53 protein-coding genes, 2 tRNA genes, 2 rRNA genes, 3 pseudogenes and 1 riboswitch (1 of these 61 running past the window's edge) are annotated in these 57,671 nt (G+C 37.4%); of the genes and pseudogenes, 21 read left to right on the top strand and 39 right to left on the bottom strand.

Annotated elements, in window-relative coordinates; translation table 11 throughout:
• The 7 genes from rlmD to gatC form a co-directional block, all read right to left on the bottom strand.
• A protein-coding gene (gene rlmD, locus BMY57_RS08265) for a 23S rRNA (uracil(1939)-C(5))-methyltransferase RlmD (RefSeq protein WP_091773544.1) crosses the window boundary here: on the bottom strand, nt 1–739 show its 5' portion. The gene continues 638 nt to the left of window position 1, outside the view; only the first 739 of its 1,377 coding nucleotides appear in the window; it begins with the start codon at nt 737–739; its stop codon lies beyond the left edge, outside the window.
• Nucleotides 740–986: 247 nt separating this feature from the next.
• Nucleotides 987–1,142 carry a hypothetical protein gene (locus tag BMY57_RS16080; RefSeq protein WP_175614977.1) on the bottom strand — a complete coding sequence of 52 codons (156 nt, stop codon included), beginning with the start codon at nt 1,140–1,142 and terminating at the stop codon, nt 987–989.
• A gap of 198 nt (nt 1,143–1,340) precedes the next feature.
• Entirely contained in the window at nt 1,341–2,237 is an 897-nt protein-coding gene (locus BMY57_RS08260) for a diacylglycerol kinase (RefSeq protein ID WP_091773543.1), read from the bottom strand.
• A gap of 73 nt (nt 2,238–2,310) precedes the next feature.
• A complete protein-coding gene (locus BMY57_RS08255; RefSeq protein WP_091773542.1) occupies nt 2,311–2,679 on the bottom strand; it encodes a VOC family protein in 369 nt (122 codons plus the stop codon).
• 27 nt (nt 2,680–2,706) lie between these two features.
• Nucleotides 2,707–4,137: an Asp-tRNA(Asn)/Glu-tRNA(Gln) amidotransferase subunit GatB gene (gatB, locus tag BMY57_RS08250; RefSeq protein ID WP_091773541.1), complete on the bottom strand. Its 1,431-nt coding sequence runs from the start codon at nt 4,135–4,137 to the stop codon at nt 2,707–2,709.
• Entirely contained in the window at nt 4,137–5,612 is a 1,476-nt protein-coding gene (gene gatA, locus BMY57_RS08245) for an Asp-tRNA(Asn)/Glu-tRNA(Gln) amidotransferase subunit GatA (RefSeq protein ID WP_091773540.1), read from the bottom strand. The genes gatB and gatA overlap by 1 nt, the downstream gene beginning before the upstream one ends.
• A gap of 15 nt (nt 5,613–5,627) precedes the next feature.
• Complete coding sequence (gene gatC / locus BMY57_RS08240) at nt 5,628–5,918, bottom strand: Asp-tRNA(Asn)/Glu-tRNA(Gln) amidotransferase subunit GatC (RefSeq protein ID WP_091773539.1); 291 nt, start codon at nt 5,916–5,918, stop codon at nt 5,628–5,630.
• A gap of 391 nt (nt 5,919–6,309) precedes the next feature.
• Here gatC and pepF point away from each other — a divergent pair, with 391 nt between their 5' ends.
• The 3 genes from pepF (at nt 6,310) to BMY57_RS16075 (ending at nt 9,626) form a co-directional block, all read left to right on the top strand.
• Nucleotides 6,310–8,124, top strand: coding sequence for an oligoendopeptidase F (gene pepF, locus BMY57_RS08235; RefSeq protein ID WP_091773538.1), 1,815 nt, complete (start codon nt 6,310–6,312; stop codon nt 8,122–8,124).
• Between the two features lie 269 nt (nt 8,125–8,393).
• Complete coding sequence (locus BMY57_RS08230; protein ID WP_143063802.1) at nt 8,394–9,071, top strand: Dph6-related ATP pyrophosphatase; 678 nt, start codon at nt 8,394–8,396, stop codon at nt 9,069–9,071.
• Nucleotides 9,072–9,464: 393 nt separating this feature from the next.
• Entirely contained in the window at nt 9,465–9,626 is a 162-nt protein-coding gene (locus BMY57_RS16075; RefSeq protein WP_177176356.1) for a hypothetical protein, read from the top strand.
• A 143-nt stretch (nt 9,627–9,769) separates the two neighbouring features.
• On the opposite strand, the gene pruA is transcribed toward BMY57_RS16075, so the two are convergent.
• The 5 genes from pruA to pcrB form a co-directional block, all read right to left on the bottom strand.
• Entirely contained in the window at nt 9,770–11,317 is a 1,548-nt protein-coding gene (gene pruA, locus BMY57_RS08225; protein ID WP_091773536.1) for an L-glutamate gamma-semialdehyde dehydrogenase, read from the bottom strand.
• A gap of 97 nt (nt 11,318–11,414) precedes the next feature.
• Nucleotides 11,415–12,527 carry a CamS family sex pheromone protein gene (locus BMY57_RS08220; protein WP_091773535.1) on the bottom strand — a complete coding sequence of 371 codons (1,113 nt, stop codon included), beginning with the start codon at nt 12,525–12,527 and terminating at the stop codon, nt 11,415–11,417.
• Between the two features lie 12 nt (nt 12,528–12,539).
• Nucleotides 12,540–14,537: an NAD-dependent DNA ligase LigA gene (ligA, locus tag BMY57_RS08215; protein ID WP_091773534.1), complete on the bottom strand. Its 1,998-nt coding sequence runs from the start codon at nt 14,535–14,537 to the stop codon at nt 12,540–12,542.
• A gap of 15 nt (nt 14,538–14,552) precedes the next feature.
• Nucleotides 14,553–16,787, bottom strand: a complete 2,235-nt coding sequence (pcrA, locus tag BMY57_RS08210; protein WP_256205276.1) for a DNA helicase PcrA — start codon at nt 16,785–16,787, stop codon at nt 14,553–14,555.
• 13 nt (nt 16,788–16,800) lie between these two features.
• On the bottom strand, nt 16,801–17,496 hold the full coding sequence (gene pcrB / locus BMY57_RS08205) for a heptaprenylglyceryl phosphate synthase (protein ID WP_091773546.1): 696 nt from the start codon (nt 17,494–17,496) through the stop codon (nt 16,801–16,803).
• A gap of 586 nt (nt 17,497–18,082) precedes the next feature.
• Between pcrB and BMY57_RS08200 the strand changes: the two genes are divergently transcribed.
• The 4 genes from BMY57_RS08200 to BMY57_RS08185 all read left to right on the top strand — a co-directional run bounded on the left by BMY57_RS08200 (nt 18,083) and on the right by BMY57_RS08185 (nt 22,277).
• A complete protein-coding gene (locus tag BMY57_RS08200) occupies nt 18,083–19,465 on the top strand; it encodes a glycine--tRNA ligase (protein ID WP_091773533.1) in 1,383 nt (460 codons plus the stop codon).
• 71 nt (nt 19,466–19,536) lie between these two features.
• The gene (locus BMY57_RS08195) at nt 19,537–19,926 is read left to right on the top strand and encodes a fluoride efflux transporter FluC (protein ID WP_177176355.1); all 390 of its coding nucleotides are present in this window, start codon (nt 19,537–19,539) and stop codon (nt 19,924–19,926) included.
• Entirely contained in the window at nt 19,923–20,267 is a 345-nt protein-coding gene (gene crcB / locus BMY57_RS08190) for a fluoride efflux transporter CrcB (RefSeq protein WP_091773531.1), read from the top strand. Before BMY57_RS08195 ends, crcB begins: the two co-directional genes overlap by 4 nt.
• An 81-nt stretch (nt 20,268–20,348) precedes the next feature.
• A complete protein-coding gene (locus BMY57_RS08185; RefSeq protein ID WP_439895794.1) occupies nt 20,349–22,277 on the top strand; it encodes a heavy metal translocating P-type ATPase in 1,929 nt (642 codons plus the stop codon).
• 340 nt (nt 22,278–22,617) lie between these two features.
• Here the strand turns inward: BMY57_RS08185 and BMY57_RS08175 are convergent, their stop codons facing one another.
• Nucleotides 22,618–23,046 carry an RDD family protein gene (locus BMY57_RS08175; RefSeq protein ID WP_091773528.1) on the bottom strand — a complete coding sequence of 143 codons (429 nt, stop codon included), beginning with the start codon at nt 23,044–23,046 and terminating at the stop codon, nt 22,618–22,620.
• Between the two features lie 293 nt (nt 23,047–23,339).
• Between BMY57_RS08175 and BMY57_RS08170 the strand changes: the two genes are divergently transcribed.
• On the top strand, nt 23,340–24,632 hold the full coding sequence (locus BMY57_RS08170; protein ID WP_091773527.1) for a globin-coupled sensor protein: 1,293 nt from the start codon (nt 23,340–23,342) through the stop codon (nt 24,630–24,632).
• Nucleotides 24,633–24,679: 47 nt separating this feature from the next.
• Here the strand turns inward: BMY57_RS08170 and BMY57_RS08165 are convergent, their stop codons facing one another.
• Genes BMY57_RS08165 through BMY57_RS08155 form a run of 3 tightly spaced genes read right to left on the bottom strand, consistent with a single transcriptional unit; the run spans nt 24,680 to nt 27,836 of the window.
• On the bottom strand, nt 24,680–24,988 hold the full coding sequence (locus BMY57_RS08165) for a YerC/YecD family TrpR-related protein (protein WP_091773526.1): 309 nt from the start codon (nt 24,986–24,988) through the stop codon (nt 24,680–24,682).
• Nucleotides 24,989–25,004: 16 nt separating this feature from the next.
• Entirely contained in the window at nt 25,005–26,054 is a 1,050-nt protein-coding gene (locus BMY57_RS08160; protein ID WP_091773525.1) for a DUF3048 domain-containing protein, read from the bottom strand.
• 36 nt (nt 26,055–26,090) lie between these two features.
• The gene (locus tag BMY57_RS08155; protein ID WP_091773524.1) at nt 26,091–27,836 is read right to left on the bottom strand and encodes an adenine deaminase C-terminal domain-containing protein; all 1,746 of its coding nucleotides are present in this window, start codon (nt 27,834–27,836) and stop codon (nt 26,091–26,093) included.
• A gap of 71 nt (nt 27,837–27,907) precedes the next feature.
• On the opposite strand from BMY57_RS08155, the gene BMY57_RS08150 reads away from it, so the two are divergent.
• Entirely contained in the window at nt 27,908–28,153 is a 246-nt protein-coding gene (locus BMY57_RS08150) for a YgaP family membrane protein (RefSeq protein WP_091773523.1), read from the top strand.
• A 28-nt stretch (nt 28,154–28,181) separates the two neighbouring features.
• Here the strand turns inward: BMY57_RS08150 and BMY57_RS08145 are convergent, their stop codons facing one another.
• Nucleotides 28,182–28,364: an NETI motif-containing protein gene (locus BMY57_RS08145; RefSeq protein ID WP_246247289.1), complete on the bottom strand. Its 183-nt coding sequence runs from the start codon at nt 28,362–28,364 to the stop codon at nt 28,182–28,184.
• The gene (locus BMY57_RS08140) at nt 28,336–28,902 is read right to left on the bottom strand and encodes a DUF2179 domain-containing protein (RefSeq protein WP_091773521.1); all 567 of its coding nucleotides are present in this window, start codon (nt 28,900–28,902) and stop codon (nt 28,336–28,338) included. Before BMY57_RS08140 ends, BMY57_RS08145 begins: the two co-directional genes overlap by 29 nt.
• 95 nt (nt 28,903–28,997) lie before the next feature.
• On the opposite strand from BMY57_RS08140, the gene BMY57_RS08135 reads away from it, so the two are divergent.
• Nucleotides 28,998–29,429 (top strand): Hsp20/alpha crystallin family protein, encoded by a 432-nt coding sequence (locus tag BMY57_RS08135; protein ID WP_177176354.1) that lies wholly within the window; start codon nt 28,998–29,000, stop codon nt 29,427–29,429.
• Nucleotide 29,430: 1 nt separating this feature from the next.
• On the opposite strand, the gene BMY57_RS08130 is transcribed toward BMY57_RS08135, so the two are convergent.
• From BMY57_RS08130 to BMY57_RS08115, 4 genes are all read right to left on the bottom strand, one after another.
• Entirely contained in the window at nt 29,431–30,768 is a 1,338-nt protein-coding gene (locus tag BMY57_RS08130; protein ID WP_091773519.1) for an NCS2 family permease, read from the bottom strand.
• 158 nt (nt 30,769–30,926) lie between these two features.
• Nucleotides 30,927–31,028: riboswitch (purine riboswitch) on the bottom strand.
• 36 nt (nt 31,029–31,064) lie between these two features.
• Complete coding sequence (locus BMY57_RS08125; RefSeq protein ID WP_091773518.1) at nt 31,065–33,263, bottom strand: DUF4129 domain-containing transglutaminase family protein; 2,199 nt, start codon at nt 33,261–33,263, stop codon at nt 31,065–31,067.
• Nucleotides 33,263–34,531 (bottom strand): DUF58 domain-containing protein, encoded by a 1,269-nt coding sequence (locus BMY57_RS08120; protein WP_091773517.1) that lies wholly within the window; start codon nt 34,529–34,531, stop codon nt 33,263–33,265. Before BMY57_RS08120 ends, BMY57_RS08125 begins: the two co-directional genes overlap by 1 nt.
• 2 nt (nt 34,532–34,533) lie before the next feature.
• A complete protein-coding gene (locus BMY57_RS08115) occupies nt 34,534–35,490 on the bottom strand; it encodes an AAA family ATPase (protein WP_091773516.1) in 957 nt (318 codons plus the stop codon).
• A 476-nt stretch (nt 35,491–35,966) separates the two neighbouring features.
• Between BMY57_RS08115 and BMY57_RS08110 the strand changes: the two genes are divergently transcribed.
• A complete protein-coding gene (locus BMY57_RS08110) occupies nt 35,967–36,725 on the top strand; it encodes a FixH family protein (RefSeq protein ID WP_091773515.1) in 759 nt (252 codons plus the stop codon).
• A gap of 331 nt (nt 36,726–37,056) precedes the next feature.
• Here BMY57_RS08110 and BMY57_RS08105 read toward each other — a convergent pair whose 3' ends face one another.
• The 4 genes from BMY57_RS08105 to BMY57_RS08090 all read right to left on the bottom strand — a co-directional run bounded on the left by BMY57_RS08105 (nt 37,057) and on the right by BMY57_RS08090 (nt 41,681).
• On the bottom strand, nt 37,057–37,521 hold the full coding sequence (locus tag BMY57_RS08105) for an NAD(P)H-dependent oxidoreductase (RefSeq protein ID WP_091773514.1): 465 nt from the start codon (nt 37,519–37,521) through the stop codon (nt 37,057–37,059).
• 489 nt (nt 37,522–38,010) lie between these two features.
• Nucleotides 38,011–39,123 (bottom strand): Ger(x)C family spore germination protein, encoded by a 1,113-nt coding sequence (locus tag BMY57_RS08100; RefSeq protein WP_091773513.1) that lies wholly within the window; start codon nt 39,121–39,123, stop codon nt 38,011–38,013.
• Nucleotides 39,110–40,213 carry a GerAB/ArcD/ProY family transporter gene (locus BMY57_RS08095; protein ID WP_091773512.1) on the bottom strand — a complete coding sequence of 368 codons (1,104 nt, stop codon included), beginning with the start codon at nt 40,211–40,213 and terminating at the stop codon, nt 39,110–39,112. Before BMY57_RS08095 ends, BMY57_RS08100 begins: the two co-directional genes overlap by 14 nt.
• On the bottom strand, nt 40,191–41,681 hold the full coding sequence (locus BMY57_RS08090) for a spore germination protein (protein WP_091773511.1): 1,491 nt from the start codon (nt 41,679–41,681) through the stop codon (nt 40,191–40,193). The genes BMY57_RS08095 and BMY57_RS08090 overlap by 23 nt, the downstream gene beginning before the upstream one ends.
• Nucleotides 41,682–42,124: 443 nt before the next feature.
• On the opposite strand from BMY57_RS08090, the pseudogene BMY57_RS08085 reads away from it, so the two are divergent.
• The 7 genes and pseudogenes from BMY57_RS08085 to BMY57_RS16470 all read left to right on the top strand — a co-directional run.
• A pseudogene (locus BMY57_RS08085) lies at nt 42,125–42,424 on the top strand (integrase catalytic domain-containing protein); the annotation flags it as partial.
• 16 nt (nt 42,425–42,440) lie between these two features.
• Nucleotides 42,441–42,830: pseudogene (locus BMY57_RS16480) on the top strand (site-specific integrase); the annotation flags it as partial.
• Nucleotides 42,769–43,116: a tyrosine-type recombinase/integrase gene (locus BMY57_RS16475; protein ID WP_177176357.1), complete on the top strand. Its 348-nt coding sequence runs from the start codon at nt 42,769–42,771 to the stop codon at nt 43,114–43,116. The pseudogene BMY57_RS16480 and the gene BMY57_RS16475, both read left to right, overlap by 62 nt.
• Entirely contained in the window at nt 43,077–43,346 is a 270-nt protein-coding gene (locus tag BMY57_RS16065) for a hypothetical protein (protein WP_177176353.1), read from the top strand. The genes BMY57_RS16475 and BMY57_RS16065 overlap by 40 nt, the downstream gene beginning before the upstream one ends.
• Before the next feature lie 53 nt (nt 43,347–43,399).
• Nucleotides 43,400–43,900 (top strand): SLATT domain-containing protein, encoded by a 501-nt coding sequence (locus tag BMY57_RS08070; RefSeq protein ID WP_143063801.1) that lies wholly within the window; start codon nt 43,400–43,402, stop codon nt 43,898–43,900.
• Between the two features lie 164 nt (nt 43,901–44,064).
• Nucleotides 44,065–45,064: pseudogene (locus BMY57_RS08065) on the top strand (IS256 family transposase).
• A gap of 23 nt (nt 45,065–45,087) precedes the next feature.
• A complete protein-coding gene (locus tag BMY57_RS16470; protein WP_369678857.1) occupies nt 45,088–45,216 on the top strand; it encodes a hypothetical protein in 129 nt (42 codons plus the stop codon).
• Nucleotides 45,217–45,717: 501 nt separating this feature from the next.
• Here BMY57_RS16470 and groL read toward each other — a convergent pair.
• Nucleotides 45,718–47,349 carry a chaperonin GroEL gene (groL, locus tag BMY57_RS08060; protein ID WP_091773509.1) on the bottom strand — a complete coding sequence of 544 codons (1,632 nt, stop codon included), beginning with the start codon at nt 47,347–47,349 and terminating at the stop codon, nt 45,718–45,720.
• Between the two features lie 31 nt (nt 47,350–47,380).
• Entirely contained in the window at nt 47,381–47,665 is a 285-nt protein-coding gene (gene groES / locus BMY57_RS08055; RefSeq protein WP_091773508.1) for a co-chaperone GroES, read from the bottom strand.
• Between the two features lie 196 nt (nt 47,666–47,861).
• On the opposite strand from groES, the gene BMY57_RS08050 reads away from it, so the two are divergent.
• Entirely contained in the window at nt 47,862–48,575 is a 714-nt protein-coding gene (locus BMY57_RS08050; protein ID WP_091773507.1) for a CPBP family intramembrane glutamic endopeptidase, read from the top strand.
• Between the two features lie 3 nt (nt 48,576–48,578).
• Complete coding sequence (locus BMY57_RS08045) at nt 48,579–48,785, top strand: YdiK family protein (RefSeq protein WP_091773506.1); 207 nt, start codon at nt 48,579–48,581, stop codon at nt 48,783–48,785.
• 12 nt (nt 48,786–48,797) lie between these two features.
• Here the strand turns inward: BMY57_RS08045 and BMY57_RS08040 are convergent, their stop codons facing one another.
• Nucleotides 48,798–50,201 carry an MDR family MFS transporter gene (locus BMY57_RS08040; RefSeq protein WP_091773505.1) on the bottom strand — a complete coding sequence of 468 codons (1,404 nt, stop codon included), beginning with the start codon at nt 50,199–50,201 and terminating at the stop codon, nt 48,798–48,800.
• Between the two features lie 79 nt (nt 50,202–50,280).
• Nucleotides 50,281–50,907 carry a redox-sensing transcriptional repressor Rex gene (locus BMY57_RS08035; RefSeq protein WP_091773504.1) on the bottom strand — a complete coding sequence of 209 codons (627 nt, stop codon included), beginning with the start codon at nt 50,905–50,907 and terminating at the stop codon, nt 50,281–50,283.
• A gap of 79 nt (nt 50,908–50,986) precedes the next feature.
• Between BMY57_RS08035 and BMY57_RS08030 the strand changes: the two genes are divergently transcribed.
• Nucleotides 50,987–52,924 (top strand): ABC-F family ATP-binding cassette domain-containing protein, encoded by a 1,938-nt coding sequence (locus BMY57_RS08030; RefSeq protein ID WP_091773503.1) that lies wholly within the window; start codon nt 50,987–50,989, stop codon nt 52,922–52,924.
• A gap of 173 nt (nt 52,925–53,097) precedes the next feature.
• Here BMY57_RS08030 and tsaD read toward each other — a convergent pair whose 3' ends face one another.
• From tsaD to BMY57_RS07985, 9 genes are all read right to left on the bottom strand, one after another.
• Nucleotides 53,098–54,108 carry a tRNA (adenosine(37)-N6)-threonylcarbamoyltransferase complex transferase subunit TsaD gene (gene tsaD, locus BMY57_RS08025; protein WP_091773502.1) on the bottom strand — a complete coding sequence of 337 codons (1,011 nt, stop codon included), beginning with the start codon at nt 54,106–54,108 and terminating at the stop codon, nt 53,098–53,100.
• Nucleotides 54,105–54,563, bottom strand: coding sequence for a ribosomal protein S18-alanine N-acetyltransferase (gene rimI / locus BMY57_RS08020; protein ID WP_091773545.1), 459 nt, complete (start codon nt 54,561–54,563; stop codon nt 54,105–54,107). Before rimI ends, tsaD begins: the two co-directional genes overlap by 4 nt.
• Complete coding sequence (tsaB, locus tag BMY57_RS08015) at nt 54,550–55,263, bottom strand: tRNA (adenosine(37)-N6)-threonylcarbamoyltransferase complex dimerization subunit type 1 TsaB (RefSeq protein ID WP_091773501.1); 714 nt, start codon at nt 55,261–55,263, stop codon at nt 54,550–54,552. The genes rimI and tsaB overlap by 14 nt, the downstream gene beginning before the upstream one ends.
• Nucleotides 55,260–55,712, bottom strand: a complete 453-nt coding sequence (gene tsaE, locus BMY57_RS08010) for a tRNA (adenosine(37)-N6)-threonylcarbamoyltransferase complex ATPase subunit type 1 TsaE (RefSeq protein WP_091773500.1) — start codon at nt 55,710–55,712, stop codon at nt 55,260–55,262. Before tsaE ends, tsaB begins: the two co-directional genes overlap by 4 nt.
• Nucleotides 55,713–56,693 carry a thiamine-phosphate kinase gene (gene thiL / locus BMY57_RS08005; RefSeq protein WP_091773499.1) on the bottom strand — a complete coding sequence of 327 codons (981 nt, stop codon included), beginning with the start codon at nt 56,691–56,693 and terminating at the stop codon, nt 55,713–55,715.
• Nucleotides 56,694–56,882: 189 nt separating this feature from the next.
• Nucleotides 56,883–56,959: transfer RNA gene (locus BMY57_RS08000), tRNA-Asp, on the bottom strand.
• Nucleotides 56,960–57,112: 153 nt separating this feature from the next.
• Nucleotides 57,113–57,189, bottom strand: a tRNA-Met gene (locus tag BMY57_RS07995).
• 68 nt (nt 57,190–57,257) lie between these two features.
• Nucleotides 57,258–57,373, bottom strand: a 5S ribosomal RNA gene (rrf, locus tag BMY57_RS07990).
• Between the two features lie 155 nt (nt 57,374–57,528).
• A 23S ribosomal RNA gene (locus BMY57_RS07985) occupies nt 57,529–57,671 on the bottom strand; the annotation flags it as partial.

The raw sequence follows: 57,671 nt of genomic DNA, 5'->3' as shown, positions 1-57,671 counted from the left end.
GGATAATCCCCTTTATGTTAGGGTTTAGTTCCTTAATTTTTTCAATTAACGCTTCTTGATTTGGAATTTTCTTAGTACGCGTCACAAGCACGACCATAATCTCGCCCGTATGGTAACCCGAACGAACGACGATGTGGCGAATGACACCACGGTGTGTTTCCTCATCATACGGTTCAATTCCGAGTTCTTCTATAATACCTCTCATTTCACGTACGATATGATCATTAGCTTCGTTTTGAACTGGACAAGTATCCATATCGATAATACGATGGCTTCGCTTTTGATAAAACCCCGTTAAAACCTTCCCGTCACGTTCTCCAACCGGGATTTGAACTTTATTTCGGTAGCTCCACGGCTCGTCCATGCCAATCACAGGGTGAACGGGAACATCTGGCATGTGTGCAATTTTATGCATCACGTCCTGAACTTGTTTTTGTTTCATTTTTAGCTGACGTTCGTAAGACATATGTTGAATTTGACAGCCTCCACATTGGTAAAACACATCACAAGGAGGTTCAATTCGATTCTCACTAGGTTCTATAAGTTCAATAAGTTTACCAAAGGCCACATTTTTCTTCACCTTAACAATTTTAACTTTCGCCTTTTCACCTGGGAGTCCATATGGAACAAACACAGGATAACCGTCTATTTTTCCTACACCATTTCCCTCATGGGTTAAATCGACAAATTCTAAATCTATGTATTCATTTTTCTTTACTGGTGCTATTTTTTTTGCCATTGAATATCCGTCCTTCTATCTTAATTACTTTAACATTATACGTTAAGACGTGTATCGATTTAAAGTAAGAGCAGTTAAATACAATTCTAATAATTGACATTCACTTGATCTTAATTATAATTATAAGTAAATAAAATGATTTGTATGTGCCACATGTTTCTGGCATATACTTTAAAAAGGTGGAATGCTTCCAACATCCCACCTCACGCAGTCCATTTAGCAAGATAAGGCTGTTACTCAAATGGTGTTAATCTTCTTGACTACCTTGCTTCCGCAATAAGCAAGGTAGTTTATTTTTGTCCAAAGTGCTGATAAAAATAAATGGGAGGACAAAAATTTGAGCATCTAATAAACTGGTTGTTGCAAGTAATAACAACAGAGACAGTAATAAATATTTGCTCATAAGCTTCACCTCCTCTCTCCATATTCATTATGGATTTAGAGGAAAAGCCCTACCTTGCTTGTATGTGAACTGCTTGTCTATATTATACATTATTCTTTCTGTTAAATGAATATTTTCACGAACATACATTCGTATATAGTAATAAAAAAGCAATTCATTTGGGTTGTAATCTCCCCATAATGAATTGCTTTTTTTATATTATTCTATTTCTTCTTTAGGTAAGAAAAATTCAATATGTTTATGCAACACTTCAAATTTCCCTGGTAAGTTGCCACCATATTCGCCATCTAGATTGAGTTGCATCGCCTCTTCTGGAATGACGATGATTTGATTCGCGTGTACATAAATGACATGTTCATCATCAATATGGTGACCACGTACAGCTTTGTTAGCTAGGAGGACAAACTCAGCCAGGTTAATCTTTTTCAAAATCATGAGATCAAAGTACCCATCATCCATTGTCGCGTGGGGGGCTAATTTTTCAAAACCACCAACGGAATTAGAATTGGATACGAGAAATAGCATGATTTCCTCTTCGAATACTTGGTCGTCATATTCAATTCGAACCTTCGTCGGTCTTATGAATGGAAGCATTTCAATTCCTTTTAAGTAATACGCTAACTGACCTAAGACCGTTTTTAGCTTGCTTGGAACTTCATACGTTAGTTCAGTCAGCTTCCCTCCACCTGCGATATTCATGAAATGGTGGTCGTTCACTCTTCCAATATCGAGCTTCTTCGTATACCCTTCAACGATGATATCTAACGCTCGTTTCAGGTCCCTTGGAACACGGATGGCACGTGCAAAATCGTTGGTGGTTCCCATAGGTAGAATGCCAAGTTTAGGTCGATACTCAGCTCTTGCCATTCCATCAACCACTTCATTTACAGTTCCATCCCCACCAGCTGCAATCACAATATCAAACTCTCGCTCGCAGGCTGCTTTAGCTGCATCTCTAGCACAACCATCCCCTGTCGTTGCATGTGCTGAGGCTTCAAATCCTGCTTTTTCTAGCGTTTCTAATACATCTGGTAGAGCCTTTCGCATCGCTTCTCGACCGGATGTTGGATTGTATATGACTCGAGCTCGTTTCATACTCTCACCTTCTGTCAACAATTGCTTATCTATCTATAGGATACTCCTATTTGAAAAATATTGGAAGTATAAATTACTGCCATTCTAAAATTTCAATGCGATTCCCGAATGGGTCGGCAACATAGATTCGATCAGCACCTGGCAGTTTATCATCTTGTTTATAATCAATTTCCTGTTGGTCAAGGTGTTTCATGAGCTCCTTTAAACCGTTAATTTCTAATGCAGGATGGGCTTTTCTTGCTGGGTTAAACGGTTCTTCCACACCGATATGAATTTGAATCTCACCACGTTCAAACCAAACGCCTCCGTTTTTCTTCAGTGCTTCTGGCTTTTCAAGTTCTTCAAAACCTAACGCATCGATAAAAAACTTTCTAGCTTCATCTTCTGAACCTCGTGGTGCCGCTAATTGTACATGATCGATCTGCTTAAATGTAAAACTCATTCCCCAGCCTCTCCTCTCAAATTTGAATTAACGCTTATCCAATTCTTCAACTAAAATCTTGTTAACCATTGGCGGGTTGGCTTGCCCTTTAGTTTTCTTCATCACTTGACCGACTAAGAATTTAATGGCACGGTCTTTACCATTTTTGTAGTCGGTAATCGACTGTTCGTTTTCATCTAACACGCCAGTGATAATCTCACGTAACTGACCTTCATCAGAGATTTGTACGAGACCTTTTTCCTTAACGATTTTTTCCGGATCGCCGCCGTTTTTAAGAAGCTCTGTAATAACTTTTTTCGCAAGCTTTGATGATAAAGTCCCTTTTTCAATCAGGTCAATCATTTTAGCTAGACTCTCAGGAGTTAATGGTAAGTCATTTAGTTCAACTTGTTGTTTATTCATGTATCCTGAAATATCACCCATTAGCCAGTTCGTCGCCTGCTTAGGATCAGCACCTTGATCTATTGTTGCTTCAAAGAAATCAGACATTTCTTTTGTATTCGTTAACACTTGCGCATCATATGCATCTAGGCCTAACTCCTTAACATAGCGTTCACGACGGGCATCGGGTAATTCTGGGATGGACTGTCGAACGCGTTCTTTCCACTCATCATCGATGTAAAGCGGGACTAAGTCTGGTTCTGGGAAGTAACGATAATCATCCGAACCTTCCTTAACACGCATCAAGATCGTCTCTTTTGTTTTCTCATCGAAACGTCTTGTTTCTTGTAAAATTTCGCCACCTTGACGAAGAACTTTCTCTTGACGTGTTTGTTCAAATTCAAGGCCTTGGCGTACGAAATTAAAGGAGTTTAAGTTCTTAAGCTCTGTCTTCGTACCAAACTCTTCTTGTCCAATTGGGCGAAGTGAGATGTTCGCATCACAACGAAGAGAACCTTCTTGCATTTTGACATCAGAAACGCCAGTAAATTGAATGATGTTACGTAACTTCTCTAAATAAGCGTATGCCTCTTCAGGTGTACGCATGTCTGGTTCAGACACGATTTCAATAAGTGGTGTTCCTTGACGGTTGTAGTCGACAAGCGAATAGCCATCATCACCGTGTGTTAACTTACCTGCATCTTCCTCTAAGTGAAGACGAGTAATACCAATCCGCTTCTTCTCACCATTTACTTCAATTTCAATCCAACCATTTTCTCCAATGGGCTTATCAAACTGTGAAATTTGATACGCTTTCGGGTTATCTGGATAGAAATAGTTTTTACGATCAAATTTCGTGTCCGTTGCGATTTCGCAGTTAAGCGCCATAGCTGCACGCATCGCGTAGTTGACCGCTTCTTCGTTTAACACTGGTAATACACCTGGGTACCCTAAGTCGATTGGGTTTACATTAGAGTTTGGCTCATCGCCAAAAGCGTTCGAGCTTGGGCTGAAAATTTTCGATTTAGTCTTTAATTCAACATGTACTTCAAGACCTATAACAGATTCAAAATTCATTACTTGGCACCTCCAAGCTGTGGCTTTTCTTTATAATATCCGGCTGCCTGTTCATATGCATGTGCCACTCGATAAACTGTGCTTTCATCGAAGTGCTTACCGATAATTTGTAGACCAATCGGCATTTGGTTGTCTGGGTGGAATCCACATGGAACTGATATTCCAGGTACACCCGCTAAGTTAACCGGGATTGTGATAATATCATTGGCATACATCGTTAATGGGTCGTCGATCTTTTCTCCAACTTTAAACGCAGTGGTTGGTGCTGTTGGACCTATAACGACATCATATTTTTCAAAAATTTGTTCAAAGTCTTGCTTAATTAACGTACGAACTTGTTGTGCTTTTTTATAGTAAGCATCGTAGTAACCTGAACTTAAGGCAAACGTTCCGAGCATAATACGGCGTTTAACCTCTTCTCCAAAACCTTCACTACGAGATAGCTTAAACATATCCATCATGTCTTTTGCATTTTCGGAACGTTTACCGTAACGTACGCCATCGAATCGAGCAAGGTTTGCAGAAGCTTCAGATGAAGCAATCATGTAATATGTAGCAACCGCATATTTCGAATGTGGAAGAGAAACTTCTTCCCATTCAGCACCTTGTTCTTCTAGTACTTTTAAAGCTGCACGTACACTTTCTTTAACTTTTTCATCGACACCTTCACGGAAATATTCTTTTGGCACCGCAATTTTAAGTCCTTTGACATCACCAGTTAAAGCCTCACTGTATTTCGGCACCTCAACATTTGCGCTTGTTGAATCCATCTCATCTTGGCCTGCGATAACTTCTAAAATTCGAGCGTTATCTTCAACAGTTCTCGTAATTGGGCCGATTTGATCTAGAGATGACGCAAATGCCACTAATCCGAAACGAGACACACGTCCATATGTAGGTTTCATTCCAACAACTCCGCAGTAAGAAGCTGGCTGACGAACAGAACCACCTGTATCAGACCCTAGTGCGAATGGAACTTGACCAGCGGCAACACTTGCTGCAGATCCTCCACTAGAACCACCAGGAACATAGTCTGTATTCCAAGGGTTACGAGTTGTTTTCATACTTGAGTTCTCAGTAGAAGATCCCATCGCGAACTCGTCCATGTTTAATTTTCCAATATTAACGGCCTTCGCATTTTTCAATTTCGTCATGACCGTTGCATCGTATAATGGGTCATCTAAGTTAGATAAAATTTGACTCGCACAAGTAGTACGGATGCCTTTTGTCACGATGTTGTCTTTAATTCCAATTGGCATCCCAAATAACGGGAATTGTTCAGCGTCAACGCCAGCTTCATCTAGTTCCTGAGCTTGTTTCAATGCTTCTTCTTCATTTAAGGTTAAAAACGCTTGAACTTCGTCATCTGTTTCACGGATTTGCTTGTATGATTCTTTCACTAAATACGTTACGGTAATTTCTTTATGGTTTAACTTCTCTTGTAGTTCTTTGATTGTATAATCGAATAACGACATCTTTACTTAGCCTCCTTAATCTAAGATTGATGGCACTTTGAACTGACCATCTTGTTGATCCGGAGCGTTCTTAAGAGCATCCTCTTTCGAAATCCACTCTTTCGGCTCATCTTTACGTAATACATTTTTCATATCTAATACATGTGTGGTGGGCTCAACATTTGATGTGTCGAGTTCATTCAACTGCTCACTGAAATCAATGATATCACTGAGCTGTTCACTGTATTTTTCAGCTTCTTTTTCTGTAATCGCCAGTCTCGCAAGATTCGCGACATGCTTAACCTGGTCTTTAGAAATCTTTGACAATGTTCTGCACCTCCGTACAAAATTAACTACACAATACTATAAATAATAGCAAATCATAACTTGCTGTGACAATGTTTTCCCCATTACCATTCTAACACTAAACACATTTTAAATAACATCATTTGCAAAATGAAGATAAAAAAAGTCTGATGCAAGTGCGTCAGACTTTTATGAGGTTATTTTCTTGTAATCTGAAACCCTTCTTCTTCTAATAGTTCAAGGATGTTTCCTTCCCCTAATACGTCCAAGTCAGCACATGCTTTTCAAAACATAAGTCCAAAGTCTGAATTATCTACTTCTTTATAAAAATTCAGTATTTTTTTACACAACAAAGGTGTTTTGTTTTATAATACTTAGTAATCCGAAATAAATTTGTGGGGAGGAACTTATTATGGCTAAATCAAGATTAGAACGTCATGAAGTACCGGTAGAACAAACATGGAAGGTAGAAGATCTTTTTGAAACAACAGAGGATTGGGAACAAGCTTTAAAGGATATTGAGGACTCCGTACCGACTGTCACTCAATACAAAGGAAAATTACACGAAGGCTCAGATGTCCTTTATAACTGTTTGGAAGCTCAGTCACAACTACAAGAAAAAATTATTCCCGTAGCGACTTACGCCAATTTACGTTCGTCTGAGGATGGGACAAACCCTGATAACCAAGCGAACTCAGGAAAAGTTGCTTCAACTCTAGCACAAGTTGGGGCCTCACTTTCATTTTTTGATTCTGAGGTTTTAGCTTTACCAGAAGGAACCATCGAAATATATTTAGAAGAAAACGAAGACCTAAAAGTTTATGAGAATCTATTAAAAGAATTATTAGAATATAAACCTTACACACTCTCTCCTGAGACAGAGGAAGTGTTAGCTTCATTAAGTGAAGTACACAGCGCACCATATACGATCTATCAGCGAAGTAAGTCTTCTGATATGCAGTTTGATAACTTTAAAGCAAATGGTGAAGAATACTCGAATTCATTTGCACTTTTTGAAGATGAGTATGAATTATCAACTGATACGGACGTCAGACGCAATGCTTATAAGTCGTTCGTTAGCACGTTGAAACAATATCAGAACACTTATGCAGCTACTTATGCAACAGAGGTGAAAAAACAAGTACAACTAGCAAAAGTTCGTGGTTACGATAATGTAACACAAATGCTGCTTCAACCACAGAAAGTAACCGAAGAAATGTATCATAATCAATTAGATGTGATTCAACGAGAATTAGCTCCTCATATGCGTCGGTTTGCTAAATTGAAAAAAGAAGTCCTTGGATTAGATAAAATGACTTTTGCGGATCTTAAAGCACCACTAGATCCCGAATTTAATCCAACAACGACTTATGAAGAAGTGAGCGAAACCATCTTAGAAGCATTGAGTGTCATGGGACCTGAATATACTGAAATTATGAAAAAAGGACTTACAGAGCGTTGGGTGGATTACGCTGATAACGTCGGTAAAGCAACCGGTGCATTCTGTGCAAGCCCGTACGGTTCACACCCTTTTATTCTATTAACTTGGACGGGTGCGATGCGTGGCGGCTTTATCCTGGCACACGAACTGGGTCACGCTGGCCACTTCTATTTAGCCAATAAAAACCAGCGAGTCTTCAATACGCGTCCATCGACTTACTTTGTTGAAGCACCATCCACGATGAACGAAATGTTATTAGCGGACCATTTATTAGAAAAGCATAGTGATGATGATCGTATGCGTCGTTGGATTATTTTACAGTTACTCGGAACGTATTATCACAACTTTGTGACGCACTTACTTGAAGGTGAATTCCAACGTCGTGTTTATAATCTAGCAGAACAAGGCGTCCCACTTACTGCGAATACTCTGAAAGAACAAAAACGAGAAGCACTTGCTAACTTCTGGGGCGATGCTGTTGAGTTAGATGAAGGTGCAGAACTGACTTGGATGCGACAGCCACACTATTACATGGGGCTATATCCGTACACCTACTCTGCTGGTTTAACCGCATCTACTCTAGTATCTCAAATGATTAAAGAAGAAGGTCAGCCAGCGATTGATCGTTGGTTAGACGTTTTAAAAGCTGGAGGAACCAAAACACCTCAAGAACTTATGAAGTATGCGGGTGTTGACATGACCACCCCAGAACCAATCGAAAAAGCTGTAGCTCATGTTGGTTCACTTATCGATGAACTAGTGAACAGTTATGAAACGGCAAAATAATAAAAGTGGAGGGCATTTTCTTAGAGGAAAATGCCCTCCTTTTATAGTTTATGGCAAATTAGGGCGGTGTTTTCGCAAATAAAACATTCATTCTCGCAAATAGACTTTTAGTTTTTGCAAGTAGAATCACTTTTTATCCAAATAAAACTCACATTCTTACAAGTAGGAGGCAACTTTTTGCAAGTAATCTACTCATTCTTCCAAATAGAGTTTTTCAACTAATAAAAAGCTGGTAAAGTATTTAGTAAGTTATCCTATTAAAACATGAGGTGATCACAATCAATAAAGTTATGTTATCTTTCAGTGGCGGGAAAGATTCCGTATTAGCCCTTCATAGACTACTAGAAAATGAAGATTATGACGTTTCATATTTATTAATTACCATGAGTGAGGATTATGAAAGAAGTAGCATTCACGGGGTTAGAGAAGAAATTGTTGATGCTCAAGCTAAAGCGATTGGCTTACCAGTTAAGAAGGTTTACCTTCCAAACCCTTGTCCAAATGAAAAATACGAGCAAATAATGAGCAAGGTTATGGAAGAAGCCATTCAAGATGGAATCACACATGTTGCTTTTGGGGACATATTCCTTGAGGATCTGAAAAAATACAGAGAACAAAACCTTGAAGGATTATCGATTCAACCAATCTTTCCTTTGTGGGGTTGTGCCACCCCTGAATTAATGAATGAATTTATAGATCTTGGCTATAAAATGATTATTACTACCATAGATCCAGTGAAAGTTCCTGAATCCAATTTAGGAAAAATCATAGATCATAAATTTTTAAATGAGTTACCAAACTCTATTGATCCGTGTGGGGAAAATGGTGAGTTCCATACTTTCGTTTACGATGGTCCAATTTTTAATCATCCAGTAAACATTAAAGTGACGGACGATGTTGTCAAAGATCAATTCTATTGGTACCGAGACCTTGTCCTAAAGCCTTAATTTTTATCTTAAAATTAAAATTTTACCCTAACTTATAACATAAACCAATACCTTTTTTATCAAATGGGTAAATACACTCATTTTTGCATTATAGTATAATTTTACCACCCGAAATAGTTAGTCTAGACTACTTATTTCTTCATTGTGAAATCAATCACATGAAGGACGTGAATTTAAGCACATTTTTTAGGTGTTCAAAATATAACTCTAGTTATATTTGGTGTATGGTTATATTGACCTGTATTGCAAAAGATTGATATATAACCATACTATTTTATCATGCTTAATTATCTGAATATTGTTATAATTGAGCCGAGCAGTTTATAAAGCAAGGTAGTGGTTGGCCCTTGTCCTGTCGTTGGCGAATAGGATCGATGAAAGGAGGGGTTCTCAGTGAAGTATTACGAAAGTATTTTTGTAATACTGGCGGTGATAGGTGGGCTGACAACTATGTCAGATACACCTGTGGTCGTCCTGCCAATGGTCGTGTTTATTGGCAAAAAAGAAGCTGCCTTGCTTTTGGCGGAAGCAAGACAGCGTGTCACTTTTGCGTAATGGGTTTCCGTTAGCCACTGTCCTTGTGGCATAGACTGCACATATAGGGGGTAGGAATTACATCTGTAATTCCTACCCTTTACCCATTGTATACATCTATATTTATAATATAACCTAAAATTTAAATTACAAATCTTACATTCTTATAACATCTCTGAAAGAGTCTTACCTTGTAAGAAGTTGTAAAGGTAATCAGGTCCACCAGCTTTAGAATCAGTACCTGACATGTTAAAGCCACCGAATGGGTGGTAACCTACAATCGCTGCTGTACATCCACGGTTGAAGTATAAGTTACCCACGTGGAAGTCTTCTTTAGCGATTTCAATGTGGTTACGGTTATTTGTAATTACAGCACCAGTTAGGCCGTATTCAGTGTTGTTTGCAATATCTAAAGCTTCATTGAAGTCTTTAGCTTTTGTGAACGCCACAACTGGCCCAAAGATTTCTTCTTGCATAATCGTTGCTTCAGGGTCAACATCCGCAAAAATTGTTGGGTTAATGAAGTAACCTTTTGAATCGTCACCTTCTCCACCTAATACAAGTTTACCTTCGTTTTTACCTGTTTCTACGTAACCCATAATCTTATCATATGCAGCTTGATCAATTACAGGACCCATGAAGTAATTTTTATCAGTTGTGTTACCAACTGTGATGTCTTTCGTTAACTCTGCTACACGCTCTAATAGATCATCATAAACGTCCTCATGCGCTACAACGCGAGAGCAAGCTGAACATTTTTGTCCTTGGAAGCCAAATGCTGAGTTCATAATAGATTCTGCAGCTAATTCTAGATCACTGTCATTATCTACAACGATGGTATCTTTACCGCCCATTTCAGCTACTACACGCTTCAACCATTTTTGACCTGGCTGAACTTTTGCTGCTTTTTCATAGATTCCGATACCTACTTCGCGTGAACCAGTGAAACTGATGAAGCGAGTTCTTGGATGCTCAACAACGTAGTCACCAATTTCGCGACCGCTACCAGGGATGTAGTTAATAACACCAGCTGGCATACCTGCTTCTTCTAATACTTCCATTAGTTTGTATGCAATAACAGGTGTAGAGCTTGCAGGTTTTAATAGAACCGTGTTACCGGTTACCATTGGCGAAACAGCTGTACCACACATAATCGCAAATAAGAAGTTCCATGGTGATACGACTAGACCAACACCTAATGGGATATATTTGAAACGATTGTTCTCAACTGGACGGCTTACGATTTCTTTCCCTTTGTCGATTTCTAACATTTGACGGCCGTAGTATTCTAAAAAGTCGATTCCTTCGGCGATATCAGCATCTGCTTCTTTCCATGGCTTACCACCCTCGTGGATAATCCATGCGCTGAATTCATGCTTACGACGACGTACAATGGCTGCTGCACGGAATAGGATATCTGCGCGCATTTCTGCCGTTGATTTTCTCCACCATTCGAACGTTTCGTCCGCTACTTGGATCGCTTTTTCTGCAAGTTCTTTGTCAGCTTTTGATACATAACCGACAACTTCATCTTTCTTAGCTGGGTTAGTTGAAGCAATTTTATCGTCTGTATAGATACGTTCTCCGCCAATGATGAGTGGATACTCTTGACCAAGTTCACTCTTTACCTGACTGAGAGCTTCTTCCATTGCTTTTTTGTTTTCTTCGACTGTAAAGTCTGTAAATGGTTCGTGACGGTATGGTTGTACCATATTAAAGCCTCCTTAAAATTCGTATTATCGCTAATGTAGCGCTTCCATTGTCTATTTTAAACGAAATGTGGCGGTCAATCAAATCGAAAATTTTTGATTATTCATAAATGTGAACACTCGGCTCCTCTTGACCTGCATTTCTAAAGATTAAGGCTTCTTGTTTATTGGGCGATTCCACGGTGACTTCAACATCATACGTGTTAGGGAAATATTCCATCACTAAACTGTATAAATGTTGAGAAAATGCTACGACTTCTTGCTGCCCGTAAAACTCAATTGGTATATTGATAGACATTTTACGTAATTCGTTATTCGAATAAAAACCTCTACCGATGACTCCTGTATAGTTCGGGAAGAAGTCTTGAACTTCTTGTGTAAATTCATTCATGATCTCATATTGATCATAATAATCTGTTTCAGCTTCATTTGATGGGAAAAGAACGTGATTTTCATTAATGTTTGTCCATCCATCTACATTTTGAGCTAGTGGCTCGACTTCTGCTTTCGCTACAAAGTGGCCAGGTACAATCGCGTTATTGCTGTTTTGACGATATAACGCAATCATGACTGGAACATCTTGTAATTCCTCTACTTCTCGTATTCTGGATAAAAGGGAATCTGCAATTTCCTTACCCTCTTCTAACATCTCTTTTTGACTAATATCTGTTGAGAAAGTAGGTCCTCCAACTTCAGTTTTAAAATTGTACTCTGATTTTAAAGCAATACCAATGGCTATTCCGCCTAGTTCAACTCGATTATCATCTGAACGGACTAAGTAATTATGTTCTAATACGTGTGAAAAAATTCTTGGGTTCTCTTCATGATACTCACGATCATCACTATTTTTATCTGGTGGATTTAAATCATCAATCCATTCTAAAATCATTCCTTCATCTAAATACTGACCTTCTTGAAATAAATAATCATCTGGACTAAACGTCCCTTTGGCATGTCGAATTAATCCTAACTCTAGCTCATCGACATCATATGAATTGGATACCTGATCAGTGATCGTACCTCTTGCTACATTTGGTTTATACGGCACTATAGTTTGATAATCATTATCCGATATGCGATTAGGTATAATTTGTCTTTGCTCATCTTCTGTTTCCTCTGGATCATCCTGTACTACCTCTTCTTCAGAATCATACTGCGGGGTACAGCCAGCGATGATCAATACAATCGACAATAATATCGCTAACTTCTTCATGTTTTCCACTCCCTATGCATCTAGTGCATCCATCAATTGTTGCTCATTCCACACTTCAACTTCTAATTTTTTCGCTTTATCCAATTTTGAGCCAGCTTCTTCACCAGCAACCAATAAATCTGTTTTTTTACTCACGCTGCCTGTTACTTTTCCACCAAGAGCTTCAATTCGTTCCTTCGCTTCACCGCGTGATAACTGTTCAAGCTTTCCAGTTAAAACAACTGTCTTATTGTAAAAGATAGAATCTGAACTTACTTCAACCGTAGAACCTAAATACTCCATGTTAAGGCCAAGTGTCTTAAGATCTTCTATAAGTTCTTTCACTTGTGGTTTATCAAAGTAAGTTGCTATAGATTCTGCCATTTTTGATCCAATCTCAGGTACTGATACAAGTTCTTCTGAAGTTGCTTTCATTAATTGGTCCATCGTTTTAAAGTGTGATGCTAATGTATCTGCAGCCTTACTCCCAACATATCGAATACCAAGACCGAATAGTAAACGCTCTAACGAATTCTCTTTTGACGCTTCAATAGCTGAAAGTAGGTTGGAAACTGACTTTTCACCCATTCGATCTAATTGAATGAGGTCTTCCCGGTTCAACTTATATAAATCTGCAATCGTATGGATTAAATCATTATCAAAAAGCTGTTCGATTACTTTTTCACCAAGTCCGTCAATGTTCATCGCATTTCGTGAAACAAAGTGAATAAGTCCTTCCTTAAGCTGAGCTTCACAATTTGGATTTAAACAACGATAGGCGACTTCATCATCTACTTTTTCAATTTTACTGCCACATACAGGACAATTTTCGGGCATGCGGAAAACTTGTTCATCTCCGGAACGCTCTTCTTTTACAACTCGAACCACTTCAGGTATGATGTCACCTGCTTTTTTAATCACGACTGTATCCCCAATTCGGATATCTTTTTCAATAATTAAATCCTCATTGTGTAATGAAGCTCGAGAAACAGTTGTTCCGGCCACTTGGACAGGTTCTAAAATAGCAGTCGGTGTGATTGCACCTGTACGACCTACACTCAGTTCAATACCATGTAATTTAGTAATCGCTTCTTCAGCCGGAAATTTATAAGCAATTGCCCAGCGTGGACTTTTAGCTGTAAAACCGAGCTCTTCTTGTTGGTCGATCGAATCAACTTTAATAACAATTCCATCGATTTCATAATCTAATTCACTTCGTTTTAACGTCCACTCTTCCGTGTAACGAATGACGTCTTCAATACTTTCAAACGTTCTCGTTTCTGGATTCGTTTTAAAACCGAGTTTTTTAAGGTACTCTAAACGTTTACTATGACTTTCGATAGAACCGGCTTCCCATTGACCAACACTGTAAATAAAAATATCCAGATTACGCTTTGCAGCAATTTTAGGATCAAGTTGACGTAGCGATCCTGCAGCAGCATTCCTTGGGTTAGCGAAAACTTCTTGCCCCTCCGCTTCACGCGCTTCATTTAAAGCGAGGAATGACCTCTTTGGCATGTAAGCTTCTCCGCGTACTTCAATCGTTTCTTCTTCCTGTATTTTTAAAGGAATGCTGTTTATCGTTTTTAGGTTATTGGTAATGTCTTCACCTGTCTTACCATCACCACGTGTTGCACCTCTGATAAATTTACCATCTTCATATCGTAATGAAACAGCTAGACCATCAATTTTCAATTCGCACACGTAACGATAATGGCTGACACGCTCTCGGATACGTCGATCAAAGTCACGTAAGTCGTCTTCGCCAAATGCGTTACCTAAACTTAGCATCGGCACTTCATGATCGACCTTTTCAAATTTATCTAAAGGTTGTCCACCTACTCTTTGACTTGGCGAGTCACTAGTCAATAATTCAGGGAATTGTTCCTCTAAATCCATTAGCTCATGTAACTTCTTATCATAGATATGGTCTGGAACAGATGGATCGTCTAAGACATGGTATTCATAGTTATATTGATGTAGTTCATCTCTTAACTCTTCAATTTTCTTCGCAGCTTCTTCACGGTTCATGAATGGCCACCTCTTTTATTCAATTTTATTGATCGGCGCAAAATTCGCTAATAAACGTTTAACCCCAACAGGTGATGGGAAAGCAATGTCTAATTCTTTATTATCTCCTTCACCGACAACCTTCACAATCGTACCTTGCCCCCACTTTTTATGTTCAACCTTATCTCCTGGAGACCAGTTGTCTGGTGTTGCGGATTGCTTTTGAATCTTTTGAGCACGACGCTTTGGCTTCGGTTGAGCTTGTTTATTAGATAATTGATTCATCGCTTGCTCAAGACTTCCACCTGATTCAAACGTCATATTACTCAATGTTCCTTCACGTTCCATTAACTCACTTGGGATTTCTTCGATAAAACGACTGCGTTGATTACTCTGGCGACGTCCAAAGAAAGTACGTGACGATGCATAAGTGATATACAATAGTTGTTCAGCACGTGTAATCCCGACATAAGCTAATCGACGTTCTTCTTCCATTTCTTCTTCGTCAAATAACGAACGACTATGCGGGAAAATATTTTCCTCTAAGCCGATTAAAAATACGATTGGGAATTCTAACCCTTTAGCTGAATGTAACGTCATTAATGTCACTTTATTATCCGTCTCTTCATCAGTGTTATCTAAATCAGATACTAATGCTAAGTCCGTTAAAAAGGTAACTAATGACTGATCTTCATTCGTTTCTTCAAATTGTTGTGTAACGGTTTTAAACTCATCTAAGTTTTCTAAACGACCTTGTGCTTCAATCGACTTATCTTTCTTTAATTCCTCTTCATAGCCCGAACGCGTTAATACTTCTTGGACAAGCTCTGTCACAGATAAGAATTCCTGTTGTTTTTGCCATTGTTCAATTAATGTTCTGAAATGATGAAGCTGGTTTACTGCCTTTTTCGAAATACCTGTAAAATCTGATTCCAAAATAGCATCGAATAAGGATTGGTCACTCATTTCAGCATGCATCTGAAGTTTCTCAACAGATGTTTTTCCGATCCCACGTTTTGGAACATTTACGACACGCATAAAGCTAATATCATCATGCGGATTAGCGATTAACCGTAAATAAGCTAGCATATCTTTGATCTCTTTGCGGTCGTAGAATTTTGTACCACCGATAATTTGATATGGAATGTTAGACTTCATTAACACATCTTCCATCGCACGAGACTGTGCATTAGTACGATAGAGGATAGCGAAATCCCGATAACTACGTTTTCCTTCTTCCATCATTTCTTGAATTTGATCGATTACATATCGAGCTTCCTGACGTTCATCATACGCCTCGAAAAGACGAATTTTAGTACCATCAGGGTTGTCCGTCCATAGATGTTTAGGTTTCCTCGACGTATTATTCTCAATCACTGTATTAGCCGCTTCTAAAATCGTTTTCGTTGATCGGTAGTTTTGTTCTAGTAAGATGACTTTGGCATTCGGATAGTCACTTTCAAATGATAAAATATTATAAATATCAGCTCCACGCCATTTGTAGATGGACTGATCAGAGTCACCTACGACACATAAATTTTTAAATCGTGACGCTAATAATTTAACTAATTGATATTGTGCTCGGTTTGTGTCCTGATACTCGTCTACGTGTATGTATTGAAAACGGTTTTGATAAAACTTTAGGACCTCTGGCACGCGATCAAATAAATGGAAGGTCTCCATAATCAAGCTGTCAAAATCAAGCGCTTGATTCTTTCTAAGAATGGATTGATAAGTATCATAAAGTTGTGCAATGACTTCTTCATAGTAATTATTCGCTTCTTCTTTTAACTGCTTGGGTGTTTTGAGTTGGTTTTTAGCACCGCTAATCGCAAATAAAACCGATTTCGGGTCATATTGTTTTGAATCAATATTATTCATGCGAAGCGATTCTTTTATCGCTGTTAATTGATCCGTCATATCATAAATCGCGAAGTTACGATCAAGACCAATTCGATCTCCATCGCGACGTAAAATTCTTACACAAAGTGAGTGAAACGTAGACATGATGATATTTTTCGCCTCATCCCCTACAAGGCGTTCCACACGATCTTTCATTTCACGGGCTGCTTTATTCGTAAACGTAATCGCTAAAATATTGTAAGGGGCAACCTCTTTTTCGGATAACAAGTAAGCAATACGGTGTGTTAACACTCGTGTTTTACCACTTCCTGCTCCAGCCATAATTAATAATGGCCCCTCTGTATGTTGAACCGCTTCTTGTTGCGGTTTATTCATGCCAGCTAAAATTTCATTGGCTGTTAAACTCAATTAAGACCCACCTTTATTTTGAATTCACCTTTTTCACAGCATGTACTGTTCGGAGTGCTGCTTTAATATCTTCATAAATGACGTTACCGACGACGACAATGTCAGAGCGCTCCGCCATTTCAGTTGCTTGTTCTTTTGTTTTGATGCCACCACCATAGATTAATATAGCATCGTCTAAAGCATCATGAACATTTTGAACTAAATCAGGATCTCCATATGTCCCGCTATATTCTAAATAGACGAATGGCAGGCGCATTAGTTTTTCAGCTGTTTGAGCGTACGCCACGACATCCTCTTCATCTAAATTAATCGAATTCGTATATTGATAAGCTTTCGAATCTGGATTTAAGATAATATATCCTTCTGTTAACAATTCTTCCCATTCGATGAACGCACCATAAGTTTTAACTGCTTCCTGATGCAGGCCAACAATCCACTTACGGTCTTCACTATTTAACACCATTGGAATAAAATAAAAATCAAATCCAGGTGTTACAGATTCAATATTAGATACTTCTAAAATGCATGGAACAGTATAACGCCTTATGCGCGCTAACATATTAAGGACATCATCTAACGTAACGTCATCCGTCCCGCCAACGATGATGGCATCTGTACCAGATTCACAAATCGCCTCTAAATTTTCATCTGATATGTCTTTGTTTGGATCCAGCTTAAATACGTGTCTCCACTGTTGATAATCTTCAATCACCATTGATTCCTCCAACTGACTTCTTCGCTATCTCATTATATCAGAAAATAGCTAAGAGTTTCAGCGTTTCATGTACCGTCATAAAGTGTTAATTTTTTGTTATTTAATTAGAGAATAATCGTGTCTCATAAAAGTTGAGTTAGGTGGTACAATATGCTAATATAAAATAGCAAATTACATATAAACGATGAAAGGTTTATAGTAGCTAAGCTCAATGCTCATAGCGAATCAGGGATGGTGAAAGCCTGAAAGTATAGTTTAGTGAAACGGCGACCTGGAGTTTTCGTTCTGAAAGAGGGTATGCGAATGCATACCAATCAGGGTGGAACCGCGGGATATACACTCTCGTCCCTGGGCTGATGAAGGCCCATGTGGACGAGAGTTTTTAGTTTTTTAAACATGGTTAGTTCTGTAACAACGATACGTTGTAAGTGAACTGAAAGGCGGCGAATCCTAGAGGATTAGGCAAGGAGAAAATCACCCGAAACGAACGATGTTGAGTTTCGTGAAGTTGAGACCGCCCCCTTTAGGGAAAACATCCGCCTGAAACAAAATGACATTACTTAAAAGGAGGCCAATTACAATGGCAAAAGATATGGAACAGTTAGTCAATCACGCAAAACATCGTGGATTTGTCTTTCAAGGTTCTGAAATCTATGGAGGACTTGCAAACACATGGGATTACGGCCCATTAGGTGTAGAAGTTAAGAAAAACTTAAAAGATGCTTGGTGGAAAAAATTCGTTCAACAATCTCCTTATAATGTTGGTCTAGATGCAGCCATTTTAATGAACCCAAAAACTTGGGAAGCATCTGGCCACTTAGGGAACTTCAACGACCCGATGATCGACTGTAAAGATTGTAAATCACGTCATCGTGCGGACCATTTAATTGAAAACCATTTTGAATCAAAAGGCGAAGAACGGATTGTAGACGGTTTACCATTTGACGAATTAGAAAAAATTATCCAAGAAGAAGGCATCACTTGCCCAAATTGTGGCTCTGATAACTTCACTGAAATTCGTCAGTTCAACCTTATGTTCAAAACCTATCAAGGTGTCACTGAGGATTCTTCTGATGAGATTTACATGCGTCCTGAAACCGCACAAGGTATTTTTGTCAACTTCAAAAACGTTCAGCGTTCCATGCGGAAGAAGCTCCCATTTGGAATTGCTCAAATCGGTAAAAGCTTCCGTAACGAAATTACACCAGGAAACTTTATTTTCCGTACGCGTGAATTCGAGCAAATGGAGATGGAATTTTTCTGTAAACCAGGTGAAGAGTTGGAATGGTATAACTACTGGTTAGACTTCTGTCACAACTGGTTAACTAATTTAGGACTAGATGCCGAAAAAGTTCGTCGCCGTGAGCATGACAAAGAAGAACTATCTCACTACAGTAACGCGACAACTGACTTAGAGTATCAATTCCCGTTTGGTTGGGGTGAACTATGGGGAATCGCCTCTCGAACCGATTATGACCTAAGTAAACACGCTGAGCATTCAGGCGAAGATATGCAATACATCGACCAGCAAACAAACGAACGCTACGTACCATATGTTATTGAACCTGCATTAGGTGCTGACCGTTTAGCACTAGCTTTCTTGGCCGATGCTTACGAAGAAGAAGAGCTTGAAGATGGATCAACTCGTACCGTGATGAAATTCCATCCAGCAATCGCGCCATATAAAGCAGCTGTTTTCCCACTTTCTAAAAAATTATCTGAGGAAGCACAAGAAATTTTCGCTGACCTTTCACAAGACTTCATGGTTGATTACGATGAGTCAGGCTCGATTGGTAAACGTTACCGTCGTCATGATGAAGTTGGAACACCGTTCTGTATCACCTATGACTTTGATTCTAAAGAAGATGGTCAAGTGACGGTACGTGATCGTGACACCATGGAACAAAAACGTATGCCAATCTCAGAGCTTAAATCTTTCTTACAAGAAAAAATTCAATACTAATCTGTCAGCCTCTACCTATTGGTAGGGGCTTTTATGTTAGAATACGTGTATCAATATTCGGAGGAATGAGTATGAAGCTAAAATCACAACAATGGATGTGGGTTGGATTAGGTGGTGCGTCAGGCACGTTAGCCAGAGGCGGCATGGCAGAGGTCTTTAGCTATTCCACTTTTCCAACCGCCACATTAATAGTTAATTTAGTAGGTAGCTTACTCTTAGGCGGATTTACAGCCTATTTATATTTTAAAAAACACGACATCATGCATTTGTTATTTGGGATTGGTTTTTGTGGATCGTTCACAACCATGTCCATGTTTGCAGCTGATTCAATTCTACTAATCGATACCTCCATCCATTCATTTTTATGGTATGCACTTACTTCAGTCATAGGCGGTATATTACTTGCCACATTAGGTTTTTGGGTGATTAAAAACATATACGAAAGGAGCCAAGCAGCATGAATCTCGTAATGCTTGCCATAGGTGGAGCACTTGGTGCGATTAGTCGCTATGAGGTCGTCAACCTATTTCAAAAGAAGAGCTCTTTCCCCTTTTCTACGTTAACTGTCAATTTAATCGGCTCAGCTTTACTAGGAGTCGTTATGGCTTTATTCGTTGAAACACAACTTTTCTATACCTTCTTCGCTGTCGGGTTCCTCGGAGCCTTTACCACGTTTTCTACATTCAGTGTCGAGTCCATGAAACTGATTCAGGAACATCAATGGCTCACCTTCATATTATATCTCACCACGACTCTCACAGGTTCCATCCTCACCTTTAGTCTTACTTTTTTCTTATTTTAAGCAAAACACTTACCTCCTTAGGTGAGGTGTGTTATTATTTATTTATAATAATTATAAATAAATAACTATTATAATTTTCAAATTAGGGAGGATATTATGGAGCTTTCAAAATACAACCAAGCGACCGATCCCCATTTTCTATCACATAAAATTAAAGAACATCTAGAATTAATTTTTTCAATCATCAGTGGTTTATTAATTTTATTTGCCTATATAAGCGAAATCAATCAGGTAGAAAACATCTTCATTGCCATACTTTACATTTCTGCCTATGTCATTGGTGGCTATTACAAAGCTAAAGAAGGAATTGAAGACCTCCTGTATGATAAAAGCTTAAACGTTGAAATTCTGATGATTATTGCAGCAGTTGGGGCTGCTTCGATTGGCTATTGGCATGAAGGCGCTATTCTTATTTTCATCTTTTCGTTAAGTGGCGTCCTGGAAACTTATTCATTACAAAAGAGTGAAAAGAACTTATCTAAATTAGTGGAATTAGCTCCAGAAGAAGCTAATCTTTTAACAAACGATGATTCGATTGTGCCCGTTCGAGTCAGTCAATTAAAAATCGGAGACCGAATATTAATTCGTAATGGTGAACGTGTACCAGCAGATGGAGAAGTCATAAGTGGCGTGACATCTATTGACGAATCGACCATTACAGGTGAATCTATGCCCGTTAGTAAACAAGCTGGAGATGGCGTTTTTAACGGCACGATTAATGGCAGTGGCTCTGTAGTCGTTAAAGTCACAAAGCGTAATGAAGATTCACTATTCCAAAAGATGATTCAACTTGTTGAAGAAGCGAAAGGTAATCGGCCACCTTCGCAACAATTAATTGACAAAATTGAAGGGCCATATGTCATCACCGTTTTAGCCGTCGTAGCCTTGATGCTCATCATCCCTCCTTTCGCTATTAATTGGAGTTTTGATCAAACCTTTTATCGAGCGATGGTTTTATTAGTTGTAGCATCACCGTGTGCGGTTGTTGCGTCCATCATGCCCGCAATTCTCTCAGCGATTAGTACAGGTGCGCGAAATGGGGTTTTAATGAAAGGCGGTACTTACTTAGAACAATTATCAAAAGTTAAAGCCATGGCCTTTGATAAAACAGGGACGATTACGAAAGGTCAACCTGAAGTGACGGATTATGAAACTATTGAAGATCAACAGGATGTTTTAGAAGCATTAGTATCTATCGAAAAACAATCTAGTCATCCATTAGCGAAAGCCGTTGTTGCGTTCGGAGAATCTCAAAAACTGACCGGGAAGATTCATATCGAATCTATTGAGGATGTACCAGGTGAAGGTGTAAAAGCTTATTCACCACAAAATACTTTTCTAGTTGGAAATGAAAGGTTAATCCAAGACATCGAGCATGATTCAGATATTCTTCAAAACAAACGAAAAGAATTGCAGAATGAAGGTAAAACCGTTGTGTATGTAGCGAAAAATGATAGACTTATTGCCGTTCTAGGGATTAAAGACCAAATTAGACCAGAGACCAAGGCACTTATACAATTTTTAAACAAGCAAGGAATTAAAACCATTATGATCACGGGAGACCATGAAAATACAGCCGCATCAATCAGTCAAGAAGCTGGATTAGCCGAATGGATTTCAGAATGCTTACCAGAAGAAAAGCTCTCTCAAGTTGAAAAACTTAAAGAAACCTATGGGTCTGTAGCAATGGTTGGCGATGGAGTTAATGATGCGCCCGCTATGGCAAAAGCTGATATCGGAATTGCGATGGGGAATGGAACAGATGTAGCCATAGAGACATCCGACCTCGTCTTAATGAATAGTGAAATAGAAAAGATCAAGCAATCTTACAAACTATCAAGCAGACTTAATCGGATTATTAAACAAAATCTCGTTTTCTCAATAGCCGTCATTATCTTATTAATCATGGCCAACTTTTCTCAAAACTTATCTCTTCCTTTAGGGGTTATCGGACATGAAGGAAGTACGATCTTAGTTATTCTGAATGGATTAAGGTTGTTAAGAGGATAGTAGAATTATTAACAGAGCATCGAATTGCAAAGCGATTTGATGCTCTGTTTTCTTTAACTAAACCCCCGTTTCACAAGACGATTAGATAGATGATCGCCTTATTTAGCTCTTGCCATATGTATTTGAAGTTTATCCGGTATTGTTTTCACTTTCCTCTAATACTTTATCCAGTTTCTCTTCAACTCGCTTTAATCGGTTATTTCCATTTTTAATAACCAAAAATAATATAATTATTGCCGTAGGAATAGCTAAAACAATACAAAACATGATTAACGCGCCATTATGTCGCCCATATTCAAACTTGCTGGTACTATTAAATGCAAACAAATTCCCTCTTCATTTAATGAGATTGATCAGCTTTAGCGACGTAAGTCCCACCAATGAGATCGTGAATCGCTCTTTTGTCCTCTCGAAATATGACCATGAATACACTTGCAATAAGAGACAATCCAAGCGTTAGAAAACCAATGAGATGGAAACCGACAACTTCCCTCCGAATCATGTTGGAAATGTCAACATTATCTCCATTTGTTTGTTTTAATTTGATTTTACAAATGCGTTTTCCAATAACATACCCAGACCAAAGTAAGGGGGTCACTACTAAATAAAAGACGTAGAAAAAGTCCCAAGTTAAACTACTTCTCCAATCAATGGAGAAATGACCCGTCATCATAAAAAATAATAAGGCTATAGATAATGACAGGATATTAAAGTCCAAAAATTTTGCTAACAACCTTTCTAGGAAATTAGCGTGAGTATATGATTCCAATGATGACGCTCCTTTCTCATTTTACATATACTTTAATTTAATAACTTCTAACACAATATTAACATAATATTCAAAATATTTTATGGTTATTTAAAACATTACCACCTAAAAACTACCATTAAAATAATAGAAACAAACCCTTTAAGAGCAGACGATTTATTATTGAAATGGTGTTAATAAATTTTCAAAATTTACATGATTTGTTTGCCAAAATATTGTAATATGGTAGGTACCATTATTTATTTTATGTTACATATTTCATTCTGAAGAAATAAACTAAAGAGGTGAATTACATGTTTGGTCGAACTAAACAACCCCATTTATTTTTCGGTGACGATCTACCACAAGATGTAAAAATTGATTTGTCAAAGCACCCAAAACTAAAAAAACAATTAGAAATGATCGGTTTAGATTTTGAAGATTTAAAGAGAATTAAGAAACTACAGCCAATTGTTGAAGATAACATAGAATTTATTGTAACGAGATTCTATGAAAAGATTACCGCTCAACCAAATTTATTAAGCATCATCGAAGAACACAGTAGCATTGAACGGTTAAAGAATACACTAACTCGGCATGTAAAAGAAATGTTTAGGGGTCAACTTGACGAAGACTATTATGAAAAACGCTTAAGAATTGCCCATGTACACGTTCGGATTGGACTTGAAACAGAATGGTATATGTCGGCCTTTCAAGATTTATTAAACTCATTAGTCAATGTTATCAAACAACAGATCGATGACTCAAAAGAATTAGTAGAAGCCATTCAATCGATCAGTCGTCTATTAAACTTTGAACAACAGATTGTACTCGAAGCTTATGAAAAAGAGCACCAACGAATTCGTGATCAATATGAACAACAAAAGAAAGAAACGGTTGAAAATATTAGTGAGACAGCAGAAAGTCTTGCCTCCTTCACCCAGCAAACAAGTGCGTCCATTCAAGAATTAAATTCACAAACTACACGAATACTTAATACCGCAAAGGAAGGTACAAAGCTTGCAGAACACTCGGAGGACCTTTCACTTGAAGGAAAGCGCCAATTAGAAACACAAATTCAAAACTTAAAAAGTATCGAAGAAGGAATGGCCGATATATCAAAAGGTTCTATGGAGCTTAATGATATTTCAGCTCAAATTAATGAAGTCATCAATATGGTACATAACATTGCTGAACAAACTAACCTTCTTGCCCTTAATGCATCAATTGAAGCCGCAAGAGCAGGAGAGTATGGAAAGGGATTTGCTGTTGTAGCAGAGGAAATTAAAAAGCTATCTGATGAAACTAAACAATCTACAACCGATGTTTCCGAGCTGATCCAAAAAACAAATGATCACATCAATAACGTTAACAAATTAGTACAACAAATTAATTCATTAGTCGTAGAAGGAAGTTCAAATATGAAGAACACCGAAACATCCTTTACACAAATACTAGAGACCATGCAAAACACCAAAGCTCAGAACCAAGCGACAGAAAACGAACTCATCCAGTTACAAAATGGTATAAACGAAATCGACGAAGCCTCACAAGAAGTTGCTTCCTCAGCGGAAAAATTAAATGAAACAATAGATGTGATGCAATAAATAAAAGGCTGCACCTAAATAATTTTGATAAGGTGCAGCCCTTCTTTTTATTTTTCCTCTTTTTCATTTTCATAAAGACGATCTAACACTAATTCATAAGCGTCATTTCCATAATTTAAGCATCGTTTTACACGAGAAATGGTCGCTGTAGATGCACTTGTTTCTTCTTCAATTCGATGATACGTATGTCCTTCACGTAACATGCGTGCGACGTCTAAGCGTTGAGCTAATGCTTGTATTTCGTTAACTGTTGCTACATCATCGAAGAATCGATAACATTCCTCTACATCTTTAAGGGTTAAAATCGCCTTAAATAACTGATCTAACTCACGACCACGTAATTTATCAATTTGCATGATGTTTGCCTCCTTTTTATTCGAAAGTCACACCTTGTTCTAGTCCAGGAGATAATGGAATGACATTAATCCAAGTTTTACCAGGTACTAACTTAGCCTCTTCACCATCAATATAAGGCTTCATTAGTCCATTATCATTTCGCCATTCGATTGGTTTAACCTTACCTTTTTGAATTAAATAACCATTTCCACCTGATTCACGGTCAATAAACCGTCTACCTTGGTCATCTGCAACACGATGTTCTGTTTCATAAATTAAAATATTTGATACTTCAATTGGCTCTTCCGTCTCTAAATCTGTTGATTTAACCCCATCACTATAGCGAGTATACTGTTCAGAGGAGGAATCATAAACATAAGAGACTTTTAAATTATCATAGTACGTAATATTAACTTCGTTAGCTGTTTCTCCTTCTACGAGTTCATCGTCTGATAAAAATTCCCACGATTCATGGTCTACTTCGCGCTCAATATTGTTACGAGAAGCGATCTCATAAGCATTTGGTAACATGACATATGAGTTGTGAGGAGCTTGTCTAAATGATTCACGTTTAAATAAAAATTGATCATCATCGTAGTATGCACCGTTTAGATTGTCTACCCATCCTGCCCGTAAATCTTCTTCGATGAAGTCGGCCGCCCCATGATAAATATAAATAGCTTCATGTGCTTTTGCGGTTTCGATGTAGTACTCACGGGCACTACGAACAGGACCGACTACATCTGGTATGTCACTTTGAAAGATAGCTAAAAGACGAGTAATTTTACCTTCAGCTAAATATTCGTAAACTATATCAGCATTACCTAATCCAGTTTGTGGACGGGCTTTATTATGATTATTTACCATAACTGCCAGCGCTCGATTCTTAGGTTCCTCGTATGCTCCAAGTCCAGTCAATGGATACGTAAATTCCGGTTCTTCATTCTCCCCTTCTTCCGATTCATTCGGATCCGTAACCGCTTCTTCATCCGAATCCTCTTCAACAGGACCTTCAGACGCATCATCAGAACATGCAGCTAATAACGCAAATAGACTTACAATGAGTATGATTAACAGCTTTCTCATATTCCACATCCCCTAATACTTTTATCTTGTTCTATTTTAACGCATGATCGCCGGAAAAAGTATGTCTTTTTTCATGACATCCATAATTCCCACTGGTGTAATACGAATATACGGTAAATGTGTAGATGACAAAAATAATAATGTATAAACTGGATCACTATGCGCATATCCGAAATCTTGAAGAATCTTTTTCATTTCTTTTTCTTGTTCTATTAGCTTTTCCATTGGGGCATCGGTCATAACCCCTTTTATTTCAAGAGGTAATTCGAATATAATTTCACCTGCATGGGCGAGGACAATTCCACCGCCTAACTCTTGCATTCGTTTAAAGGCGAGTGACATATCTCGTTTACTCTTTCCAATTAATATAATATCACCTGTATTAGAATAAGAGCTAACTAATCCACCTAAACGTTTTGTAAACCCTTTGAGGAACGTTGAGACTCTCCATTCTCCATCTCGATCTATTAACATGACATAAGCCTCATTTTGAGAGCGAGCTAACATATTAGTATCAGCCTCTGATTTAATAGGATAAGGCTTCATGATGACATCATTGACCATTTCCATTCCAATGGGCATCGAGAATCTCAATTCATCCGACTCTAATTCCCAGTCTAATGTCATTTTCGTTAAATTAAATTCATTCCAATCAATCGATGAAGTAAGACTTGAGGTAACACCGTCTTTTACAGCCCATTCTCCTTTTGCTAATACAGATACAGGAGTCGGGTCTTCTTTAGATTTAAGGAAATTAATATGGGCCACACGCCCTGGAGCAATGCTTCCAAGGCGATGTTCTAACGAGAAATAAGTTGCTGGGTTAATGGTTGCCATCGCATAAGCATCTTCAACAGGTACGCCTTCCTCTATGGCAATTTCGATACATTTATTAATGATTCCTTCCTCATAAAAAGAAGGTGTCGACCCATCTGTAGTATATAAAACGTAATCCCAAACATTTAAGTCCATTTCTTTAAGATCCTGTAAAATTTTTCGTAAATCTGGACGAATGGAACTGTTTCGAATCGCTGCATAATACCCTAATTCAAGACGGCGATATAATTCATCACCTGAAATGGATTCGTGGTCCCCGTCAGCTCCAAGCAGCTTCATTTTCGTTAGTGTTTTCCTTGAAGCTCCAGGAAAATGACCTTCCACTACTTTTCTTAAACGCTTTGTCTCCTGCATCCAATATAAACCGCGTTCATCTTCTTGTAAAATGTCTGGCCAATTCGTCAGCTCTCCTCCTTGAATCACGGCTTCATGATTCAGCCATTTCAAGACCTCTTCATCACCAATAAACTCAGCCTCTTCACGAAGTTCAGACTGCGAGCTAAAACGCGCCCACCAAAACATTGAAACGGGTATATTTTGCATTTCATCTAATAAGGAAAACGCTTTCTTTTGATTTAATAATAAAAGCCACATTAGATTATCATTCACTAAAGTGGTCGTACCCGTTTTAAGTGCATATTCAGCTAAAGAATGGGGATTATATAACTGAAATGGATGAGCATGTGGCTCTACGTATCCTGGCACTAAATATTGACCTTGACAATTGATCACTTCCGTAGAACTCGGAATATGCTCTGGCAAGTCATCGCCTACATAAACAATGCGATCTTCATAAATCCATATATTTGCGGTTAGCCATTTTTTCAAAAATACATTTAAGTAGGTTGCTTGTTTTAAAATTTTTGTAGGAGCAAGATGACCATCAATGACAGCAACATGTTCACGTAGTTGCCTGTTTCGCCATCTATACAGATGTTCATTCATTCAAATCCCCCGTTTCAGACTATCATTACTTAAAATTTTAATACATTAAAACTTTGAAGGGAAGGGGTAAAATGGGAAAACAAAACATTGGTACTATTAACGCACTTACTCGAATCACGTTAGGTCTGTTTTTACTCGTTTATGGAGCTGTTAAGCTAGTAAAAAGACCATGGAACCAAAGTCATTGGATGGTTGTTTTAATGTCTGCTATGAAAGTCGCAGAAGGAATCGTCCGTTATTGTCCAGTAACAGATGTTGTTCAACAACGATTAAACCAAAACGACTCACATAAAACAACCACTGAATCGAGTAAATGAGATGAGCTGTCAGCATTCGCTGACAGCTTTATTCATCCATTTTTACCGCTTCAAATATAATCTCTTGCCGAAATGGTTCTGGATCAGAACTGGTTTCTTTAAATACAGGTTTTTCTATTCGTTTTATCGGCATAAATCCATCTTTTTTGATCTGATCCACACATGCGTTAATCGATTTAAAATCACTCACTCTGTAATTTTTCTTCTTCACGTCTTAACTTACTCCCTTTTACTTTCTTAACCCAGAAGCCACCAAAAATTTGCCGTGGTTCATAAGCAATGATAAAAGCTTTCGGGTCAATTTCCTTAATGGTTTCATATAACATGAGCTCATATTTTCTAGGCGTTAAAACTTGCATGGCCAATCGGTCACCTTCCATCCCATAAGCATACCAGCTTGTAACGCCGTACCCTTTCTCTCTTAAAGTTTCTGTAAAAGGAATGTCAGGATTAGAAGAAATAATATTAACTGTAATATAACCTATGGCTAGCTTTTCTTCGATTTTCATTCCCGTAATAACACCTAGACCAAATCCTAAAGCATAAGCGATAAGATTTTGGATTTGATCGAGATTATCTAATACTAATCCTAAACCTAATGTATAGGCTGTTATTTCAAATACGCCAACGGATGCGGCAATATATCTTTTTCCTTTTAACGTAAAAATCATACGTACTGTCAATAAAGAGACATAGACAATATTGACGCTTAGAATGATTGCGAGCATCACGATGCCATTTTCCAACATATGGACATCACCTCTTTAGTAATTGCTATTATATCAACTGTTACCCCGTTTGCATATGTTAATGAAGAAGAATCGAAAAGGAATGATGACGAATGATGAATTCATTTAACCATATGCATGAGTGGCGTAAGAACATCGATCAGTTCTTTGGTGAATCATTTTGGAATGAATTCGACAGTATTTTAAAACCGAACATCCCGCAAGTCAATATTTTTAAAAAAGAATATGAGATCTTATGTGTCATTAACATTCCCGGAATTAGTCAAATCAAACAAATCAATTGTGAAATTGACGGCTATCACATGCATATTAAGGGGGAAATTAAAATTCCAGCTTCCGGTTACGAATTGATTCAAGAAGAAATAATACAAGGGAGCTTCAACCGGACGATTGAGCTCCCTTATAAAGTCAGAGAAGACAAAGTTGACGCTCGTTATGAGCATGGCCTTGTCTTTATTCACTTGTTTAAAGATGTTCACGATGAACACCGTGCCAAAGCAATTAGAATTAAAGAAGGCGAGAAATAATTTACTCTGTTAAGAAGATGAAGTACAGAATAAAGATAACAAACAATCCGTACATCACTGGATGAATTTCTTTTCCTCGACCTTTTAACAACATCGTAAGTGGATAGAAGATGAATCCAACCGCAATACCTGTTGCAATACTATACGTGAGTGGCATAGCAACAACGGTTAAAAATGCTGGAACCGCAATTTCAAATCGATCCCAATCAATATTTTTCAAATTCGCCGCCATTAAAATACCAACAATAATTAAGGCTGGCGCGGTCACTTCAGATGTGACGACACTTAATAATGGTGAGAAGAACAACGCTAAAATGAATAATCCTGCTGTCACGACAGAGGCAAATCCCGTACGACCTCCAGCACTTACACCTGTTGTCGATTCGATAAATGACGTTGTCGTAGAAGTCCCTAATACCGAACCAGCAACTGTAGCAGCAGAGTCAGAGAATAATGCGCGATTCGCACGTGGCAGCTTATCATTTTTCATTAATCCACCTTGAGTTGCAACGGCGACTAACGTACCTGCTGTATCAAAGAAGTCGACAAAAAGGAACGTCAGAATAACAATTAACATTTCAATCGTAAAAATTTCACCGAAATGAGAGAATGCAGCACCGAAAGTCGGTTCAAGACTTGGAACAGAGCCTACAATACCGTTAATACCACTAGGTGGATCAATTAACCCTACAACCATACCAGCAATAGCTGTAATGATCATTCCATAAAACACGCCACCTTTAAACCCTCTAACTAATAAAATAACCGTAACTACAACACCGAAAACAGCAAGTAATGTTCTTGGGTCAGATAGATTTCCGAGCGTTACAAACGTATTTGAATCCGATTCGATAATTCCAACATTCGTAAAACCAATAAATGCAATAAACATTCCAATACCAGCACCAACAGCTAGTTTTAAGTTATTCGGAATAGCATTGATAACTCGCTCACGCACACCTGTCAAAGTTAACACTATAAATATGAGACCTGAGGCTAAAACACCTGCTAACGCAGTTTCCCAAGGAATTCCGAAGCCTAATACAACCGTATAAGCAAAGAACGCATTCAGCCCCATACCTGGCGCTAACGCAATCGGATAACGTGCGACTAACCCCATAATCAACGTACCAATAGCCGCCGCTAAAGCTGTTGCAGTAAAAATCGCACCTGGATCCATTCTTGTTACACCAGCAGGTAGATCTTCAATATCTGCTAATGATAAAACGTTAGGATTAACAAATAATATATAGGCCATTGCCAAGAACGTCGTTAAACCAGCCATGGTTTCTCGACGATAATTCGTACCATGCTCGTCAAACTTAAAATACTTTTTCATTGTTGTTCCTCCCCTTAGAAGAAACACCCTCGATGAATAAAACCGACAAACTCTATTCCCCTATTTATCGATCAACTAAAAAAACTCTTGGTATTTTGACCAAGAGTTTTTACGAGGAAAATTGCAAATGAGAGTGTATCAATCACGATGACACACCAAAACTTATATGCAATCCCCGTAGTCGAACCATTTACGGTGGCTCGGTAGAAACTCTTGGGCCTTATTCCCAATATTATACGAGGTGTTTCATTTTTTATTTTTTACATTAAATATCGTACACGCGTTTCCCCGTTTCGTCAAGCTAAGACATCATTGACTAACTTATTCCATAATTGATTAACCTCAGCATGATGTGAATCAATCGACTCATCACGATAGATGGCACGCTCATAATATGCTGTTAGTTGAGACATATGATTCTCACCAAACCAACGATCCACATCCACCGCAAATTCACGTAACGTTTGACCTTCACCAAACACCAGCCCTTTATGTGCTAATGCACGAAGTAAAAACTGATAGGCTTCCGTGAATGTCTCCACATCGGTGTAATTCTCCATTTTTCGTTTCTTCCACTTACTCACGATGACTAACCTTTTCTTCATTAATAACCAAATAATAATAGTAAGAAGAACGACCCCTGCACCTATTAAAGAATACTTAAGTGGTTGGGACATCGATCCACTAGCCACTGCTTGATCATCACTTTCATCTTCCTCTTCTTCTTCTCCCTCAGGAAGCTCTGGTGTTTCAGATGACTCAGGTTGTTCATAATCCTGTTCTTCCTCTTCTAAAATATCATCCAATGTCTCACCATAGCTGAAACTACTTTGGTTATTAAACCCTACAGTTGGCTCAAATGGTACCCAACCTACATTAGGGAAATAGACCTCTACCCAAGAGTGGGCATTGTTGTTTGTGATTTCGTATTCCGGCTGATGACCTTCAAAATAATCTTCACCTGTGAGGCGTTCGCCTTCAGTAAACCCTTTCACCCATCTAGCAGGAATATCTACTGACCTTAATAGCACAACCATTGATGTTGAGAAGTTATCACAATAACCTACTTGTGTTTCAAATAGGAATTGATCAACGTAATCTTCGTCACCATCTGGAACAGCTACATCCTGTGTTTCATATATAAAGCCGTTACTTGAGAAAAATTCTTCTACTGCTTTCGCTTTATCATAACGATTATCATGCTCTGCCGTAATTTCCTCTGCTAAACTGACCACTCGATCTGGAAGCGAATCTGGCAGTTGTAAATATTGATCTAGTTCACCTTTCTCTGTAACGGTACGCATCTCTTCAACAGGGAAAAAGGGTCTTTGCATGTCAATTTCATATGATTCTGGTAATCGTGTTTGACCGTCTACTTTCGATAAGACCTCTCCAGTTATACGGTTAAATTCTAGGCTCATGCCATCATGGACTGGTGTAACATGCTCAACCCCATACGTATAAACCAATTTATTTAAGAAACCTGGCTCAACGAATTGAATTTGTGCATGATCATCATTCAAATCGACTAAATCAGAGTACTCCTGAAGTCCTTCCAGTGACCCCTCTGAATGCTCAAACTGTCCATCTTGGCTACGCGTCCAACCATGCCCAGTATACGTATCCTTCGTCTCCACTTTCCAGTATTGGGATTTTGGAGCTTGGGCATAGAACACGGTCGTATCGTCCTGAACAAAACCACCGCCTAAACGTTCATCATTTTCACCGTAACCGATCCGTTGAACACCGCCACCTGGCCCATCACCATAACCACTACCTTCAGCTGTGCTTTGGATAAATGGTACCGGGTCTGGCCAAATGGGATCATATTTTGGAGCAGCATATCCAATGATTGTACTAAAACCGATTACGATGAGGAGTGGACCTATCCATTTCACCATCGTTTTCATCGCTGGCATACGCATGTTCTCGTTTTCTAATAAATGTTGTAAATACGCCACACCCATGACCGCTACGCCAATGATAAATGCCCGTATAATTGGTGTGCTTGCATCAAAGGCGGTAAATGTATCTAATACGGTTAAATAAATGAATGTAAACAAAATGAATGAGAAGGGTTTTTTTCGTACAGCAAACCAATAATAAAGCAAATAACTTAACATCCATAATAAAATTAAAAACAATAACGTTCTAAAACTTGACGTTAACGACACCCAATCTCTAGCCCATAAAAACGACAGATTCGTATTTAAATCTAACCAAAACAATTCAAACCATGCCTTCGTAAAGAAGGTTGGTTCAAAATATAATTGATGCATTACAAACAGAAGACCTAATAGTTTTACTGGTGACACAATCCAATAAGGAAGCTGTGTCGCTGATAAGATGAAGCATAACACAATATACATCACAAAGGTTGATGTAAAAGAGGTATCCGTTACTTCTTCTAGAGGAAAAATCCACTCAAGAAGTAGTAACAAACTTCCGCCATACAATATGAGTGATATCCATTGTTGAGCTTTTAATGAATGCATTATGTGTTCACCTCAATCAAGCGACTCGTTAATTGATCTTCATTTAACCAAGTCACAATAACTCCTTCTTGTTTTAACTGTTCTAGCGCTTGACGTTCTTTCGGCGTAATCCGATGCTTACTTTTAATACAAATCAAACTGATCTTGGCATCATGTTGATTAATCTGAACCATCGTACGGTGCAAATTCGAATCAATCTGATGTGTGATGACGACTAAGTTACGATCCTTAGAGATGAGCATACCTTCTTTTAATAGTTTAGAAGAAAATGAACGTGACTCATCGACTAGCTTCGTTTCAGCTAAATAGCGTGTCAATCGGTCTAAATCTCGCTTACCTCGATCAAGTTGAATTTCATGACGTTTATCCCCAATCGCAACAAATGACACTTTTCCATGGTCATCAATCGATTCACTCACAATCGAATTAGCTATTTCTACGCTACCTTCAAATGCTAACCAATCCTCTTTTTCAGAATGGATTCGGTTTAATATGACCGTTAAGTCCTTATGCTTTTCCTGCTCAAACTCTTTCGTAACAAGTTTTTGCTTTTTCGCTGTCGTCTTCCAATCCAACCATGATACTCGATCCCCAGGAGCATAATCTCTCACTCCTGATACCAGATTCGTATGATTAGCTTTAATTGAATAAGCTGTCTGTTCGCCTTCTTCAAAATAAGAGATTTCATTATTTAAACGTAAAGCGACCTCTCTAGGTTCGACTAACACTTTGACAGGAGCAGAAAAAATATTTTCTTTTTTAACTAATCCTAAAAAGTCCCCTGTTAAAATTCTGACCTGATCTAAATCGTGTAACCCTCTTGGAACAGATGTAACACTATAGTCATAGACTACCTTTCGTCTAAACCTTGGGAAGATAATCGTTTTATACGTTTCCTCTTTAAACAACGAATTCGGTTTTTTTAAAAATTTATACTTATGATGACGAGTATCATTATAATGAATACTCTTAGGTAACTGGTCCTCAATGATCATAAATAAGATAGGAAAAGGCAACTTACTCTTAACCGTGACTTTGACATTCAATGTCTGACCAGCCTGAAAATATCGTTTTGAAACTTCACGTTCAACTGAAAGCCATGAGAGTGGATAAATGACGATGATAAATGAATATAGAAGAATAGGTAAAAACCCAAAAAACAAGAACCAACTGACAAATCCACCTTGAAACATTGCGTAAGAAAACAGTGCGGCCAATAATAATACGACAAGTATGAAACGAATGATGGTTGAAAAAGGCTTTAACATACTTAACCTCTTTCAATTGGAACAATTGTTTTTCTTACAATGTCATCCAAGATTGACGCAGTTGTTTTTCCTTCAAATTTAGCTTCAGATGAAATGATGACACGATGACTTAATACATGTTTCGTTAAATATTTAATATCGTCCGGTAGAACATAATCACGTTTTGAAATATAAGCGTATGCTTTGGCCGCTTTCATCAGAGCAATGGATGCACGTGGACTAGCCCCAAGATCGAATAATGGATGCTTACGAGTCGCATCAATTAAATAAACAATATATTTCTTAATCGCATCACTCACATGAACATGAGTTACGTCTTCTTGTAGCCTTAAAAGATCCTCTTGATCCATAACCGCTTCTAAACGGTCAATCGGATGCTCAGAAGACGTACGATCTAACATTTGGATCTCATCATCAATAGATGGATACCCTAGATTAAGTTTTAATAAGAAACGGTCTAATTGAGCTTCTGGTAAAGGGTAAGTCCCTTCATACTCAATTGGGTTTTGAGTCGCCATCACAAAGAATGGACGCTTTAACTCCATTGTTGTCCCATCAACCGTAATGTGTTTTTCTTCCATACTCTCTAGTAAAGCAGACTGAGTCTTCGGTGACGTACGGTTAATTTCATCTGCCAAAACAATATTCCCTAGAATTGGACCCGGACGGAATTCAAAGTTCATCTCTTTTTGATTATAAATAGAAACACCTGTTACGTCTGATGGAAGTAAATCAGGCGTAAACTGGATGCGTTTAAAGTCTAAGTTAAACGACTTAGCTAATGAACGAACAAGCATTGTTTTACCAACACCAGGCACATCTTCTAATAGGACATGGCCTTCTGCTAATAAAGCTAGTAGACTTAGTTCAATCGCTTCTCTCTTCCCTACCATAACTTGTTCAATATTTTGTAAAATGGATTCAATCTTGTTTTGCTGGGTTGTCATCTGCTGCGTCATTCCTTTCAACCTCCCATGATTATTCATATAATTCTATCATACTATAAAAGTTTACCTAATAGTTTGGTAAAGTATACTTATGAATCCTTATGTTCCCTAAGTTTTTTCATGTTTTCACGATAATTACGACACTTTTCTTTAAAGCATGTAATTTTAATATCTTTAGGTAATTGGTCCTTAAATTTTTCGTAGCAAAAACACTTCTCCATGTTATACCCCTTCATCTTTATTATAACTACATTAACTGTAATATAATTTTAAAGATTTGTAAAAATTAGTTTATTTTTGGATAAGGTCATCAGTCAGTCGTTATCCCAAATATCATTTCTTATAAAATAGTGATCAACTTTTTCATATGACCTCTCCGTCACAATTTCTTCAAATAAAATATATCTTAAATACATTGTCACATTTCAACCCTCAAGGTTCTAGAAGAATTTGATATATTTGTTTATAGATAGAAAGGAGCATCATATATGAAAAAACTATTATTTTTGTTAATCATATTAATATTAAGCGCATGTGCGTCTAATGCAGATGATGAGAATTCCAACGATGAGACAGAGGATACCCTAACGCCCATTTCGGTCGAAATATTAATGGACGATCAATTAGAAGTCGGTGAACATACCCTTCAAGCAAAAGTGACCCATAACGATGAACCTGTGACTGAAGCAGACGAAGTTGAATTTGAAGTATGGCAGCAAGGACAGAAAGAAGAAAGTACGTTTGTAACCGCTGAAGAAGACGAAGAAGGATTATATACCGCAGAATACAACTTTCAAGAAGACGGGATTTACCATATTCAGTCTCATGTCACAGCTAAAAGCCAACATGTTATGCCAAAACATCAAGTACAAGTAGGAAATCCTACTGAGACAGATGAACACGAAGCACATGAAGATGAAGATGGACATGATCATAGCCATGACCACAGTCATTCAAATAATGTTGATGTAGATTTTAATCATCAAAATGGTGAATCAAGTGGGCAAGAGATTCTTAATGTTAATATTTCACTCAATGACGAACCATTAGAAGAAGGTAGAGTTAGATTTGAAATAAAGCCTGATGACGATGAGCACCCTGTTTGGGCAGATGCCGAAGAAACTGAATCTGGAGTGTATACTTCTGAGGTTGAACTAGATGCTGAAACATCTTATACCGTAACTGTTCACATTGAAAATGATGATGGTTTACATGAACATGAAGATTTTCAATTTGAAACGGAATAAACCTGCCCTCCTTTAGACTCGAAATCTGGAACTATACCTCAATGCATGGGACCTTAGTATTTAACGATACTTAATGAAAAAACCTCCTATTAGAAGACTTGCACTATCAGATACAAGTCTTCTATATAGCAGGTTATACTACGCGCCATAATTTATCTATTATACTGTAAATTAAAGTCAAAGGTATCAAAACCATATTGAAAATAATACAACCGGACTATCCATTTTAATAAAGTTAAGCCTAATTAAGGTGTAAATCTAAAATTAACGTAAATATAAAAGGTATTAATAGCACTCACCCTGCAAATTAAGGTTCTGCCCCTACATACGCTTACGATTCCCGATGGAACTTAAACGATTTTGTTAAATAAGTAATATATGCATCAGCGATTTGCTTGTAATCCGCTGACGTCTGAAGTTCTTCTTCGAATGTTGCAAACAATGGCAGTGATTTTGTCCGTATAAAATTACACGTGGCGGTAAATGGTGCCATCACTTGATCTATCGTATGACGATGTAATCCATCAAACCTGTAGTCTTCCGCGGTAAACCCAGAGCTTACAGCAATACCAAACTCTTTTCCTTTGAGCGCATGCTGACCTCTAAACGCCCAACCACGTTCTAAAACAAGATCAAACCATTTTTTAAGCAATGGGGGATAACTATACCAGTAATTTGGAAACTGGAAAATAACCCGGTTGTGTTCTTCTAATAAAAGCTGCTCATGTTTAATATCAATTTGTTCATCCGGATATTTTTCATATAAGTCATGAACAGTAATATCGGTTTCATTCATAATCGTTTTTTCAAATGTTTATTTATCACAGATTATTCCATTGTCGGATGAATTACCAACGTTGTCAACATCATGCCTCCTCAAGATGTTACATAAATAGAGGTCTGACCCCTTAAACCCGTTCTCTTTTGGCCATAATTGTTTCTTTCTCCAGCATTTTCTGAAAATTAATAACAAATGATTTTGTTGAGAATAGATTAAACTTTCTTAAAATTCAGAAATGTTGTGTAAGAAACGAAAAATTAGTTGGTTGCCTTATTAATCTAACGCCCCCCAATAGTTGAACAATTAATGACTAACTACTATGATAATAACAGTTGTAGACATATGTACACCTCCCTAATTGATTTCGCATTTTATATACGACTTAAAATAATTAAAGTTTCACTATTAAACAAACCTGCCCGTTACTTCAATATCTGTCGCTTCAATACCAACGCAATATTCAAAAAATAATATCAGTTAGAAAAAGGTGATCAACTTCAGTGATCACAAAATGATTCCACTACTTCTAACATTGACTTTTACCTTTGGATTAACAAGGATATGCTCATAATAATTTGCTCCCTTTATTTCTTTCCATATAGATGGATGAAAGGCAATGAGTTCTCTGCCTAATCCAAGTACGTCACTTTGATTCGCTGCAAGTTTTTTGAACAGAGCATCCGCTTTTTCAGTGAGAATCTCTGATAATCGGTTTTCCAAAAAATTTATCATTTCCTGCTTATCTAAATGGTTTGGAGGATAGTCAACAATCTCCACTTCCAATTGCAGCATAATATCAGCATGTACCTTTTCTTCTTTTTCCAGCTTAAGTTTTCTTGATACGCTTTTTACATTATAGCTGACCGATTCGTCAGCTTTTTTATCTAACTTTTCTGTTAAGATTGCTTTTTTGGATTGTGTTTCCATAAATAATAATAGCAAAGTACTTTCATCAGGGGAAAGAAACTGTCCGGTAAAGCTGTGGTCATGAAAAAGAGCAGCACCATTTATTTTAACTTCATTATTTTCCTCGTCCTTGCTCAGATAAGGGAGCATAAAATCTTTTCCTTCATCAAACAAATAGGTGCGAATCGATCTTAGTGTAATTTCCTGCAACTTCGAATGCATTTCACTGCTGTGAATCAATTCGTACAGGTATTCCCCTTTTTCAACTTCATTTTCGGATAAATGGGTAATTATCTCATTTGCACTGTTATCTGTCACAGCAATTTTGGCGTTTAAATCCACCCTTGGATCCCGATAAACAGCATCCAGCACATTATAAATATCACCTTTTGCAACGTCGATTCCTAAGATCAATGCTCTTCCTTTTGCTGGATCATAATTACCAGGTACGCTTCGATCAATCGTCATGCTTGCCTCTTTTATCGAACTTCCTTTTCCAGTTACCAGTTCATTCGATATAGATATTTCCCCTCTACTTGACTCACTAATATTCATATCTCTAATAATTGAAGTTATTTGATAATCACCATTCTCATTCAAGTCAAAACCTGATAAATACACAGTACGGGAACTCTTTAGAAGTCTTTCATCCCAGCACCCAGCTAGTAATGGAAGAATAAAGAAAATCAAAAAGATCTCAGTTTTTCTCATAGGTCGATGCCGCCTCTCTTTTAAAAATAATTGTTATTAAAAGCAGTAGGATAGGGATAATAATGCCGAAAATTAAACTTAAATGCTTTAACCATTTTTCAAGTAAGGTAATCTCCATATAATAAAATATTATCGAAACGATAAGGACGAATGTTCCAGATAGTATCACAGCAAAATTATGTTTGATACGGATTAATTTACTTATTCCCATACTTACTGAAAAGGAATAGCTGATAATAGTAGTAAAAACTATCAGACCCCAGAAAGAAAGAAATATTAAATCTAATCGGCTTAAAATCCTTATTTCCATTGCACTTAGTATATATAGAACCGGTTCCGGCGTGATTTTTATTTCTTCAGGACTAAGCATTACGGTACTTAGAATCACAATATACGTTAAAAAAATGGTTACAAATAATACTGCTAAAAAAACTCCTTTCAGTGCTGAAATAGTTTTAGACTGCTTTATAAAAGCAAAATAAATAAGTAATGTTTCAAACCCTATGAAGGGTATCATTGAATCACTTGTACTTTTAAGAATATTCCATCCACCACTGGAACCAATAGGGAAAAGATAGCGAACATCTATGGATGAATCACCATAAACAAAAAACGTAATGAAGAATAAAAACAGGATGAATATGAATGGGAAAGATAATAAAGATATCATATTTTTTATCTTACAAATACTTCCATAAATAAGTAGAACGAATTCAATCAAAAATAATACCCATACTGGAGTTTCAGGGAGTATCCATCGTTTCAAAATATCCGCATATACAATGAAGATATAACAAATCATTGTCAGCAGGTAAATAATATATATAAAATTTAATACAGTTCCAAGCATTTTCCCCAAAATTACTTTAGAAAAATCAAATAAGGTAAGATTGGGGAACTTTATGCAAAGTAACCAGATAAGCAGTACAATTAGTTGAATAAAAAATCCAGTAATTAAAATGGAAATCCATCCGTCACTGCCTGCTGCGTGATGTGTTTGATGAGGTAATGTTAACAAGCCTACACCCATCATCGTTTGCACCAGCACAAAAAATAAATTTTCAGAACTAATACGGCTCTTCACTTTCATCTAGTTTCCACTTCCTTGATCGTTTTTCTTGCTTATAATGAGGTGAATTTTTAGAGTGTTTATAAATCATCCAAGAAGGAACACGAATGATAGTATCTTTAAAATCCTTTATGTTCAATGGAACAAAAGGCGAAAAGTATGGAACACCGAATGAAGTAAGGCGTGACAAGTGAATTAACACACATAACACTCCAATGACAATTCCAAAAAAGCCAAATGTAGCTGCCAATAGCATTAAAGGAAATCCTAATATACGAATCGAGCTGCTCATTTCTAGATTTGGCTGAACAAATGATGAGACTGATGTTATTGCAACAACTATAAGCCCACCATAGGAGACAATTCCTGCCTCAACCATTGCTGTTCCTACAACTAGACCTCCGACGATCCCAAAAGTTGCGGCGACGGAAGGTGGCAGTCGAATGGACGCTTCTCTAAGCAACTCTAAGGAAAGCTGCATAATCATTAACTCTATAAATGGCCGAAATGGTACGTAGCTCAACGAAGACTGCAATGAATAAACAAGCTCCAAAGGAATTACTTCATAATGGAATGAAACGAAAGCAATATATAATGCCGGTAGAATAAGTGCAATAATATAGCTGAATAAACGTATAAATCTAAAAAATGAACCTAACCACCAACGGGTAATATAGTCATCCGGTGTTTGAAAGAACGTCATAAATGTTGCTGGCAATATAATTACAGTAGGACTTCCATCTATAATTAAAGCAACACTTCCGTCCTTTAAATTTGCTGAAGCTCGATCTGGCCGTTCTGTAAGTAAAAGCTGAGGAAATGGAGTAACTGTATGATCTTCAATGCAATCCTGAATATCTCCTGCTGATTGGATGGAATCAAGCGTAATACTTTTTATACGTTGTTCAACCTTTTTGATGATTTCCGGATCTGTCACATGATCCAAATAAATTAGTGATACATTCGTTGTTGTTGAGGAACCTAATGTATACGTTTTTACCGTGAAATCGGGCGATTTTGTTACAGTACGGAGTAAAAAAATGTTTTTGTCTAAGCTTTCAACAAAACCTACTTTTGCCCCAAGGATTGTTTTTTCTATTTTAGGCTCTGAAACTTCTCTATCGGTTGATGCGGTCGTTTTCAACAGGAATCCTTCACTATTCCTGCCTTTTTTTATTAGCAGACAATAACCGTCTAATAATCCGTTGATGGCTATTTTATTACTTCTGGCAGTGCTGATCTCCTGGCTATATAGTTCATTTAAAATATTGTTGTTTTCCATTTTTGTAAGCGGTTTAATTATTTTTGATTCAAGCTTTTCCTGATCAACTAATGAATTGATGTAAAGGATTATATAGATTTGATTATTGCTATGTATTTCACGGTCTTTTAAATCGCTGGTATGATTTAATTGACTTTTGATATTCTCTATAGAGAGATTTGCCTGATTTATCAAAGACTTTTTGGATTTATTTCTTTTAAGTCGCATCCATGCACACCCTTTTTACCACCACTTCTTATTAGTAATATGCGGAATTTGAATACAATTATGCAAATAGAAGATGGAGGTTGTTTCAAAGAGAATGCGAGGACATCAGTGGGACAAATTACTTGAACATCAACGCTCAGCAGCCCCATAAGCCATATTCCACAAATTGGCCCAATAATGGAGTTTTGGAGGCTATACTTATTCCGTTTTTGCACCATATAGTGCAAATTCACTTCTTATAAAGGAGCCCATTTTCTCATAAAGTTTAATTTTGCTTAATTGCCTGCAAATACACTAAGACGAACCTCAGATTATCCATGTTGTCCTAGTTCGTTAATGGCAGCTCTCATTAATTGTTAGTACATAAATTTAGACAAAGGATAAAAATTATTTTTTCGAATAGGAAAGTATAGGAAAACTCCTCCTCTCAAAAACAAAGATGACGGGAAGCTAATTATCCTAATGAAATTTGGCAAGCTGATCACACCCCCTTAGATATAGTTGTTTTAAATGAAAAAGGAAAACCAGAAAGACCTTGGCTAACAATTATTTTAGATGATTATAGTCGCGCAGTTGCTGGATATTTTTTAACTTTTCAAGCCCCCTCTGCTATACATACATCTTTGGTCTTACACCAAGCAATATGGAAAAAAAGTAACCCTGATTGGCAGATATGTGGTATTCCTGAAAAATTTTATACAGATCATGGAAGTGATTTTACTTCCAATCATTTAGAACAAGTAACAAAAAGATGAGTTAAAGAATTTCTTAAAAACTTCTAACGAAAATAGATTAGATCAAAATTATGAAATATTCACTTTACTTGCATACACTGGAATGAGAATAGGAGAATTATGTGCACTAAAATGGTCAGACATAGATTTTAAATCTAAACAAATCTCCATTACTAAAACTTATTATAATCCTAACAACAACACAGCTGAATACTCATTAGGCACTCCTAAAACTCTATCATCTGTGAGAAAAATTGACTGCGATGATACAGTCATTAACGTACTGAATAAACAAAGGGAATTTTTCAATATGTTTAAATCTCATTTTGAAATACATTTCATGAGAGAATTTTATTTTTATAAATATCACCTCACAACCCGGTTATCCTCTACCTTTAAAAAGAATTCGAGATAGAATGAAACGTCTCTTAAAAATAATTGGACTGAAAACAACATTAAACCCACATAGACTGAGACATACCCATACTTCTTTACTTGCACAGGCAGGCGTAAATCTTGAAATAATCATGCATCGATTAGGACATCAAGATGAACAGACTACCAGACAGATCTACTTACATGTAACTGATGAAATGCAAAAAGATGCCTCAATTAATAAGCTGAATAGGGATACAAATAAAAATCTTAAAAGACTGTTCGAATGGCATCAGCATGGAAATATAAATGTAATGTTAACATGAGTGGAATTTTAATTGATACTCTTGTCTACATATTTTTAAAAAATTGGGAGTATAAAGATAAATCTTTTGTATATTATGATTGGTTAAGTAGAGACTTTTTTAAGTATTTGAAGGAAATAGATTCAAATAAATTATATTGGCTTGCACCAGGTAGCAACCGCTATGTATGGAAAAGTGGAAACTTTCAATATAAAGCAAACCAAGCTTACAATACTTCATTAGGCTATTAATAAAGAAGTTAATGGTTACCCATATACAGCTAAACAAAAATGGAGAGAAATCTATGGAACGAAATTCCCAAGCTAGTCAAGGATATAGATTAGAATCACAAATAAGGGAAGCATATGGAAGAATTATCTATACTCTAACATGTCACAATAAAATTATTAATAGATTAAAAAGAAAAAATGATCTTATTAAAATCGCTCAAATTATCTTATCAGCACTTTTAAGTGGAAGTTTCTTAGTAACAATTATTTCTTCTGACAAAGCTTCTGGGAGTGTCGGTGGGATTCTTTCTGTAATTTTGTTGATCTTAAACACATATGCTAAAAATTTCAACCTAATTGAATCCGTACAGGAGCATCAAAAAGCTTCTGACCTACTATGGAAAATTAGAGAAGAATATGTTTCTTTACTCACTGACTTTGAGGTACTTGAAATGGAGGACATAATCAAGAAACGTGACGAGTTACAGGATAGAACATCTGAGGTGTACAGTAATTCACCTAGGACCGATGCAAAAAGCTATGCCCAGGCCGGGAGTGTAACATTAACTGTGTGAGTAAGAAATGCGTACGATTACTTACTCACACAGTTTTTTATTTGGTAGAATAATAACTATAAAGCTAAAGGAGTGTTTTAAATGACAAACCCAAAAGAGATTCTAACTCCGTAGAATTAGCTAACAAGATTATTGAACAGTATCAACCAAAGTCTGTAAAAGATATGCAACATGCATTAAAGGACATATTCGTACCGATGTTTGAATCGATGTTAAAAGGTGAAATGAATCATCATTTGGGCTATGAATCAAATGATAAAGAAGAAAAGGAAACAAACAATAGACGGAACGGGTACGGAAAAAAGACAGTCAAAACGACAGCTGGCGAAGTGGATATTGCTGTACCTCGTGATCGTGACGGTTCATTTGAACCACACCTCATTCCCAAGCGTAAAAGAGATGTTTCTGCCATCGAGGATAAAGTCCTCCATGTATGCAAGAGGAATGTCTCAGCGAGATATTTCATCTACTATCGAAGATATCTATGGTTTCTCCGTGTCTCATGAGATGATATCCGATATTACCGATACAGTGCTTCCTGATTTAGAAGAATGGCAAAGTCGTCCTTTAAGCAACTGTTATCCTTTTGTGTTTGTAGATTGCCTTTATACGACGATACGTAATGAATACGAAACCAAGAAATACGCTGTGTATACCATGTTAGGCTACACCATGGAAGGAAAGAAAGACATTCTTGGTCTATGGTTAAATGAAACAGAAAGTAAGCATAAATGGATGCAGATCTTTGATGAAATAAAAGCTCGTGGTGTAGAAGATATTTTCTTTATTTCTATGGATGGAGTAAGTGGATTAGAAGATGGAGCTCGTGCCATTTTCCCACAAGTTGTCGTACAACGCTGTATGGTTCATCTCATTAGAAATTCGATTAAGTATGTTCTAAGTAAAGACTATAAAGCTTTTACTGCTGCATTAAAAAAGGTTTACGCAGCACCAAGCCTTAAAGCATGTCATAGTGCATTTGAAACCTTTCAACAACAATGGGCTACCTATCCTAGAGCGGTTGACGTTTGGAAACGAAACTTCTCCCATGTGGAACAATTATTTGATTATGGAAGTGCGATACGCAAAATTATGTACACTACGAATGCCGTAGAAAGTATACATTCCAGCTTTAGAAAAGTGACAAAAAAGGAGCATTCCTAAACGAGAACGCCCTTCTAAAAGTTTTGTATTTACGAACCAAAGAACTTGAAAATAAGTGGGAAGGTGGACATATTCAACAATGGGCAATGGTCATGAATCAGCTGTTAATTCATGATCACCTCAATGAACGTGTATTAAAGTATTTAGAATAACTTACACACTTTTCTTGACAAGCCCCTCCAGGCCCAAAAAGCGTTAAAAACTGAAGAAGAGCAAACCTTTAGAAAATGAGATTGACGTTATGTTGCCAAATTCGATTCGAAGAAGTAATAGAAAGTCCAAATAATATCTCTGTCTAAATTACGTTATGTAAAATAAAGACGGCCCCGTTATTGACCCTTAGTCATCTTGTTTAATCTCCATTGAAAATACTTGTAGTCTTTCATAATTCACCTCAACTACTTATTATGCATAGAGAAAAGCGGACTCGATTATTCGAGTCCGCTTTTCTTCTTTTCCCTCACAAGAGTGAGTAGAAATGGAATACTGGGTTATATACATATGATAAACATCTTTGTTTCATTTGTAAACTAAAAAGTCTATTCCTATTTAGTAACAATTCGAGACACTAAATCAGAAAATGTTACTTAAATGTTACTTATATGACCAAACAAACGATAAAATCCCTTTAAATAAGTCACTAGTATAGATAACTACATCATGCCCGGCATGCCGCCGCCCATGCCGCCCATGTCAGGGGCGCCACCATCGTTTTCATCTGGGTGGTCAGCTACAACTGCTTCAGTCGTTAGGAACATTGCCGCAACAGATGCTGCGTTTTGTAGTGCTGAACGAGTAACTTTTGTAGGGTCTACGATACCAGAGTCGATCATGTTTACCCACTCGCCAGATGCTGCGTTGAAGCCAACGCCTACTTCTTCGTGTTTTAGACGTTCAACGATAATAGAACCGTCTAAACCAGCGTTTTGAACGATTTGACGAACTGGTTCTTCTAATGCACGAAGTACGATGTTTTGACCAGTTGCTTCGTCACCTTCAAGATCTAGGCTAGCTACTTTCTTGTAAATGTTTACTAGTGCTGTTCCACCACCAGAAACAATACCTTCTTCTACTGCTGCACGAGTAGAGTTTAGGGCGTCTTCGATACGAAGCTTACGTTCTTTTAGTTCAGTTTCAGTAGCTGCTCCTACTTTGATTACCGCTACACCGCCAGCTAATTTAGCTAGACGTTCTTGTAGTTTTTCTTTATCAAAGTCGGAAGTTGTTTCTTCTAATTGTGCACGAATTTGGTTTACGCGTGCAGCTAGCTTTTCAGAGTCGCCAGCGCCTTCTACGATTGTTGTATTTTCTTTCGTTACAACAACTTTAGAAGCGCGACCTAATTGATTGATTGTTGCGCTCTTAAGATCTAGGCCTAAGTCTTCTGTAATAACTTCTGCACCAGTTAGAGTTGCAATGTCTTCAAGCATCGCTTTACGACGATCACCAAATCCAGGAGCTTTAACCGCTACTGCATTAAACGTTCCACGAAGCTTATTCACAACTAATGTTGCAAGTGCTTCACCTTCAACATCTTCAGAAATGATTAAGATTGGCTTACTTTGTTGTACAACTTGCTCTAATACAGGAAGTACTTCTTGAATGTTAGAGATCTTCTTATCTGTGATTAAGATATAAGGGTCTTCTAACACAGCTTCCATTTTATCTTGGTCAGTAACCATGTATGGAGAAGCATAACCACGGTCGAACTGCATACCTTCTACAACTTCTAGCTCAGTGTTGAAGCCTTTAGATTCTTCAATTGTGATCACACCGTCGTTACCAACACGCTCCATAGCTTCAGCGATTAACTGGCCAACTTCATTGTCGGCAGCTGAGATTGAAGCAACTTGTGCAATTGAATCTTTACCTTCGATTGGTTTAGAGATTGTGCGTAGTTCTTCAGTAGCCACTTCAACTGCTTGCTCAATACCACGGCGTAAGCCTACTGGATTTGCACCAGAAGTTACGTTTTTAAGACCTTCACGGATCATGGCTTGTGCTAGTACGGTAGCTGTTGTTGTACCGTCACCTGCCACGTCGTTTGTTTTAGATGCAACTTCTGAAACAAGTTGAGCACCCATGTTTTCGAAATTGTTTTCAAGTTCAATTTCTTTAGCAATAGTCACACCATCATTCGTGATTAATGGTGAACCGAATTTTTTATCTAATACAACGTTACGTCCTTTTGGTCCTAAAGTTACTTTTACTGCATCAGCTAATGTGTCTACACCGCGAAGCATAGCACGGCGAGCTTCTTCGCTAAATTTTAGTTCTTTAGCCATAATAAAATGCCCTCCTTATGTTTGATCTAAATTATTCAACGACTGCTAAAATGTCGCTTTCGCGTAAAACTAAGTATTCGTTACCATCTTGCTTTACTTCTGTACCTGCAAATTTAGAGTAGATAACATGGTCGCCTTCTTTAACTTCTAGTTCAACTTTTTCTCCGTTGTCTGTTACACGACCTGAACCTACTGCTACAACTTTACCTTCTTGAGGCTTTTCTTTAGCAGAATCAGGTAACACAATTCCGCTTGATGTTGTTTCTTCCTGTTCTAATACTTCCACGATTACGCGATCACCTAGTGGTTTTAACACGTCAAAAACCTCCTCCAATTTTATGTTGAAGATGATTATTAGCACTTAACATTGGTGAGTGCTAATTCCAATTATTATAATAATGAATCTGAAAATCTTTTGCAAGTAAAAACTAAAATTTTTGTTTCATTTTTTAGATTAGTATAGAATAAACCTTATAGAGACTTAAGATTTCACATTAAAGGGGACGATTGACTTGCCAAAACGATACTGGTTGATCATTGTTATATACATTGCAGCACAAGTATTCCCGGCCATCGGAAGACCTATTGGGGAAGATTATTTCGGATTATCTGATGTCGATGCCATGGTCTATTCAACGATCTTTGGAATGGCATTAGGGACTATTATTATTTTAAAAATGCTTGCACCTGATATGGAACGAAGCGAGATGCGAGATCGCCCGAATTATGGATATATGTTTAAATGGGCTTTCTATGGATTTTTCCTAGCCTTCTTAGCTCAATATATTGCAGGCTTAATCAACATCAACGTCTTTAACGTTGAACAATCATCAGAGAATACGGGCTTAATAATGGATATTATTGAAGCGAACGTTTGGTTTATTATACTTCCAATTTTGTTTGCTCCATTATTAGAAGAAATTATCTTTAGAAAAATTATTTTTGGGCAATTGTATAAGAGAATGAATTTCTTATTAGCTGCCATTCTCTCATCCGTCGTATTTAGTATTTTACATTTTGACTTTGCTTTTATCTTAACCTATGTGGCTATGGGAATTGTTTTTGCATACTTGTATGTTAAAACGAAACGTATCCTTGTACCTATACTAGTTCACATGGCTATGAATACAGCGGTTGTGTTACTACAACTATCTGTTGATATTGACGAATTAGAACGACAATTAGAAGAGTATCAAAATGCAGCTATGATTTTATTTGGAGGATAATACATGAGAGTATCACCCGTTTTTCTAGCTACAATGTATTTTTTAATGGGACTAGCCTTTGTTTATTTAGCCCTACAATTTGCTGATGAAACGATTTGGAACGTTCCAACACTAATTTTCACGATTGTAGCAACCTTTGATATTGGAGTTGCCATTAGAATATTAGCTAGATATTTACTATATAAGCGTCATCTAAATAAAAAGGAATAATCCGATTTTGGATTATTCCTTTTCTAATTCTTGAATCCCTTTCATTTTATAAGCAAATGGAATACTAATCGCAACAATGATCGCCACTAAAATAAATGCTTCATTGATTGCTTGTAATGTCGCCTCCTGGACAGATAATTCATCAAACAACATATATTGCCCTCTTCTTATTTCATAATAAACCGAGAAGATCACGATTCCTAGAGATGAAGATATTTGACGAATGAGGTTATTCATGGCAGAACCTTGAGCGACTAAATGATCAGGGATCGCATTCATTCCTGCGGTTGTCGCTGGCATGTTACCAAATCCAAGACCTAAACCGTGAATAATATTAATAGCTAATAACATCCAATAAGACGTACTTAAATCGACAAATCCGAACATAAGACTTGCAAACGTTAAAATAATTAAACCTGTCGGAACCACTAGTTTCGGTCCCTTTCTATCTAATATTCGACCTCCTAATGTCATAAAGGCCCCACTTGCTAAGGCACTGGGTAAGAATAACAATCCTGTTTTCACCAAGCTCCATTCAAATGCTTCTTGCACTAAATAAGGTAGTAAAAATAAATTGGCGAATAGCCCAATCGAAGCAGCTGATGTCGCAATGATCGAATATCGATAAGTTTTTACTTTAAAAACAGATAGCTCTAATAAGGGTGATTCAAGTTTTAGCTCATATTTTATGAAGACAATAATTAAGATCAAACCGATAATAAAGATCCCTAGGTTCATCCAACTTAAGGCATGTTCAAAATTACGTCCTTGCCCTAACACGTATAAAACAGCACCAACACCTGCTGTTATAATAACAAAACCTTTCCAATCAAAGACACGTGAGAGGTCTGGCTTCGTAGAGATCAGATATTTTGTTGAGAAATAGATACCTAAAAATGCGAATGGTAAATTAAATAAGAATAAAAAGTACCATGCAAAATTTTCAGCGATAATTCCACCAATCGTCGGTCCAATAGCTGGGGCGACCATAGCTGAAACCCCATAAATCCCAACCGCATACCCTCTCTCATTCCTAGGGAACGCTTGGAAAATTAATGCCATCGCATTTGGCATCATGAGACCGCCAGCAATCCCTTGAATCGTTCTGGCAGCAATCACCATGCTTAGCCACTGAGACACTGCACCTAATAATGAACCAAATGCGAATAATGAAAGACCGATGATATAAATCTTTTTCTTTCCATACCGATCACCTAAAAATCCTGTCACCGGCATCGTCATCCCCATTGAAATCATAAAAATGGTTAGAATCCAACTGACTCCAACCGCATCTGTATCGAATATTTTCATTAATTCCGGTAATACTGGATTAAGCATACTATTATTCAAAATGACTGTGAATGTACCTGTGATAACAGATATAACAACAAGCCACTTTTGGTCTAGTTTCCCCATGATTGCCTCCGACATGTTTGTATTTATTTCGGTATACGAATTATTTTACCTCTAAATGGAATAAAAAGAAAGACCTATCTTAACTTTGTTTTAAAAAATACACTAACGTTTGTAGCTCAATGGATAGGTCAATGTGATGAACTCGCACATGATTCGGTACCGTTAAACGAGAAGGTGTGAAATTTAGAATTCCTTCTATCCCACAATCAACGAGTCTGTCTGTTACTTCTTGTGAAACTCTTGCTGGCACCGTTAAAATAGCTACTTTTAGACCACGGCGTTTAATTTCTTTTTCTAAATCATCCACGTGATAAATAGGTACTTCACCAATGGTTGTCCCAATTTTACTTTCATTCGTATCAAATGCCAATTCAATATGGGTATTTCCTTTTTTCATAAAGTTATAATGCAGTAAGGCAGTCCCCAGGTTACCAACACCGATTAAGGCAACGCTAGCGATCTCGTCTTGATCCAATAATTTTCTAAAGAACTGGATGAGATGAGCAATGTCATACCCATACCCTTTTCTCCCAAGTTCTCCAAAATAAGAAAAGTCTTTTCGGATCGTAGCCGAATCGACTTTAATCAATTCACTTAATTCTCTTGAAGAAATACGCGTTTTCCCTTGGTTGTGTAACAAATTTAAGTGTCTATAGTATAAAGGTAGACGTTTAACCGTTGCTTGAGGTATTTTCTCTTCAGACATATTTATAATCTCCTTTGATATGGTTCATTGCTTATTAGTGATAAAATAGATACACTAGTGCACGTTGAGGTGAATGAACATGATCGTTATGCAATTAAACAATATAAGTAAATATTTTGGCGCTGACCTTATTTTATCGAAAATTAAATTAGAAGTACATCATGATGACCGGATTGCCATAGTCGGGCGAAATGGTGCAGGCAAATCAACCTTATTAAAAATTATGTCTGGACAAATTCCTTATGATGAAGGGGAGATTTTTCAGCCTAAAGGCGTGACAGTCGGTTATCTTGATCAACATACAGGCTTAGATTCAGAAGAATCCATTTGGAATGAGATGTTAACGGTGTATGAACCGTTAATTCAGTTGGAAAAAGAATTAAGAAAAATGGAAGAACAAATGGCCGACCCTAAAATTATAGAAGATGAAAGAAAGTATCAACAACTTCTGTCTCAATATGATTCAAAGCAACATGACTTTGAACAGCGTGGTGGCTTTCATTATGAAGCTGATATTGAGTCCGTTCTAAATGGGTTGAACTTTGGAAACTTTGACTTTCAAACCCCCATCCAGGAGTTAAGTGGTGGACAAAAAACAAGGCTAGCGTTAGGAAAACTTTTACTCTCAAAACCGGATGTTTTAATTCTTGATGAGCCTACGAACCATTTAGACATTGAGACACTCCGTTGGTTAGAAGGCTATTTAAAAGGCTATCCTGGCGCTGTGGTCATTGTTTCCCACGACCGTTATTTCTTAGATGAAACGGTGAATATCGTTTATGACGTTGCGTTTCAATCGATTAAAAAGTATCACGGCAACTATAGTTACTTCCTAAGGAAACGAGCCGAAGACTACGAGTTAGAAATGAAACGTTATGAAAAGCAACAAGAGGAGATTAAGAAACTGGAAGTCTATATCCAAAAGAATATCGCCCGTGATTCGACGAGTAAGCAAGCCAAATCTCGGCGTAAGAAGTTAGAAAAAATGGATAAAATGGATCGTCCTTCATTAGATGACCATTCTGCCAAGTTTTCATTTGAGATTACCCGAAAAAGTGGTAATGATGTGTTAAAAGTGGATCATTTATCTGCCAAGTATGGTGAATTGGATGAACCTGTTTTTAAAGACGTTTCGTTTCGTGTGAATCGCGGGGACCGTATAGCCATTGTCGGTCCTAACGGTATTGGTAAGTCGACGTTATTAAAAGCGATTTTAAAACGAATGGACCATGTCAATGGTGATATTCAGTATGGAACCAATGTCGAATTTGGATATTATGATCAAGAACAATCGACGTTAAATGCCCATAAAACAACTTTACAAGAGCTTTGGGATGAATATCCGTTGATGCCAGAAAAAGATGTTCGCACTGTTTTAGGAAATTTCTTATTCACAGGTGATGATGTTTTAAAAACGATTGGGATGTTAAGTGGTGGTGAAAAGGCTAGAGTCTTACTAGCTAAACTGATGCTCCAAAAAGCTAATGTACTCATCATGGACGAGCCTACGAACCATTTAGATTTAGATAGTAAAGAAGTCTTGGAAGCTGCTTTAGCCGATTTTCCGGGCACGATTATTTTTGTTTCGCATGACAGATATTTTATCAATCGAATTGCGACTCATATTATGGAATTATCAAACCAAGGCTCGCGCCTATTCATTGGTGATTATGATTACTATTTAGAAAAATTAGAGGAAGAGTCTCAATTAGAAGCCATTAAAAAAGCCGAGATTGAAGAAAAACGACAATCTCAACAAGCAAATGTTCCAACTAATAAACAGATCCAAAGAGATCGGCGTAAGATTGAACGGCAAATACAATCGATTGAAGAACAAATTGTTGAGCACGAACAAACCATTGAAGAACAAGAACCTAAACTTTATGATCCAGAGAACGTCAATGATTACACTAAATTACAAGACATTAATCAAACCATTAAAGAAAATGAAGAAGCGATTGAACAATTGATGGAGAAATGGGAAGAACTTCAACAAGAAATCGAAAAACTTAATTAACCACAAGTTATTCACATAATCACCGTCGAATTTACGGTTATTAACAGACTTATCCACTTTATTCACAGGTTGCTTGTTGGTTATCCACAAATTTTATCCACGTTGTCTATAATTGATGGAAAGCTATTCTATAGAAAAAGTCCACAGAACAATTAAATGTCTGTGGACTTTTTTTATCCTAACATAAGGCCGGGATTTGCATTTAACTTTAAATCCTTATAATGTTGCTTATGATATTCTATGGAGGCTGCAGCACCAATCATAGCGGCGTTGTCTGTACATAAATACAAGGGTGGGATCATGAGTTCAACATCTGTATGTTTAAATCGGTCTTGTAGAGCTTGTCTTAAACCCTTATTTGCCGAAACACCACCTGCCACTATTAACTGTTTAACATCTAAATCCATCGTAGCTTTATACGTTTTTTCAACTAATACTTCTATCACACTATTCTGAAAGGATGCTGCCAAATCCTCAATTCGATACTCTTCATCTTTTTGTTTTAATTGGTTTAGTTTATTAATAACGGCTGTTTTTAAGCCACTAAAACTAAAATCATATGAATCTTTCTCAAGCCATGCACGTGGAAAGTTGTATAGATCATCACCATCTTGTGCTAGCCGATCTATAACAGGTCCGCCTGGATACGGAAGGGCTAATGCTTTAGCTACCTTATCATATGCTTCACCTGCTGCATCATCCCGTGTCTCACCTATAACTTCATAATCACCATGATCTCTCATATAGATTAATTCCGTATGGCCACCCGAGACAACTAACGATAACAATGGGAATCGAAATTCTTGTTCAAGTCGATTCGCATAAATATGACCTGCTATATGATGAACACCTATTAACGGTATATCATGCGCGTATGCCAATGACTTTGCAGCATTAACCCCAATAAGAAGCGCACCTACAAGCCCTGGTCCTTCTGTAACGGCAACCGCATCAATGTCCTCCATCGTCATCCCAGCTTCATCTAAAGCTTGTTCAATGACTAACGTAATTTGTTCAATATGGTGACGCGATGCAATTTCAGGAACGACTCCACCAAATTTTTGATGAATATCCATTTGAGTGGCCACCACATTTGAAAGCAGTTCTGTTCCACCTTTGACGACTGCAGCTGCTGTCTCATCGCAACTCGTTTCTATTGCTAAAATAATTTCATTCGTTTTCATAATTTCACCCACATCACTAAAGCATCTTCACCATTATCTTGGTAATAGCCTTCACGTTTTCCAACAATTTTCATTCCAAAATGCTTATATAAATTTTGCGCAATCACATTTGATTCTCTTACTTCCAATGTAAGCTCTGTAGCACCTTGCTCTCTCGCATGATTTAATACCTCATTAAATAACTTTTTCCCCAACTGATGACCTCTTTCTTTTGGTGAAATAGCAATATTGGTTATTTGAGCAGATTCTAATACAATCCAGATTCCACAATAACCTACAACTTCTTTATCTTTTTCGATGACTAAATAATGAGAGAAAGTGTTTTTTAATAGGTCGTGTAAAAAGTCACGCTTTTTCCAAGGTGTCTTAAAGGATTCATTTTCAATCACAATGACACTTGGAAGGTCTTCAATAAGCATTTCACGAACCTTTGTTTCCTGCTTAACCTCTTTCATCATGAGACCCTTCCCCATTTTGTTTTAGCCAATTGTTTTCTGCTTCAGTCTTTCGATGATAATTTGGCTTCACTAAGTGAATAGGCGATTCTTCATTCGATTGACTCATCTTCCATAACAAGCTCGCTCTTGGGAGCTGAAAAGGTTGTTCAACATAAACGGCTTTCTCACCCAATTCCTGTTCAATGAGTTCTTTAAAATTCTCTCCGTTTGGGCTAATAAAAAAGATCTTCTCATCGATGTCCTTTACTTGAGTTAACCAACTTGCCATATCGATATTACAATCGTCCTCAATAGTATTTATTTCTCCTTCTAATACTCTATAAAGTCCTGTATAAACATTACCCCTTCTCGCATCAAAAAATGGACAGACGAGTCCATTTTGATACAATAAGGAGGCTCCTATTAATTTCAAGCTCGACACTGTTTTAATTGGAATATTTAGCGTCCACGCCATCGTTTTGGCTGTTGTCATACCGATTCTAATTCCTGTAAATGAACCTGGCCCATCCGCAACTACCATTTGATCTAAATCTTTAGGTTTCAAATTAGCTTGTTGCATCAAGTGCTCAATATTTGGCATTAATTGGATAGAATGATTTCTTTTAATATTGATTGTAATTTCACCAGCCAACTCATTTTCTTTATATACAGCAATACTCATTGGCTGATTGGATGTATCGATACATAATACATTCATATTTTCAAAAGCTCCTCACATATCTGTTGAAACCTATTTCCCTTTGGGTTTAATATAAATTCTCGTTGATGGTCATCAATTTTATTAATTTGAATCTCTAATCGTTCATTTGGCAAAAAGTCTTCAATAAACTTCGACCATTCAACAACCGAAACTCCTTCGCCATTAAAATATTCATCAAAACCAATATCCTCATCTTGGTCTTCTAATCGATAGACATCCATATGATAAAAAGGAATTCGACCACGATATTCCTTAACAATGGTATATGTCGGACTATTAACTGTTCGTTTAACCCCTAACCCTTTAGCCAAACCTTTAGAAAAAGTCGTTTTTCCAGCACCAAGATCTCCATCTAATGTAATAACATCACCTGGTGTTAAATATTCCGCTAATTGTTTGCCAAGTTGAAGAGATTCCTGCTCATGATTCATTTTCAATCTATACATTTAATCACCTTTATCATTCCCATGCTGGTAACCGCTTTGATTTAATCGTTTTTTGACATGATTTTTTTCTATGTAAACGGTAGGTTTTTGATGTTTATAAGCTAGTACTTCACCAATTTTAGTAACGTTAATACCATTATTTTTACAATTTGTTTGAACATGTTCCCAATCTGATCTTGAGCATGTTCCCACTAATTCAAAGTCCTCACCTGTCGATAATACTAACTTTTCCAATCGTTTATGTTCAAGTTCAATCATGCTAGGGTGGATCGGCAATCGATCCCAATTAATCAAAATAGATACCCCAGATGCCTGTACAATCTCATTTAATTCAGACGAAATTCCATCACTAACATCATTTAAACATAAACGCTGAATAGATTGATTTACTTCTACAAAGTCTATCCTAGGTTCTGGCCGCTTATGCCTTTGATGAAAGTAACGATTAGACTCATCATAACCATCTTGAATAAGTTGATATCCATATCCAGACTCACCTAAATATCCAGTAACAAACACTATATCATTAGGCTGAGCTGTACTTCTTAATCTTTTTTTATTAGGCTGTACTTCACCAAATACCGTTACGGTTATAACTAATTCTTGTCCAGATGTTGTATCACCACCAATTAAGTCCATGTGATAGTGATCAGCAAGTTCCTTCATCCCGTTCATCATTCGGATTAACTCATCGTTACTAATCGAATGAGGACTTGAAACATTAACTAAATAATAGACTGGCTGGCTTCCCATAGCGGCTAAATCACTCAAGTTTGCAGCTAGTACGCGAAACCCAACATCTTCAAATGTCATATATTCTAACGAAAAATGGACGTTTTCAACCATTGTATCTGTTGCAATAACAAGCTGTGTTCCAGAACTAGGTTGGATCACAGCTCCATCATCCCCAATGCCTTTTATAACGGAGGAGTGTTTATAATATTTAGGTTGGATTGCTCTTATGAAGCTAAACTCGTCCATCTGAATCCCCTACTTTTAATTGATTCCAAGCTTATCATAGCAAAAATTCATCCTAATAGGAAATATATAAGTCCATAAATAAAAATCAACCCCTACAAAATTTTGTAGGGGTTGAGGGGGATGAAAATAATAGGTTAAAAAATAACAAAAGCCTTGCGAACCACACAAGGCTAAAAACATTTACTAACATGGCGGTCCGGACGGGACTCGAACCCGCGACCTCCTGCGTGACAGGCAGGCATTCTAACCAACTGAACTACCGGACCAATTGAGGTTGCATTCTTTAGATGATTTATATAAAGTTTAAATTTAAAATTCGAATATCTATGTAATAGTAAATTAATTGGGGTGCACCCTTCCGGGTACTCCATATATCACCTTTCGACGAAGTATTTCGACGTAGTTGCGGTGAAATAAATTGGTTGCGGGGACAGGATTTGAACCTGCGACCTCCGGGTTATGAGCCCGACGAGCTACCAGACTGCTCCACCCCACGATTTTATCAGAAAGCTCATATCTGAGCCCTGACTATATGATTCATAATAATTAACATTAAATTATTATGCCCGGCAGCGTCCTACTCTCACAGGGGAAAGACCCCAATTACCATCGGCGCTAGAGAGCTTAACTTCTGTGTTCGGCATGGGAACAGGTGTGGCCTCTCTGCCATCGCCACCGTACATTTTGTTTGTTATATGTAACTCGGTAATTTCCGAGACAAATAATATTATATTCACCTTCGCCAAAAAATGCAAGTGAAATTTAATATTTTTAGGTTGAAGAACCTTCAAAACTAAATACGAACCGCCAAGCGTCGTTTACGTCTTTTCCAATCGAAGTTAAGTCCTCGATCGATTAGTATCCGTCAGCTCCACGTGTCACCACGCTTCCACCTCGGACCTATCAACCTCATCGTCTCTGAGGGATCTTACTCGCTCGAAGCGATGGGAAATCTCATCTTGAGGGGGGCTTCATGCT

The organism is Piscibacillus halophilus, assembly GCF_900110685.1.
Lineage (GTDB): Bacteria > Bacillota > Bacilli > Bacillales > Alkalibacillaceae > Piscibacillus > Piscibacillus halophilus.
This window is presented reverse-complemented; position numbering and strand designations above follow the sequence as displayed.

What these genes read in the sequence shown, in the direction of transcription:
- BMY57_RS16065 (WP_177176353.1), top strand. Translation starts at nt 43,077, where the DNA reads ATGGCATCAGCATGGAAATATAAATGTAATGTTAACATGAGTGGAATT.
- pepF (WP_091773538.1), top strand. Translation starts at nt 6,310, where the DNA reads ATGGCTAAATCAAGATTAGAACGTCATGAAGTACCGGTAGAACAAACA.
- BMY57_RS08100 (WP_091773513.1), bottom strand. Translation starts at nt 39,123, where the DNA reads ATGAGAAAAACTGAGATCTTTTTGATTTTCTTTATTCTTCCATTACTA.
- BMY57_RS08130 (WP_091773519.1), bottom strand. Translation starts at nt 30,768, where the DNA reads ATGAAAAAGTATTTTAAGTTTGACGAGCATGGTACGAATTATCGTCGA.
- BMY57_RS08070 (WP_143063801.1), top strand. Translation starts at nt 43,400, where the DNA reads ATGGAACGAAATTCCCAAGCTAGTCAAGGATATAGATTAGAATCACAA.
- BMY57_RS08135 (WP_177176354.1), top strand. Translation starts at nt 28,998, where the DNA reads ATGAATTCATTTAACCATATGCATGAGTGGCGTAAGAACATCGATCAG.
- tsaD (WP_091773502.1), bottom strand. Translation starts at nt 54,108, where the DNA reads ATGAAAACGAATGAAATTATTTTAGCAATAGAAACGAGTTGCGATGAG.
- ligA (WP_091773534.1), bottom strand. Translation starts at nt 14,537, where the DNA reads ATGAACCGTGAAGAAGCTGCGAAGAAAATTGAAGAGTTAAGAGATGAA.
- tsaE (WP_091773500.1), bottom strand. Translation starts at nt 55,712, where the DNA reads ATGTATAGATTGAAAATGAATCATGAGCAGGAATCTCTTCAACTTGGC.
- BMY57_RS08120 (WP_091773517.1), bottom strand. Translation starts at nt 34,531, where the DNA reads ATGTTAAAGCCTTTTTCAACCATCATTCGTTTCATACTTGTCGTATTA.
- tsaB (WP_091773501.1), bottom strand. Translation starts at nt 55,263, where the DNA reads ATGAATGTATTATGTATCGATACATCCAATCAGCCAATGAGTATTGCT.
- BMY57_RS08170 (WP_091773527.1), top strand. Translation starts at nt 23,340, where the DNA reads ATGTTTGGTCGAACTAAACAACCCCATTTATTTTTCGGTGACGATCTA.
- BMY57_RS08040 (WP_091773505.1), bottom strand. Translation starts at nt 50,201, where the DNA reads ATGGGGAAACTAGACCAAAAGTGGCTTGTTGTTATATCTGTTATCACA.
- BMY57_RS08260 (WP_091773543.1), bottom strand. Translation starts at nt 2,237, where the DNA reads ATGAAACGAGCTCGAGTCATATACAATCCAACATCCGGTCGAGAAGCG.
- groL (WP_091773509.1), bottom strand. Translation starts at nt 47,349, where the DNA reads ATGGCTAAAGAACTAAAATTTAGCGAAGAAGCTCGCCGTGCTATGCTT.
- BMY57_RS08220 (WP_091773535.1), bottom strand. Translation starts at nt 12,527, where the DNA reads ATGAAGAAGTTAGCGATATTATTGTCGATTGTATTGATCATCGCTGGC.
- BMY57_RS08140 (WP_091773521.1), bottom strand. Translation starts at nt 28,902, where the DNA reads ATGTTGGAAAATGGCATCGTGATGCTCGCAATCATTCTAAGCGTCAAT.
- BMY57_RS08105 (WP_091773514.1), bottom strand. Translation starts at nt 37,521, where the DNA reads ATGAATGAAACCGATATTACTGTTCATGACTTATATGAAAAATATCCG.
- BMY57_RS08045 (WP_091773506.1), top strand. Translation starts at nt 48,579, where the DNA reads ATGAGAGTATCACCCGTTTTTCTAGCTACAATGTATTTTTTAATGGGA.
- BMY57_RS08095 (WP_091773512.1), bottom strand. Translation starts at nt 40,213, where the DNA reads ATGAAAGTGAAGAGCCGTATTAGTTCTGAAAATTTATTTTTTGTGCTG.
- BMY57_RS08125 (WP_091773518.1), bottom strand. Translation starts at nt 33,263, where the DNA reads ATGCATTCATTAAAAGCTCAACAATGGATATCACTCATATTGTATGGC.
- pruA (WP_091773536.1), bottom strand. Translation starts at nt 11,317, where the DNA reads ATGGTACAACCATACCGTCACGAACCATTTACAGACTTTACAGTCGAA.
- BMY57_RS08200 (WP_091773533.1), top strand. Translation starts at nt 18,083, where the DNA reads ATGGCAAAAGATATGGAACAGTTAGTCAATCACGCAAAACATCGTGGA.
- BMY57_RS08255 (WP_091773542.1), bottom strand. Translation starts at nt 2,679, where the DNA reads ATGAGTTTTACATTTAAGCAGATCGATCATGTACAATTAGCGGCACCA.
- BMY57_RS08155 (WP_091773524.1), bottom strand. Translation starts at nt 27,836, where the DNA reads ATGAATGAACATCTGTATAGATGGCGAAACAGGCAACTACGTGAACAT.
- BMY57_RS08115 (WP_091773516.1), bottom strand. Translation starts at nt 35,490, where the DNA reads ATGACGCAGCAGATGACAACCCAGCAAAACAAGATTGAATCCATTTTA.
- BMY57_RS08165 (WP_091773526.1), bottom strand. Translation starts at nt 24,988, where the DNA reads ATGCAAATTGATAAATTACGTGGTCGTGAGTTAGATCAGTTATTTAAG.
- BMY57_RS08110 (WP_091773515.1), top strand. Translation starts at nt 35,967, where the DNA reads ATGAAAAAACTATTATTTTTGTTAATCATATTAATATTAAGCGCATGT.
- BMY57_RS08150 (WP_091773523.1), top strand. Translation starts at nt 27,908, where the DNA reads ATGGGAAAACAAAACATTGGTACTATTAACGCACTTACTCGAATCACG.
- thiL (WP_091773499.1), bottom strand. Translation starts at nt 56,693, where the DNA reads ATGGACGAGTTTAGCTTCATAAGAGCAATCCAACCTAAATATTATAAA.
- BMY57_RS08195 (WP_177176355.1), top strand. Translation starts at nt 19,537, where the DNA reads ATGAAGCTAAAATCACAACAATGGATGTGGGTTGGATTAGGTGGTGCG.
- crcB (WP_091773531.1), top strand. Translation starts at nt 19,923, where the DNA reads ATGAATCTCGTAATGCTTGCCATAGGTGGAGCACTTGGTGCGATTAGT.
- BMY57_RS08035 (WP_091773504.1), bottom strand. Translation starts at nt 50,907, where the DNA reads ATGTCTGAAGAGAAAATACCTCAAGCAACGGTTAAACGTCTACCTTTA.
- BMY57_RS08090 (WP_091773511.1), bottom strand. Translation starts at nt 41,681, where the DNA reads ATGCGACTTAAAAGAAATAAATCCAAAAAGTCTTTGATAAATCAGGCA.
- gatB (WP_091773541.1), bottom strand. Translation starts at nt 4,137, where the DNA reads ATGAATTTTGAATCTGTTATAGGTCTTGAAGTACATGTTGAATTAAAG.
- BMY57_RS16080 (WP_175614977.1), bottom strand. Translation starts at nt 1,142, where the DNA reads ATGAGCAAATATTTATTACTGTCTCTGTTGTTATTACTTGCAACAACC.
- rimI (WP_091773545.1), bottom strand. Translation starts at nt 54,563, where the DNA reads ATGAAAGAGGTTAAGCAGGAAACAAAGGTTCGTGAAATGCTTATTGAA.
- BMY57_RS08030 (WP_091773503.1), top strand. Translation starts at nt 50,987, where the DNA reads ATGATCGTTATGCAATTAAACAATATAAGTAAATATTTTGGCGCTGAC.
- gatA (WP_091773540.1), bottom strand. Translation starts at nt 5,612, where the DNA reads ATGTCGTTATTCGATTATACAATCAAAGAACTACAAGAGAAGTTAAAC.
- BMY57_RS08160 (WP_091773525.1), bottom strand. Translation starts at nt 26,054, where the DNA reads ATGAGAAAGCTGTTAATCATACTCATTGTAAGTCTATTTGCGTTATTA.